This is a genomic window from Pseudomonas sp. SO81 (assembly GCF_030374125.1).
Taxonomy (GTDB): Bacteria; Pseudomonadota; Gammaproteobacteria; order Pseudomonadales; family Pseudomonadaceae; genus Aquipseudomonas.
Genome location: NZ_CP126126.1, coordinates 1,454,012 through 1,508,723, shown reverse-complemented (window position 1 = coordinate 1,508,723; position 54,712 = coordinate 1,454,012). Strand labels below are relative to the sequence as shown.

The window sequence follows — 54,712 nt, the reverse complement described above, 5'->3', positions numbered from 1 at the left end:
CCACGAGATGGAGGAGGAGACCCAGCACGCCGACGCCCTGCTGCAGCGCATCCTGTTCCTCGAAGCCACGCCGGACATGACGCCCAAGGCGATTCACCCCGGTGCCACCGTGCCGGACATGCTGAAGAGCGATCTGGTCCTGGAATATGAAGTGCGCGAGGCCCTGGCCAAGGGCATCGAGCTGTGCGAGAAGCACGGCGACTACATGAGCCGCGACATCCTGGTGCTGCAACTCAACGACACCGAGGAAGACCACGCCTACTGGCTGGAGCAACAGCTAGGCCTGATCGGTCGCGTGGGCCTGCAGAACTATCTGCAATCGCAAGCCTGATTCCAGGCCGTACGAAAAAGGGAGCCTCGGCTCCCTTTTTTCATGCCCCGAAATTGCAGATGAAATATCGAAGCGTTGAGGGCAGGGCAGCCCATTGACATCCCGCTCCGACCTCGTAGCTGTCTAGGGCAGCGAATCAGGCAGCTTTCCGCCTTGAGCCAAGCAGGCAGCGTGGCCGTTTGCCGTTAGCAGAGCGAAATCTCATTTGCAACTCTTTCGCAACAACTCGGATCTGTTTATGATGATAATTATTATCACCAACACTATTATAAACAGCTCGGAAGTATCTCCATGTCCCTGACTACCCCGCGTCACCAAGACGCCGCTGTTGTGCGCTCGTCCATGGCCCTGCGTCCGCTGGCCCTGGCAGTGCACATGCTGGCAGCCGGCACCGTCGTTGCTGCAATGCCTGTCTATGCAGAGCAGGCCAAGGCCGAAGAGGCCGTTACCCTGGATGCTGTCTCTATTACTGGGGAGGCCGACAGCGAGCTCGACGACGTCACCGAGGGTACTCAGTCCTATACCACCGGCTCCGCTAATACTGCCACGCCACTGAAAATGTCCCTGCGTGAAACCCCGCAGTCGGTCACTGTGGTCACCCAGCAGCGCATGGAAGACCAGGACCTGCAGACCATCACCGACGTGGTCAACAACACCACCGGCATCTCGCTGAACCGCTACGAGACCAGCCGTGGCCAGATCAACGCCCGTGGCTTCGAGCTCAACTCGCTGATGATCGACGGCGTGCCCACCATCTGGGAACAGCCGTGGAGTTCGGGCGAGATCTTCGGCAGCCTGGCCATGTACGACCGCGTCGAAGTGGTGCGTGGCGCCAATGGCCTGATGACCGGTGCCGGCGATCCTTCCGCGTCCCTCAACATGGTGCGCAAGCGCGCCAATAGCCGTGAGCTGAAGGGCTCGGTGGAGGCCAGCGCAGGTACCTGGGACACCTACGGCACCCTGGGCGACGTATCCATGGCGCTGAACGAGGAGGGTACCGTGCGCGCCCGCCTGGTCGGCGAGACCAACCAAGGCGATAGCTGGATCGACATGAACTCGAACCAGCGCCAGACCTATTACGGCACCATGGACATCGACCTGACCCCCGATACCACCCTGTGGTTCGGCCTGAGCCGTCAGGAGAACGAGACCGACTCGCCCATGTGGGGCGGTCTGCCGGTCTGGTATGCCGATGGCAGCCGCACCCACTGGAGCCGTTCCAAGACCACCTCTGCTGATTGGAGCAAGTGGGACAGCACCTACGAGACTTACTTCGTCAACCTGGACCATACCTTCGCCAACGACTGGCAGGTCAACCTCAGCTACAACCGTGGCGAGCGCAAGGCCGACTCCGCCCTGCTGTACCTCTCCGGCAACCCCGGCAAGAACGGCTCCAGCGGCATGTACTCGTTCCCGGCGACCTACAAGACCGAGACCACCCAGGACGACTACAGCCTCCGCTTCAGTGGCCCGTTCGCCCTGTTGGGGCGAGATCATGACCTGGCCTTCGGCTATATCCACAGTGATCAGGACTTCGACGCCGACCAGATTCCGGCCCTGACCGGCATGGGCGGCATCCCGAACTTCGACGACTACAATGGCGACTTCCCCGAGCCGGTCTGGGGTGCTCGCACCGACTATGGTTCGTCGGAACTCGAGCAGCGCGGTGCCTATGCGGCGACCCGTCTGAACGTGACGGATGACCTCAAGGTGATCCTGGGTGCACGCCAGACCGACTATGAGAAGAATGGTGAAGAGTCGGGCACCGAGAGCCATCTGGAGGACCGTGAGGTAACTCCTTATGCCGGTGTGGTCTACGACCTGACCGAGAGCCTTTCGGCCTACGCCAGCTACACCAACATCTTCCTGCCCCAGGCCAGACGCGATGCCAACGGCCAGCAGCTCGACCCGATCATCGGCGACAGCTCGGAGCTGGGTCTGAAGGGCGAGTGGTTCGGTGGCCGCCTCAACGCATCGGCCGCCGTATTCGGCATCAAGCAGAACAACCTTGGCGTAGCCACCGGCGACCGCTTCCCGGGCACCTTCGAGAACATCTACGAAGCGGCCGATGTCGAGAGCAAAGGTTTCGAGCTGGAGGTCTCTGGTGAACTGGCGGCCGGTTGGAATGTGTCTGCCGGCTACACCCAGTTCCGCGTCGAGGATGAGGAAGGTCATGACGCCAACACGCTCTACCCGACCAAGTTGCTGCGTACCTTCACCACCTACCGCGTGCCGGGCATCCTCGGTGACAAGCTGACCATCGGTGGCGGCGTGAACTGGCAGGACGCCATCTACACCTACGCCACCAACCCGGCCGGTAACCGCGAGAAGATCGAGCAGGACGCCTATGCCCTGGTCAACCTGATGGCGCGCTACCAGATCACCGAGAATCTCTCGGCTCAGCTGAACGCTAACAATGTGACCGACGAGAAGTACTTCGACATCTTCGATGCCTACGGCGCACTGACCTACGGTGCTCCGCGCAGCCTCACCGCGTCGGCGAAGTACAGCTTCTAAGGCGCTACCGCTGCGAGGTGATCCTCGCCTCGCGCAAACGGAACGCCGGCCCCGAGGGCTGGCGTTCTGCATTCTGGCGGTTTGTCACCTGGCGCACTGCCTGGGCTTTGCGTCGCAGCCCTGCGCGGTGGCCGCAGTTCCCGACTCCAGATCCCGTAAGATCGGGCAATCCGGCCGATGATCGCCCTGGCAGTGCTGTACCAGCTCACCCAGGGTGTCGCGCAGGGCGGTGAGTTCGGCGATCTTGCGGTTCAGTTCGTCGACATGGGCCAAGGCCAGGGCCTTGACGTCGGCGCTGGCGCGCTCGCGGTCCTGCCACAGAGTCAGCAGCTTGCCGACCTCCTCCAGGGAGAATCCCAGGTCGCGGGAGCGCTTGATAAAGGCCAGCACATGCAGGTCCTGCGCGCCGTACAGGCGGTAGCCGCTGTCCGAGCGGCCGGCTGGCTTGAGCAGGCCGATGGACTCGTAATAGCGGATCATCTTGGCGCTGAGCCCGCTCTGTCTGGCTGCCTGGCCGATGTTCATGGGCGTTTCTCCAGTTCGGGTTTCCAGGTGTTGAGCAGCAGGGCATTGCTCACCACGCTGACGCTGGACAGGGCCATGGCGGCGCCGGCCAGCATGGGGTTGAGCAGGCCGAAGGCCGCCAGCGGGATGCCCACCAGGTTGTAGACGAAGGCCCAGAACAGGTTCTGCTGGATCTTGCTCCAGGTGCGTCGGCTGATGGCCAGCGCCGCCGGTACCAGGCGTGGGTCGCCGCGCATCAGGGTGATGCCGGCGGCATGCATGGCCACGTCGGTGCCGCCGCCCATGGCGATGCCGACGTCCGCCGCGGCCAGGGCAGGGGCGTCGTTGATGCCGTCGCCGACCATGGCCACCACTGCGCCGCTGCTTTTCAGCTCGGCGACATGGGCGGCCTTGTCTGCCGGCAGCACCTGGGCATGCACCCGGTCGATGCCCAGGGCGCGACCCACGGCGCCGGCGCTGCCGGCATTGTCGCCGCTGATCAGATGGCTCTCGATATGGCGTTCACGCAGCGCGGCGACGGCGTCGGCGGCTCCCTCCTTGAGGCTGTCGCCGAAAGCCAGCAGCCCCAGCACCCTGGGCGGTTCGCTCTGCTCGATCAGCCAGGACAGGGTGCGGCCTTCGGCCTCCCAGTCGCTGGCCTGGCGCTGCAGTTCGCTGCTCAGGCCCTGTTCGTCGAGCAGGCGCTGGTTGCCCAGGGCCAGCTCGTGTCCTTCGGCCACGCCGCGGATGCCGCGACCCGCCAGCGCCTGGCTGGCGGATAGTGCTGGCAGGGCGATGTCCCGTTCCGCGGCTGCCTGCAGCACGGCATGCGCCAGCGGATGTTCGCTGCCCTGTTGCAGGGCGCCGGCCAGGCGCAGCAGCTCGTTCTCCTCAATACCCGCCGTGGCCAGGTGGACGATGCGCGGTTGCCCGGAGGTGAGCGTCCCGGTCTTGTCGAACGCCACCACCGTGACCTTGTGGGCCAGCTCCAGGGCTTCGGCATCCTTGATCAGAATGCCGTGCCGCGCGGCCACGCCGGTGCCGGCCATGATCGCCGCCGGGGTGGCCAGGCCGAGGGCGCAGGGACAGGCGATCACCAGTACCGCCACCGCGTTGATCAGCGCCTGTTCCACGCCTGCGCCGACCAGCAGCCAACCGCCGAGGGTGACGAGGGCTATCAGCAGCACGACCGGGACGAATACGGTGCTGACCCGGTCCACCAGTTTCTGGATCGGCGCCTTGGCTGCTTGGGCGTCTTCCACCAGGCGGATGATCCGCGCCAGCACCGTTTCACCACCGAGTGCGGTGGCACGCACCAGCAAGCGGCCCTCGCCATTGATGGCGCCACCGGTGACGGTGTCGCCCGGCCCCTTGGCCACGGGCAGGCTCTCGCCGCTGATCAGCGCCTCGTCGGCCTGGCTGTGGCCCTCGAGCACTTCGCCATCCACCGGGAAGCGTTCGCCGGGGCGCACCACGATACGGTCGTCCAGGCGCAGGGCGGTGATCGCCACGTCCTCTTCGCGACCATCGACCAGGCGGGTGGCACGCTCCGGGCGCAAGGCTTCGAGTGCGCGAATGGCGGCACTGGTCTGGCGTTTGGCTCGGCTCTCCAGGTACTTGCCGAGCAGCACCAGGGCGATGACCACGGCCGAGGCCTCGAAATACAGATGCGGCGCGTGATGCCCGGCGGTGGCCCACAGGTAGAGGCTCAAGCCATAGCCGGCGCTGGTGCCTAGGGCCACCAGCAGATCCATGTTGCCGCTGCCGGCGCGCACGGCCTTCCAGGCGGCGACATAGAAGCGCGCACCGAGGATGAACTGCACTGGCGTGGCCAGGGCGAATTGCGCCCAGGCCGGCAGCATCCAGTGCAGCCCTGCCCATTCGGCGAACATCGGCACCAGCAGGGGGGCGGCCAGCAGCAGGGCGGCGAACACGGCCCAGCGTTCGCGCCGCAGGGCGGCCTGCGGATCGACCCTGGCCGATTCGCTGAGCAGGGACGCCGAGTAGCCGGCCTGCTCCACCGCGGCGATCAACGCGGCCACGTCCGTGCCTTCCAGCAGTTCGACTCGGGCGCGTTCGCTGGCCAGGTTGACGCTGACGTCGCTGACGCCCGGTACCTTGCCCAGAGCTCGCTCGATGCGCCCGGCGCAGCTGGCGCAGGTCATGCCGCCGAGCTGCAGCTCCAGGCTCTGCCGTGGCACCGAATAGCCGGCGTGCTCGACGGCGGCCAGCAGTTCGCCGAGGCGTTCGCGCGGCGCGGTGATCCGTGCCCGCTCGCTGGCCAGGTTGACCTGGCTCTGTTGCACCTCCGGCACCTGGGCCAGGGCACGCTCGACGCGACCGGCGCAACTGGCGCAGGTCATGCCACGGATGGGAAGGTCGAAAGTCTGCAGGCTAGTCATGGGGCGACTCCAAGGAATTCGCCCTTAGAATCAACCTTGACCTTGGGTCAAGGTCAAGCGCCGGTTTGTCGCATCGACGACCGCCGCATTGCCGAACCAGGCATCAGTAGTTGAGTGGCGCCGGAATCAGTTTTAGGCCCAGCGAGTCCATGGCGATGCGGTATTTGCTCACCTCGCCGGCGGTGACTCGCAGGGTCTGGTGGCGCAGCTGTTCGAAACGTGGCTGGCAGTCGCCGCCGCCGAGCTGGCCGAGGCGTACCAGCACTTCGCCCGGTGGCAGGTTGAGGGTGATCGACTGGCCCTGATACAGGCGCGCGGTCAGGTTGCCTTGCAGGTACAGGCCGATCTCGCAGGGCGTGGAGACTTCCAGGCGCTCGCGGGACACGGTGAGCACGCCGTAGTCGATCGGCGCAGGCAGGGTCATGGGCGCCAGTGGGATGGCGGCGGGCAGGGGCGGAACCTGGACCGGCATCGCGGCCGACTCGGCCGTGGGTTCGGGCACCGACTCGTCGGCCAGGGCCGGCAGGCTGAGCAGCAGGAGCAGGGCAATGGGCAGGCGCATGGCGAATCCCTCCAGAGGCTCTGTGCAGCTTGGGCCAGGCTGGCAGGGACTACAAGTCGCAAGGCCTTGACCTTGCCCCGATGGCAAGCTCGATGCTGGTCTGGTCAACCATACGATGAGGAAAACGTTATGCAGATTCTGAAAGTCTCGGGCATGAGCTGTGGTCACTGCGTGCGCGCCATTACCCGAGCGGTGCAGGCTGGCGATCCGGCGGCGGAGGTACAGGTCGACCTGTCGGCCGGCGAGGTGCGGGTGACCAGCCGCCTGAGCCTGGAGCAGCTGCTGGCGGCAGTGCGCGAGGAGGGCTACGCGGCCGAGGCGGCCTGATCCGTCAGGCCGGCGGGTTCCACTCGCGCAGCAGGCCGCGCAGCTGCGCATCGATCAGTGCGGGGGTGTCCAGCAGCGGATCGAACAGCTGCGGGTCTCGGGTCCAGTCGGTGAACAGGCCGATGATCTGCGCATGTAGCGCCCGCGCGGCGAGGCGCGGGGTCATGCCCGGCAGCAGGCGCTCGCGGCAGGCCGGGCGGGCGAACAGCTGCTCGACCAGGCCGATGAACTGACTGACGAAGGCGTTGTGCCGTTGTTCGGCCTCGCGCAGTTCATCGGTGAACTCGCAGCGATGCAGCAGGATGGTGAAGATGCGCCGCCGCTGCTCGTCGCGAGCCAGGTTGGCGATCGCCTCGATGCACAGGTCGCGCAGCGACAGCAGCGGGTCCGCGCCACCGCAGCCGCTGAGGCGCTCGGTCAGCTGCTCCGGCGGCAGGCGCACCTGGCTGAGCATTTCGTGAAACAGATGGGCCTTATTCTCGAAGTGCCAGTACACCGCGCCACGGGTGACCCCGGCGGCGCGGGCGATCTGTTCCAGGGTGCTGTGGGCCACGCCCTTCTCCAGAAACAGCTGCTCGGCGGCCGCCATGATGGCGATGCGAGTCTGCTCGGCTTGCTCTTTGGTTCGGCGCATGGCGGGTAGGTGGAATCCGTCTAGGCTCTTGTTTTGGGGAACTCAGTGTAATGAATTCTGTGCCGTTGTTCAGTTTACAGACGCCGATGTATGTAACTAGCATGGCACTCCTTCGAGGCTTTGCCCAATTCAAGACGTCATGGAGATGACCATGCTTGCTCGCTCGCTTCCGTTCGCATTCCCAACGCTTGCCCTGAGCATGCTGTTCAGTCCGTTGCTGCAGGCCGCCGAACAGGGCCAGCAGATGCCCCCGCCGGAGGTAGTGGTGGAGGCGGCCAAGGTCGAATCGCTGCCGCTGCAGTTCGAGTACCCGGCGCGCACCGCCGGCTTCCGCGAAGTGCAGGTGCGTGCCCAGGTCAGCGGCATCCTGCAGGAGCGCACCTACCAGGAGGGCAGCCAGGTCAAGCAGGGGCAGATCCTGTTCCGCATCGACCCGCGCCCGTACCAGGCAGCCCTGGCCCGCGCCAAGGGCGCGTTGGCCCAGGAGCAGGCGCGCTACCGGCAGACCGAGCGCGACCTCAAGCGCATCCGCGAGCTGCAGAAGAAGGGCTTCGCCAGCGAGAGCGAACTGGATAATGCGGTGTCCAACTTCGAGCAGAGCAAGGCCAATATCGAGGCGGCCAAGGCCGAGGTGCAGTCCAAGCAGATCGACCTCGACTACACCACGGTGGAGGCGCCGATCTCCGGCATCACCAGCAAGGAAACCGTGTCCGAAGGCAGCCTGATGGTGGCCGGCGACCCGAACGCCAGCCTGCTGACCCAGATCACCCAGCTCGACCCGATCTACGTCAACTTCGCCGCGCCCGATCGCGAGGTGTCCAGCGTGCGCAGCGGTTTGCAGAGCGGCAGCCTGGTGCGTGAGGGCGGCCAGCAGATGAGCGTGGAGATCAAGTTTGGCGACGGCACCAGCTACCCGCTGGAAGGCAAGGTCGACTTCACCGACAGCACCATCGATCGCGGCACCGGCACCGTCAGTGCCCGTGCGGTGGTGGCCAATCCGAACCTGGCCCTGATGCCGGGCCAGTTCGTGCGTGTGGTGGTCAAGGGTATCAACAAGCCCAACGCGATCACCGTGCCGGAGCGCGCGCTGTCCCAGGGGCCGAACGGCACCTTCGTCTATGTGGTGGATGACCAGGGCCTGGCACGCATCCGCCCGATCGGCACGGCGCACACCGCCAACGGCCGCTGGGTGGTGGAGAGCGGTATCGACGCCGGCGACAAGGTGATAGTCGAGGGCCTGCCCAAGGTTCACCCCAACGCGCCCGTCAAGGTGGTCGACGCCGCCCCTGCCAAGCAGTAAGGAGTCAGGCCCGTGATCTCCAAGTTCTTTATCGATCGACCGATCTTCGCGGCGGTGATTTCCATCGTCATCATCCTCGCCGGTCTCGCGGCCATGCGCGCGTTGCCGGTGGCCCAGTACCCCGAGATTCTGCCGCCGCAGGTGTCCGTGACGGCGGCCTACCCGGGCGCCAGCTCGCAGGTCATCGCCGAGACCGTGGCCGCGCCGCTGGAGCAGGAAATCAACGGCGTCGAGGGCATGATCTACCAGCTGTCCAACTCCGACAGCAACGGTGCCATGAGCCTGACCGTGTACTTCGACGTCGGCACCGACCCGGACCAGGCCACCATCGACGTCAACAACCGGGTGCAGGCCGCACTGGCCAAGCTGCCCGAGGAAGTGCGCCGGCAGGGCGTGAAGGTGGAGAAGAAGTCTTCCGACATCCTGCAGGTGGTGACCCTGTTCTCGCCGGACGATTCGCGCGACCCGATCTTCATCAGCAACTACGCGCTGATCAACGTGATCGACGAGCTCAAGCGCATCCAAGGCGTCGGTGATGCCAGCCAGTTCGGCTCCAAGGACTACTCCATGCGCATCTGGCTGCGCCCGGACAAGCTGGCGCAGTACGACCTGACGCCGAGCGACGTGGTCAGCGCCATCCAGGAGCAGAACTCGCAGTTCGCCGCCGGCAATTTCGGCAAGGAGCCGCTGTCGTCGCCGCAGGACTTCACCTACACGGTGAGCACCAAGGGCCGCTTCACCACGCCTGAAGAGTTCGAGCAGGTGATCCTGCGCACCGACGCGACCGGCGCCAGCCTCATGCTCAGCGATGTGGCGCGCGTCGAACTGGGCGCCCAGGACTACTCCCTGGTCACCAGCCTCAACGGCAAGAAAAACGCCGCCTTCGGTATCTACCTGCAGCCCGGCGCCAACGCCCTGGATACCGCCGAGGCGGTGCGCAACACCATGGAGCGCCTGGCCAAGCGCTTCCCCGAGGGCATCGCCTACAAGATCCCCTACGACACCACCAAGTTCGTCGAGGTCTCCATCGAGGAGGTGATCCACACCTTCATCGAGGCCCTGGTGCTGGTGATGCTGGTGGTGTTCATCTTCCTGCAGAACTGGCGCGCCACGCTGATCCCGGTGCTGGCCATTCCGGTGTCGCTGATCGGCACCTTCGCCGGCATGTACATGCTCGGCTTCTCGATCAACCTGCTGACCCTGTTCGGCATGGTGCTGGCCATCGGCATCGTGGTGGACGACGCCATCGTGGTGCTGGAGAACGTCGAGCGGGTGATGCGCACTGAGAAGCTCAGCCCGCGCGACGCGGCGATCAAGGCCATGGAGGAGGTGACCGGGCCGATCGTCGCCATCGTCCTGGTGCTGTGCGCCGTGTTCATTCCGGTCGGCTTCCTCGGCGGCCTGGCGGGGCAGATGTACAAGCAGTTCGCGATTACCATCGCGGTGTCGGTGGTGATCTCCGGCATCGTCGCGTTGACCCTGTCGCCGGCGCTCTGCGCCCTGATCCTCAAGCCCGAGCACAAGGAGCCGGCGGCGCCGTTCCGCTGGTTCAACAACGCCTTCGAGCGCTTCACCAACGGCTATACCGCCGGCGTGCGCTTCTTCCTCAAGCGTTCGCTGATCGGCGTGGCGCTGTTCGGCGGCATGATCGCCATCATGGTCGTGCTGTTCGGCCGGGTGCCGGGCTCGCTGGTGCCGGACGAGGACCAGGGCTACGTGATCAACGCCTACTTCCTGCCACCGGCGGCCTCGCTGAGCCGCACCGACCAGGTCACCAGCGCGGTCACCGAGGAGCTGATGCAGCATCCGGCGGTGGAGGACGTGGTGACTTTCGCGGGCTTCGACGTGCTCACCTTCGGCACCCGCAGCAACGCCGGGGTATCGTTCATTCCCCTGAAGGACTGGAAGGAGCGCACCACCGAGGAACTCGATGCGCGCAACCTGCCGCGGCAGTTCATGGGCATGGGCGCCAAGCAGAAGGACGCCCTGGTGATGACCTTCAACCCGCCACCCATCAGCGGCATGAGTACCACCGGCGGCTTCGAGGCCTATATCCAGGATCGTAGCGGCGGCTCCATCGAGGACCTCAGTGCGGTGGTGCAGAAGTTCGTCGCCGCCGCGTCCAAGCGCCCGGAGCTGGCGGGGGTCAACAGCACCTTCCACGCCGACGTGCCGCAGTACTTCATCGATCTCGACCGCACCAAGGCGCGTGCCCTGGGCGTGGCGATCAACGATGTGTTCACCGCCATGCAGGCGACCTTCGGCAGCTACTACGTCAACGACTTCAACCTGTATGGGCGTACCTGGCAGGTCAGCCTGCAGTCCGAGGCGGACTTCCGCCGCAATCCGGAAGACCTCAACCAGGTCTACGTGCGCTCCAGCGGCGGCGACCTGATTCCGCTGGCCTCGCTGGTGCGCGTGCAACGCATCCTCGGGCCGGACTCCTACGCGCGCTTCAACGTCTACCCGGCGGCCAAGCTGCTCGGCGGGCCGGCGCCGGGCTACAGCTCCGGTCAGGCCCTGGAGGCCATGCAGGAAGTGGCCGACGAGGTGCTCGGCGAGCAGTACAACCTGGCCTGGATCGGCTCTGCCTTCCAGGAACTGGCGACCCATGGCTCGGGCAGTACCGCGTTCATCTTCGGCCTGATCCTGGTGTTCCTGATCCTGGCCGCCCAGTACGAACGCTGGACGCTGCCGATGGCCGTGGTCACCGCCGTGCCCTTCGCCGTGTTCGGCGCGATCCTGGCGATCTGGATGCGCGGCCTGGCCAACGACGTGTACTTCCAGGTCGGCCTGGTGACCCTGATCGGCCTGGCGGCGAAGAACGCCATCCTGATCATCGAGTTCGCCGTGCTGTGCCGCGAGGAGCAGAAGATGGGCATCTTCGAGGCGGCGATGGAGGCGGCCAAGCTGCGCTTCCGGCCGATCGTGATGACCTCGCTGGCCTTCATCCTCGGTTGCGTGCCGCTGGCCATCAGCACCGGCGCCGGTTCGGCCAGCCGTCACTCGATCGGTACCGGGGTGATCGGCGGCATGCTCGCCGCCACCCTGCTGGCGACCTTCTTGATTCCCATGTTCTACCTGCTGGTAGAGTCGCTGGCGGACAAACTGGACAAACGCAAGTCCAAGAACCAGGTGATAGAGCCGCACTGACCTGCCGCTGCGGGGGCGCGTACCCCGCCGGCCTGTATTCCGGGCGCCCCGCGGGGCGCCTTTCGTTTTCCGGGTAGTACCACGTTGTGGAGAACCGATGAATTTTCGCATCCTGCTGATACTGGGCACGCTCAGCGCCTTCGGGCCCATGGCCATCGATTTCTATCTGCCCAGCTTCCCGACCCTGGCGCGGGTGTTCGGCACCGATGTCGACCATGTGCAGATGTCGCTGGCCTCCTATTTCGCCGGCACCGCCCTGGGCCAGTTGATCTACGGTCCGTTGGCCGACCGCTTCGGCCGGCGCAAGCCGCTGCTGGCCGGGCTGGTGCTGTTCACCCTGGCCTCACTGGCCTGCGCCCTGGCGCAGAGCCTGGAGTGGCTGATCGTGGCGCGCTTCGTCCAGGCCCTGGGCGGCTGCGCCGGCATGGTCATCTCGCGGGCGGTGGTGCGTGACCTGTGCGACCCGCTGGCCTCGGCCAAGGTGTTCTCCAAGCTGATGCTGGTGATGGGCGTGGCGCCGATCCTCGCGCCGCTGGGCGGCGGTGTGCTGCTGCAACTGTTCGGCTGGCAGTCGATCTTCCTCGGTCTGGTGCTGTTCAGCGCCCTGTGCCTGGCGGCCGTGTTGCTGTGGCTGCCGGAGACCCGCTCGGCGCAGTTTCCCATCCAGCCGCTGAGCGGGACCCTGGGGCGCTACTCGCTGCTGCTGCGCGATCGCCTGCTGATCGGCTACGGCTTGACCGGCGGGGTGGCCATGGCCGGCATGTTCGCCTACATCTCCGGCTCGCCGTTCGTGTTCATCGACCTCTACGGCGTGCCCGCCGAACACTACGGCTGGCTGTTCGGCGCCAACGCCGCCGGCTTCATCCTCACCGCCCAGCTCAACGGCTGGCTGCTGCGCCATCACGGCCCCGGCTACTGGCTCAAGCGCACGGTGTGGATCTACTGCGCCGCGACCCTGGCGCTGCTGGCGGTGGCCATGGCGCGGCCGGCGCAGCTGTGGCCGCTGCTGATCCCGCTGTTCATCACCACGGCCAGCCTGTCCTGCGTGCTGCCCAATGCCACGGCCTGTGCCATGGCCGGGCAGGGCGCCCATGCCGGCAGCGCCTCGGCGCTGATCGGCTCATTGCAGTTCACCGTGGCGGCGGGCGCGTCCGGGCTGGTGGGCGCGCTGCACGACGGCACCGCCCGGCCGATGGCGCTGGTCATCGCCGTGTGCGGCATCATCACCGTGACCCTGGGGCTGCTCACCGCGCGGCATGCGCGGCGTCACTCGCTGGAATTCTGAGCGGCGGCCGCTCAGCTGGCGCTGCGCACCTCGGCGATGCCGCGTCCGGGCAGCGGGTGCGGGGCCTTGAGGCGGTCCTGCAGCACGCGGACGAAGTCGCGGGCCTCGGCCTCGCTGCGGAAGCTGACGCCATGCTGGTCCAGGCTGACCTGCCAGCGGGCGCCTGCGGCGGTGGTTACCTGGCGAATCTGGATGTTCATCGCAGACCTCCACGAGGACGTTGAGGCTGCAGTGTAGACCCGCGCCGCGGCGATTCCCTGACCTGGGTCAACCGACCGACTGATGGTCGCTGCGCAGCCAGTGGGCCAGTTGCACGGCGCTCAGCGGGCGGCTGAACAGGTAGCCCTGACACTGTTCGCAACCCAGCTGACGCAGGGCGTGCAGCTGCTCCGTGGTCTCCACGCCCTCGGCCAGCACGCAGAGCTTGAGGTTGCGCGCCAGGCCGACGATGGTGGCGACGATCTCCAGGTTGGCCTGGTCCTCCGGCACGCCGCGCATGAAGCTCTGGTCGATCTTCAGCTTGTCCAGCGGGAAGCGCCGCAGGTAGGCCAGCGACGAGTAGCCGGTGCCGAAGTCGTCGATCGCCAGCTTCAGGCCCAGCTCCTTGAGCGCGGCCAGGGTGGCCTGGGCCTGCTCGACGTTCTCGATCAGCGCGCCCTCGGTGATCTCCAGCTCCAGGTGCTCGGCCGGCAGGCCGCTGTCGTGCAGGGCCTCGCGCACCTGTTGCTGCAGGTCGGCTTGGCGGAACTGGCGGGGCGACAGGTTGACCGCCAGGGTGTGCAGGTCCAGGCCCTGCTGGCGCCAGAACTGCATCTGCCGGCAGGCCTCGCGCAGCACCCAGTTGCCGATGGGTACGATCAGCCCGGTTTCCTCGGCAAGGGGGATGAACTGCGCCGGGGAGATCATGCCGGCGCTGCTGTTCCAGCGCAGCAGCGCCTCTACGCCGATCGGGTGGCCGTCGTGGCCGCGTACCAGGGGCTGGTAGTGGAGGATGAATTCGTTGCGCTTGAGCGCCTGGCGCAGCTGGCCCTCCAGGGTCAGGCGGGTGTGCGCCTGGTGGGTCAGGCCCTGGGTGTAGAAGCGGAAGGTGTTGCGGCCTTCCTGTTTGGCCTGGTGCAGGGCGCTGTCGGCGTTGCGCAGCAGGTCGTCGCTGTTCTGCCCGTCGTCCGGGTACAGGCTGATGCCGATGCTCGCGCCCAGGTAGGCCTCGCGGCCGTTGCCCAGCGGCAGGGGGCGCTCCAGCAGCTCGATCAGGGTGCGGGCGATGCCGGCCGCTTCCTCGGGGCGCTGCAGGTTCTCCAGCACCACCAGGAACTCGTCGCTGCTCAGTCGCGCCAGGGTGTCCTCATTGCGCAGGCGCTGCTGCAGGCGCCTCGCCACGGCCACCAGCAGCTCGTCGCCGACCTTGTGGCCGAGGCTCTCGTTGATGGTCTTGAAGTTGTCCAGGTCGAAGTACAGCACCGCCACCCGCTCCTGATGGCGCTGGGCGTGCTCCAGGGCATGGCCGAGGCGCTCCATGGCGTAGAGGCGGTTGGGCAGATCGGTGAGGGTGTCGAAGTGGGCCAGGTGGGCCAGGCGCTCCTGGCTGTCGCGGTACTGGCTGAGGTCGGTGAAGGTCAGCACGTACTGCGGCTGCTGCGGGTCGCAGTCGCGCACCCGGCTGACGGTGAGCCAGAAGGGGAAGCGCGAGCCATCCTGGCGGCGGCTGTTCATCTCGCCCTGCCAGTGCCCGCTGTCCTGCACCTTGCGCCACAGGGTGCGATAGCGCGCGCGCTCCAGGCTGTTGTCCGGCAGCAGCGGCAGGCGCTGCCCCAGGGCCTGTTGCGGGCTGAGCCCGGTGATGGCGGTGAAGGCCGGGTTGCTGGTGAGGATGCGGCGCCGCGCATCGACTATCACCACCGCCTCCTGGGTGCTCTCGAATACCGTGGCGGCCTGGTGCAGGGCGCGCTCCTGCTGCTTGCGCACGCCGATGTCCTCGACCACCGAGATGAAGTAGTGCGGCTCGCCGTTGGTATGGCGTACCAGCGTGGCGCTGAGGTTGGCCCAGAGCACCTTGCCGTCGCGGCGCAGGTAGCGCTTCTCCAGGGTCAGTCGCGGAATCTCGCCGGCCAGCAGCTGGCCGGTCAGGCCCATGTCCTTGTCCAGGTCGTCGGGGTGGGTGATGTCCTGGAAGGTCAGCGCGAGCAGCTCCTCGCGGTCGTAGTCGAGCATCTGGCACAGGCGCTGGTTGACCCGCAGCCAGCGGCCGTCCGGCGCCAGGTGGGCGATGCCGACGGCCGCCTGCTCGAAGGTGGCGCGAAAGCGCAGCTCGCTCTGCAGGCGCTCGGCATCGCGCTGCTGCTGGCGCACGGCGATGCCGGCCAGGCGGGTGAACTCGGTGACCAGCTCGATATCCTCGCGGCTCGGTCGCATCTGCCGACGGTAGTAGATGCCGAACACGCCAAGCACCTGCTGCTGGTCGTTCTTGAACGGCAGCGACCAGCAGGCGCTCAACCCGGCCAGCCGCGCCGTGTCGCGGAACTCGACCCAGTTGGGATGGCTGCGGATGTCCTCGACTATGGTCAGCTCGCCGCTGGCGGCGGCGTGGCCGCAGCTGCCCAGGTCGAGCTGCGCCGGCATGCCGTCCACCGTGGCGGCGTAGCTGGCCGGCAGGCTGGGCGCGGCCAGCACGCGCAGCACGCCATCGTCCAGACGCATGATCGACACCAGCATTTCCGGGCTGATGCGCTCCAGGCGCAGGGCCATGTCGCTCAGGCTCTCCTGCAGCGGGCGCTGCGCTAGCATGCGGTCGAGCACCGCGTTACGCGCCTCCTGCAGGGCCTGGGTGTGGCGCCGCTCGTGGACGTCGCTGAGGCTGCCGCGCAGGCCCAGGCCGTGCTGCGGGCCGACGGCCAGGCGCAGCGATACCCAGTGCGGGCGGCTGTTGACGTCGCGCAGGCGCACTTCGCCGAGCCAGCTGCTCTGCTGGTGGGCGATGACGGCGGCGATGTGTTGCGTGGCCGATTCGCGCTGGTCGTCCTCGATGAAGTCCAGCAGCGGGCGGCCGACGCTCTCGCGGATGCTGTAGCCGGTGATGGTCTGCCAGGCCGGGTTGACGAAGGTCAGGCGGCCAGCGCTGTCGGTGAGGAAGATCGCCTCGTGCAGCTGCTCCACCAGCTCGCGGTAGCGCGCCTCGCTGGCTTCCAGTTCCTGGTGCGCGCTCTTCTGCTGGCCGAGGTCGATGTCGACGCAGTACAGCTCCACCTGGTTGCGCGTGTTGCGCAGGATCAGGTGGCTGGAATAGACGTGCACCTCGCTGCCGTCACGGTGCTGCAGGGTCAGTTCGGCGGCGGGAATGGCCGGGCCGCCGATCATCCAGTTCTGGATATCGCTGACCACCTGACTGCGCATCGCTGGCGGGATGATCAGCTCCTCCAGGCGCCGGCCCATGGCGTCGGCCACATCGTAGCCGTACAGCTGGGTGCTGGCCTGGTTCCAGAAGATCACCCGGCGCTCGCGGTCGTAGCCCTGCACGGCGATGCGCGGGGTCTGTTCGAACAGCTGGCGGAAGCGCTGCTCGCTCTCGCGCAGGGCCAGTTCGTCGCGCTTCTGGCCGCTGACGTTCTGCACGCTGCCGTGAGCGCCGCCAGCGCCATGGTTGCCACGCAGCATCAGCCATACCGGGGCATCGCTGTTGGGACGGTTCAGGCGTACGTTGATCAGCAGCGGCTCGCCATCGTCCAGCAGCGCCTGCAGGGCGCGCTGGGCGGCATTGCGGTCGGCGGGGTAGAGCCAGCTGAGCAGGTCGTCGATGCTGCCCCAGGCGTCCGTCTCCGGACGTTCGAGCAGGTGCAGGGCCTCGCTGGACCAGTGCAGGCGGCCGGCGCTGTGCTCCCAGGTGCCGAGGCCGGCATCGCCCTGGGCCTGGCGCAGCTTGCGGGCGTGTTCGCGCAGATCGCGTTCCAGCTGCTGCTGGGCGTTCTGCTCGTGGCGGCACAGCAACAGGATCAGCAGGCCGCTGAGGCCGACGAAAATCAGGCCCTTGGCGGTCTGCAGTCCGGCCTGGGTGGCGGCGTCCAGTTGCAGTGTCTGCAGCAGCAGATCACTGAGGACGATCCAGGCAACGCTGAACAGGAGGTAGATGCCGGCCACGCGCACTGGCCGGTTGATCCTGGGCTGCATCCTGAACCCTCAGCAGTCACGGCGGAGAAGGCCCGGACCACTGCTGAAAGGTCCGGGTCCACTGCAGTCTAGCCGCTTCGCCGCGAGCTGCCGCCTGGCGTCCGTTCGATCTGACGGCGGGTCGTGGCTCAGAAGCCTTCGAGCACTATCTTGCCGCGCGCCTTGCCGCTCTCCAGCAGCGCGTGGGCGCGGCGCAGGTTGGCGGCGTTGATGTTGCCGAAGTGCTCGCCGAGGGTGGTCTTCAGCACGCCGTCGTCGATCAGCTGGCTGACCCGGTTGAGCAGGCGATGCTGCTCGACCATGTCGTCGGTCTGGAACAGCGAGCGGGTGTACATGAACTCCCAGTGCAGCGACAGGCTCTTGCGCTTGAGCTTGACCACGTCGAGCTGCGCCGGGTCGTCGATCAGCGCCAGCTTGCCCTGCGGCGCCAGGGCCTCGATCAGTTGGTCGAGGTGCTGGTCGGTGTGGGTCAGGCTGGCCACCATGCTGACCTGCTCGATGCCCAGCGCCTTGAGTTGCGGCAGCAGCGGCTGGCCGTGGTCGATCACGTGATGCGCGCCCAGCTCGCGCACCCAGTCCTGGGTCTCGGCGCGCGAGGCGGTACCGATCACGGTCAGGCCGGTGAGCTGGCGCGCCAGCTGCACCAGGATCGAACCGACGCCGCCGGCGGCGCCGATCACCAGCAGGCTGTCACGGCTGTCGCCCTTGCCCTCGCGCACGCCGAGGCGCTCGAACAGCAGTTCCCAGGCTGTGATGGCGGTCAGCGGCAGGGCGGCGGCGCGGGCGAAGTCCAGCGAGCCGGGCATGCGCCCGACGATGCGCTCGTCCACCACGTGCAGCTCGCTGTTGCCGCCGGCGCGGTCGATGGCGCCGGCATAGAACACCCGGTCGCCGGGGCGGAACTGCTTGACCTCGGCACCCACCTCGACCACCACGCCGGCCACGTCCCAGCCCAGCACCTTGGCCTGGCCGGCCTCGGGCGAGACATTGCGGCGGATCTTGGTATCCACCGGGTTGACCGAGATGGCCCGTACCTCCACCAGCAGGTCGCGCGGGCCGGGCTGCGGCGCCGGCAGCTCGATGTCGAGCAGGGCCTCGGCATGGTCGATGGGTTGGGACTGGTAGTAGGCAATGGCTTTCATGCGGCGTGATCCTCGAAGGGCGCGATGGCGAAGTCGATGTTCCAGCTTAGTCGGCGTACCGGCTGGCGTTGGACGCATGTTCGGTTAATTGCCTAGCGAGAAAAACCGCGCTGCCATAGAGTCTCTTTCAATCGAATTTTGAAAGTGGGGCCGCACCATGCTGCGCTTCGATGATCTCGCCCTGTTCGTACGTACCGCCGAACTGGGCAGTTTGTCCGCCGCCGCCCGCGAGCTGGACTGTTCGCCGGCCGTGGCCAGCGCCGCGCTCAAGCGCCTGGAGGCGCAGCTGCAGGCGCGCCTGCTGCTGCGTTCCACCCGCAGCCTGCGCCTGACCGCCGAGGGTGAGCAGTACCTGGCCCACGCCCGCGCCGCGCTGCTCAGCCTGGAGAGCGGACGCCAGCAACTGGCCGGAGCCAAGGCCGAGATCAGCGGCGTGCTGCAGATCGCCGCGCCGTCGGACTTCGGCCGCAACGCGCTGCTGCCCTGGCTCGACCAGTTCCAGGCCGAACGTCCACAGCTGTCGCTGCGCCTGCTGCTCAGCGACCGCAACGCCGACCTGTTCCGCCAGCCGGTGGACATCGCCCTGCGCTACGGCGAGCCGGAGGACTCCAGCCTGGTGGCGCTGCCGCTGGCCGCCGACAACCGCCGCGTGCTGTGCGGCGCGCCGGCCTACTTCGCCCGCCACGGCAAGCCGCGCGCGCCTGCGGAGCTGCGCCGGCACAACTGCCTGCTGTACATGCTCGGCGGCCGCGTGCACGAGCGCTGGAGCTTCGCCGCCGGCAAGCAACGCGAGGCGCTGACGGTGAGCGGCAATCGGGTCAGCGACGATGCCGACGTGGTGCGGCGCTGGGCCGTGGCGGGGCAGGGGCTGGTGTACAAGTCCTGGCTGGACGTGGCCGGCGATGTGCAGGCCGGGCGCCTGGAGGTGGCGCTGGGCGACTGGCAGGGCGAGCCGACCCCGCTCAACCTGATCTGCGCCCACCGCGACCAGCTCAGCGGGCCGGTGCGGCTGCTGCGCGAGTTTCTCCAGCAACGCTGTGCAACACTGTTGCAGCGCGCACCCTGGCGCGCCAGCGCCTAATATGTGCGGCGTCGGCCTGGCCGGCGCCCTGTCATCCAACAAGAAGGAAACCATCCATGCGCAAACTGCTGCTGCTCTCCCTCGTCCTGGCCAGCCCGCTGGCCCTCGCCGGTCCGCAGTGCACCACCGCCGACAAGGCCCAATGGCAGGACCAGGCCAAGTTCCAGGAAGACCTCAAGGCCCAGGGCTACGAGATCAAGAAGTTCAAGGTCACCAGCGGCAACTGCTACGAGATCTACGGCTGGAACAAGGACAAGCAGAAGGTCGAGATCTATTTCGACCCGGTGTCCGGCAACGCGGTGAAGACCGAGATCGAGGACTGACCGGATGAGCCGGGAAACCCTGCAGCTGTGGGACCCGCTGGTGCGCCTGTGCCACTGGTCCCTGGTGCTGGCCTTCGTCGCCAATTACTGGTTCACCGAGGCGGGCGATGACTGGCACCGCTGGCTCGGCTACTACGCGGTGGCCTGGCTGGCGGTGCGCCTGGTCTGGGGTTTCACCGGCCCGAACGCGGCGCGCTGGGCGGACTTCTGGCCGACTCCGACGCGCCTGCGCGAGCACTGCTCGGCGCTGATCCAGCGGCGCCCCTATCACCGCCTCGGCCATTCGCCGATCGGCGCGCTGGTGATGGTGCTGATGATGCTGATGATGCTCGGCCTGGGCGTGACCGGCTTCCTGATGGAAGAGGTGGACTACTTCTGGGGCGAGGATCTGCCTCTGCAGATTCACGACTTCTTCGCCGACGCCCTGCTGGCGCTGGTCTGCGTGCACCTGCTGGCGGCGCTGGTGGAGAGCCTGCGCCTGCGCGAGAACCTGCCGCTGTCGATGATCACCGGGCGCCGTCGCCGGCTCTAGGCCGGTTGGCTGCGAGGCTCGAGACGTAGCCCGGATGCAATCCGGGGGCGGGGCTTCGGTGCTGCACATGCCCGGATTGCATCCGGGCTACCTGGGTAGCCCTCTCCGCTCGCCAGAGAGGGCAGGCAGAAGGCGAGGCCTCAGCCGCGTGCCGGTGGGGTCAGGCCGAGGCCGCCGAGGATGATGCGTTCGAGGTTGTCGGCGGCGCTCTCGAAGTCGGCCTTCTTCAGGCTGCTCTTGCCGGTGTAGAGGCAGATCTGGCTGGCGAAGTCGGCATAGTGCTGAGTGCTACTCCAGAGCAGGAACAGCAGGTGTGCAGGCTCCACCGGGGCCATCTTGCCGGCGTCGATCCAGGCCTGGAACACCGCGGTGCGGCTCTCGAACCACTCACGGTAGTTCTGATTGTAGTGGGCGGCCAGCTGCTGGCCGCCGCCGATCACTTCCATGGCGAAGATGCGCGAGGCCAGCGGCTGGCTGCGGGAGAACTCGACCTTGGCGCGAATGTAGCGGCTCAGTGCCTCGGCAGGGTCGTCGGCGGCCGTCATGCTGTCCAGAGCGTTTTCCCACTGGCAGAGGATGTTGTCCAGTACCGCGGCGTACAGGCCCTGTTTACTGCTGAAGTAGTAGTGCAGGTTGGCCTTGGGCAGCCCCACCGCCTGGGCGATGCTGTTCATGCTGGTGCCCTTGTAGCCGTGGCGGGCGAACTCCACCTCGGCGGCGGCGATGATGGCTTTTTCGTTCTTTTGGCGGATGCGGCCGGCGGGTTTGCCGGTGCTGGAAGCAGGGGCGGGGGCTGCAGGCATCGAGGGGGTCCGTACTGATGATCGGTTTTGTGTGCGAACAGATACCGCAGGGCGGGTCACGAAACAACCCTCAGGCGTCAAAAACGTGTGTTGTTCAGACGAAGCCTGCATTTGGCTCGGTAAAACCCCCTAAGATGCGCCAGAAAAGCGTCATTTTGGTGCGTTTTGCAGCTGCTGGAAAAATGGCGATCGCCTAGTGGTACGGGCGTTCCAGCTGTTTTCAGCTGTCGTCGCCTGTCTCTGAATGATCGGTCGAGACGTGAATGCGCAACCCGTCGGCACCGCGGGTCAGGTTGTAGGATTCGCGCCAGGCGCCGATCACTTCGCCGCCGCTATCCAGCAGTTCCCAACTGATGCTCGCCAGCACGGCTGCGCAGCCGAGCGGGGTGATCTCCAGGCCGTGGAAGCGGCAGCTGCGGCAGCCCTGGGCGAAGTACTGGTCGACGATGCCCTGGAAGTAGTCGCCGATGTCCGCGGCCGTGGCGAACAGGCGCGCCTCGCCGGCCGCATTCAGCGCCAGATAGGGCGCGCCGTAGCGCCGGGCGATCAGCGCGCCGTCGAACTCGGCGAACGCCGCGACGAAGTCCTCGAAGAAGCGCCGTACCTCGTCCTGCAGTGCATCCATCGCCTCGCTCCTTTTTATGGGTTCAGCTGGTGCCGGCCAGCGCCTCGAGGAAGGTCTCCAGCACCAGTTGCGGGCGGCGGCCCTTGCGGGTCACCGAGGCCATGGTCAGATCGTAGAAGCGCGTGGTCGGCTTGAGCACCCGCAGGCGGCCCTGCTGCACCCACTGCTGGGCGTAGTGGTCCGGCAGGTAGCCGATGTAGCGCCCGGTGAGCAGGAGGAAGGCCATGCCCTCGCGGTCCGAGGCGCTGGCCGTGCAGTTGAGCACCTGATATTGGGTCTGGATCTCCGGCGGCAGGCGGAAGGTCGGGGCGATGGCGTCCTGGGCATTCAGGCGAGTGTCGGACAGCTGGTTGTCGTCCACATAGAAGAGGGGATGGCCCACCGCGCAATACAGCTGCGAGCGCTCGCCATACAGCGGCTGGTACTCCAGGCCGGACAGCGCATGGCTCTGCGGCACCACGCCGACATGCAGGCTGCCGTCCAGCACGCCCTGTTCCACCTCGGAGGGCGGCGTCATGCGGATCTGGATACGCACCTCCGGGCCCAGCTCCTTGAGCCGCGCCAGCGCATGGGTGATGCGCATATGCGGCACGGTCACCAGGTTGTCGGTGAGGCCGATATGCAGCTCGCCGCGCAGCTCGCGGTGCAGGCCGTTGACCCCGTTGCGGAAGCTCTCCAGCGCGCCGAACAGCTGCAGCGACGACTGATAGACCTCGCGGCCTTCCTCGGTCAGGGCGAAGCCGGCGCGGCCGCGCTGGCACAGGCGCAGGCCCAGGCGCTGCTCCAGGTCGCTCATCTGCTGGCTGATGGCCGAGCGGCCGATGCCCAGCACGCTCTCGGCGGCGGAGAAGCCGCCACACTCGACCACGCTGCGGAACAGGCGCAGCAGGCGGATCTCGAAGTCGCTGACCTGGGCCAGCGGGTCTGCACGGCGATTACTCATTGTTTAGTTATCACTGAACTTAAAGTGAGAAGATTTGGATTTTCGTGACTTTATGCCCGTGGCACCTTGCATGGCAACAAGACCACAGTGCCGCTCTGGAGAGCCACGATGAACATGCCGCAGACTGCCACCCCGTCCCTGGCCAGCCAGCTCAAGCTGGACGCCCACTGGATGCCCTTCTCCGCCAACCGCAACTTCAAGCGCGACCCGCGCCTGATCGTGGCCGCCGAAGGCAACATCCTCATCGACGACCAGGGCCGCCGTGTGTTCGACAGCCTCTCCGGCCTGTGGACCTGTGGCGCCGGCCACGGCCGCAAGGAGATTCAGGAGGCCGTGGCCAAGCAGCTCGGCACCCTCGACTACTCGCCGGGCTTCCAGTACGGCCATGCCCTGTCCTTCAAGCTGGCCGAGAAGATCGCCGACCTGCTGCCGGGCGAGCTCAACCACGTGTTCTTCACCGGTTCCGGCTCCGAGTGCGCCGACACCGCGGTGAAGATGGCCAAGGCTTACTGGCGCCTGAAGGGCCAACCGAGCAAGACCAAGTTCATCGGCCGCGCCCGCGGCTACCACGGCGTGAACATCGCCGGCACCGCCCTGGGCGGCATCGGCGGCAACCGCAAGATGTACGGCCAGCTGATGGACGCCGACCACCTGCCGCACACCCTGCAGCCGGGCCTGGCCTTCACCAGGGGCATGGCCGAGACCGGCGGCGTGGAGCTGGCCAACGAGCTGCTCAAGCTGATCGAGCTGCACGACGCTTCCAACATCGCCGCCGTCATCGTCGAGCCGCTGTCCGGCTCCGCCGGCGCCATCATCCCGCCCAAGGGTTACCTGGAGCGCCTGCGCGAGATCTGCACCCAGCACAACATCCTGCTGATCTTCGACGAAGTGATCACCGGCTTCGGCCGCATGGGCAAGTGGAGCGGCGCGGAATACTTCGGCGTCACCCCGGACATCATCAACGCCGCCAAGCAGATCACCAACGGCGCCATCCCGCTGGGCGCGGTGGTGGCGTCCAAGGAGATCTACGACACCTTCATGCACCAGGCCATCCCTGAGCACATGATCGAGTTCACCCACGGCTACACCTACTCGGCCCACCCGGTCGCCTGCGCCGCCGGCCTGGCCACCCTGGAGCTGCTGGAGAAGGACAACCTGATCCAGCAATCCGCTGACCTGGCGCCGCATTTCGAGAACGTCCTGCACGGCCTCAAGGGCAGCAAGCACGTCATCGACATCCGCAACTGCGGCCTGGTCGGCGCCCTGCAGCTGGCGCCGCGTGACGGCGACCCGACCATCCGCCCGTTCGAGGCCGGCATGGCCCTGTGGAAGGCCGGCTTCTACGTGCGCTTCGGCGGCGACTGCCTGCAGTTCGGGCCGACCTTCAACACCAAGCCGGAAGAGCTGGACCGCCTGTTCAATGCCGTCGGCGACGTGCTGAACAAGGTTGACTGATGAGCCGACCCAAGGCGGTGCCCACCGTGCAGGTGGAGAACGACCGAGTCATCGTCACCGAGTGGCGCTTAGCCCCCGGTGCCGAGACCGGCGCCCATCGCCACGGCTACGACTACGTGGTGACGCCGATGACCGACGGAGTCCTGCTGCTGGAAACCCCGGAGGGCGAGCGGCACGCGCCCCTGGTGGCCGGCCAGTCTTACTTCCGCCAGGCCGGCGTGAAGCACAACGTGTTCAACGCCAGCGATCACGAAGTGATCTTCGTCGAAACCGAAATCAAATGATTCGCGGCGGCTGCGCCCAGCGCGGCCGCCCCACAGAACACCAATGAGGAAACACCCCATGAGCACCGTCGCCCACTTCATCAATGGCGAAATCGTTCTGCGCAACGGCCGTACCGCCCAGGTCTTCAACCCGTCCATCGGCGAGCCGGTGCGTCAGGTCGAGCTGGCCGACCGCGCCACCATCCAGGCCGCCATCGACGCCGCCAAGGCCGCCTTCCCGGCCTGGCGCAACACCCCGCCGGCCAAGCGCGCCCAGGTCATGTTCCGCTTCAAGGTCCTGCTCGAGGAGCACAAGGACAAGATCGCCGCGATGATCAGCGAGGAGCACGGCAAGACCCTCGAAGACGCCGTCGGCGAGCTGCAGCGCGGCATCGAGAACGTCGAGTACGCCTGTGGTGCACCCGAGCTGCTGAAGGGTGAATACAACCGCAACGCCGGCCCGAACATCGACAGCTGGAGCGACTTCCAGCCGCTGGGCGTGGTCGCCGGTATCACCCCGTTCAACTTCCCGGCCATGGTGCCGCTGTGGATGTACCCGCTGGCCATCGTCTGCGGCAACTGCTTCATCCTCAAGCCGTCCGAGCGCGACCCCAGCTCCACCCTGTTCATCGCCCAACTGCTGCACGAAGCCGGCCTGCCCAAGGGCGTGATCGGCGTGATCAACGGCGACAAGGAAGCGGTGGACGCGCTGATCGAGGCGCCGGAAGTCAAAGCCATCAGCTTCGTCGGCTCCACGCCGATCGCCGAATACATCTACACCGAGGCCAACCGTCGCGGTAAGCGCGTGCAGGCCCTGGGCGGCGCCAAGAACCACGCCGTGGTGCTGCCGGACGCCGACATCGACAACACCGTCAACGCCCTGATGGGCGCCGCCTACGGCTCCTGCGGCGAGCGCTGCATGGCCATCTCGGTGGTGGTGGCGGTGGGTGACCAGGTCGCCGATACCCTGGTGGCCAAGCTGACGCCGAAGATCCAGGCGCTGAAGATCGGTGCCGGCACCTCCTGCGGCCTGGACATGGGCCCGCTGGTCACCGGCGCGGCGCGCGACAAGGTCAAGGGCTACATCGACGCCGGCGTGGCCCAGGGCGCCAAGCTGGTGGTGGACGGCCGCGGCCTGTCCGTGGCGGGCAACGAGGCCGGCTTCTTCGTCGGCGGCACCCTGTTCGACAACGTCACTCGCGAGATGAGCATCTACCAGGAAGAGATCTTCGGCCCAGTGCTGTGCATCGTCCGCGTCGGCAGCCTGGAAGACGCCATGCAGCTGATCAACGACCACGAATACGGCAACGGCACCTGCATCTTCACCCGCGACGGTGAAGCGGCGCGCCTGTTCTGCGACGAGATCGAAGTCGGCATGGTCGGCGTCAACGTGCCGCTGCCGGTGCCGGTGGCCTACCACAGCTTCGGCGGCTGGAAGCGCTCGCTGTTTGGCGACCTGCACGCCTACGGCCCGGACGGTGTGCGCTTCTACACCAAGCGCAAGACCATCACCCAGCGCTGGCCGCAGCGCGCCAGCCACGAGGCGGCGCAGTTCGCCTTCCCGAGCAACGGTTAAGCGCTAACCAGGGCTGGTCTTCGGACCGGCTCTTTTTTGCCGCCCGGCTGGCGACAGTGGCCGGGCAGCGCGTTTTGCTCCCTCTCCCGTTCACGGGAGAGGGTTGGGGAGAGGGCCCGTCCAACAACGCCCTCTCCCCCAGCCCCTCTCCCACCAGTGGGAGAGGGAGTAACCCTGCCGCGCGGGCGCGGCATTGGTGCAGTAACTCGCCGGCGTCCTGCCGGCGGGAAGCGGCACCCCTTGGGTGAGCGGGTTCACGGTTGTTCGTGGCCCGGTAACCCGCTGTCCCAAGGGCAGCCCACTTCAAACTCAAAATGAAGAGGACACCCTTGCAATGAACAAACCCATGATTGGCCTTCCCCTGTGTCGCTGGCAGCTGACCGATCGCGACATCGGCTGGTTTCATCTGGTGGGCGAGAAATACATCCAGTCCGTCACCGGCTTCGGCGCCTTCCCGCTGATGATCCCGGCCTTCGGCGACGACCTGGACATGGAGACCGTGCTCGACAGCGTCTCCGGCATCATGTTCGGCGGCTCCCTGTCCAACGTGCACCCGAGCTTCTATGGCGACGACCATCCCGGCCTGGGCCTGGCCGACAAACCTCGCGACGCCACTGTGCTGCGCCTGATGCGCGCCTGCATCGACCGCGGCATTCCCTTCCTCGGTATCTGCCGCGGCGTGCAGGAACTCAACGTGCTGTACGGCGGCACCCTGCACCGCGAAGTGCACAACGTGCCGGGTCGCCTCGACCACCGCGAGGTGAAGGACGTACCGGACAACGTGGCCTACGGCCCGATCCACAAGGTCGCCCTGACCGAGGGTGGCGTGCTGCACAAGCTGCTCGGCGAGCGCGAGATCAGCGTGAACTCGCTGCATGGGCAGGGGATCGATCGGCTGGGCGAGGGGCTACAGGTCGAGGCTGTTTGCGAGGACGGGCAGATCGAGGCGGTGAGCGTGATTGGCGCCAAGGCGTTTGCCGTCGGCGTGCAGTGGCATCCTGAGTATCGCTATTGGGAGAAGGCCGATTACAACGCGCTGATTGGAGCGTTCCATGAGGCGGCGAGGGAGTATCAGGTGAAGAAACTCAAGCGTAGTAGGGATACTGTCGCAATGACATGAGGTGAGTGATAGGTCTGAGTATAAGGCTCGTCATTTGGCGGGCCGTTTAATTAGTACAAGTTAAAGCTAAGGCCAACATCCTCTAGGACTAGATTGAACTCAGCATTTTTCTTTAGATAATCGTTTGATGCATTATCTATGAACTGCACGCACATCATAATTAAGCGAAGTAGCGAGAAGTCGGTGAAATTTATTAGGGTTAGGTAATGTGAGCGCCTATCTTCCTCGTTGAATCCATTTGAGTTGCTTAGCTTTTCCTCGATAATCCTAACCATGTTGCAGAATATTCTAGTAAGGCCGTAAATTTTATCTGTTGAGTCTAATTGCTCTAGATATTTTGTTACTGCTGCTGGGTCAGTATTGCTGCTTCGCAGAATCTCTACAGTGTCTTCTATTTTTATGACTACAGCGCTGCCCGAGAGCCGGGTGTTAGAGGATTTGCTATAGGCCGTAAAGGAGTCAAAATACGCTCTCTGTGACTCAAGCATATTGAATAGTTGCATTTCGAATGAGCGTAATTTTTCAGTTTTTCTAGTTAGCTCTACCTCAACTCTCAAGCCTTTATTTGCTTCGGTTTGAAGGGTTAGTGATTGGATGAGCAGGATTATGGATATAAAGCTAAGGAGAGGGTTTAGTGTCCCTCCTATGTAGTCGCCAAGCTGTCCCCAGTGTTCAGGGTTGCTGGAAACCGCATAGTCTAAGCGGTAATAAAATTGAAAAATATATGACAGCAGGACTATGAGTATTAATAGTCCCGCAAGCATAGTGTATTTATTTTTCATCAATGAAGCCCACGACTAGGTATTTGACAATTTGTCCGTCAAGGCGGCGAATGGGGTTTGCCTCAAGCGACATGTATTTCCAGCGTTCTATATCTATGCCATTGTTAAAATCCAGGTTTTCAGAAAATCTCTTTTTCATCGCAAAGTCGACGTTTCTGTAGCTGATTCTGAAACCGAATGCCACGGTCTCGTCTTCCCCTTCTAGCTGAAGTCTTCCATTTCCGGTATTGGTGTTGAAACGCCTGATGCTTGCAGTCAGCGTGAGTTTTTCATTTCTTCTAGTGGCTTGTACGGCGTGAACTGTATCTTTGGTGAATTTTGCAAGAGATATACGCTCTTCAAAGCTTTTTCTGTGTCTTACGGAGACGTCATAATTAAATTTTACTGCAATTTCGTGAATGTTCTCCATTGCCGATTTTCTAAGTTGCTTAATTAGATCTTCGGCCGTATCACCGAGACGATTTAGAACGGCTTGGGCTTTATCTGATGGGTCTGGTGTTTCGATGTAAAGTGCCTCTTTCATGAAGTAGGACATAAGCTCTGTGAATGTTGTGTGGCCTATTTTTCTTAGCTCTTTTCTTGGTTCTTCATCTAGTATGTCCAGCCGAAAGCTGTGGCCATACGATCCTTTAAATGTCTTTTTTAATGTTGTTCTTACGCTGCTTTTTGGCGAGATCCGCTCGGGGACCTTTCCAAGTAGCAGGGTCTCTCCAATAGTTCTTGTGGCGTCAGAGACGCCCTGCATAGTGTCAAGTCCAGACTTCATGTCTATTTCATAGTCTGGGGACTCAATAACAACATCGAAATTAATCGGCATAAAAATCCTTAAAAGGAAGAGGGCAAGTTTTGCATGGCTAAAGTTCCATAGCCTCGTTTTTCGCCTTTATGGCGAGTCACTTTCTCTTTGCTGGTGCAAAGAGAAAGTAACCAAAGAGAAAGCACACCCGACATCCGGGTCTCGCTGCGCGAGACTTCCTTCGTTCCATCATTGCTCCAGGGGCCCGCCGCGAAGGGCCATCCCTGGCCCATCGCGGCTTTCGCGGCATCCATGCCGCTCAACCCCTTACGCAACGATTCCACTCAGCCTCCTGACGGGACCCGCTTCCCGGCCCGATCTTTTAGCGTGCTGGCGATGACGTGGTTGGGGCGTTTGAGTTCGTTGGTGGGCTGCACCCACCCTACGGCGAGACATACCGACAGCTCCGAGCGGCTTGAAACTCGAAACCTGCATGCGCGCGAACTCCCCGTCAGAAGGCCGAGCGTAGGTGTTGCGTAGGGGAGTGAGCCGCATGGATGCGGCGAAAGGCTTAAAGGGCCATGGATGGCCCTTGTAAGCCGGCCCCCGGAGCGGCACCGGAGGGAGGGAAGTCGAGCGCAGCGAGACCCGGATGCCGGGGGGCGCTTTCTTTTGCTTACTTTTCTTTGCGCAAACAAAGAAAAGTGAGGCGCCGTACAGGGCGCAACCTGTAGCCCAAAGCCGAGGAAAGTGATCAGAGAGAAATGCAATCAAAGCGCCGACCCAAGAGGTCAGCAGCTCAGTCCGTTGGCGAGGAATCGTGGCAGCGAAGGCCATGAATGCTTCCTTGCAGTTCGATGCCTCCGAACATACTGCGAATAATGGCCTAACGCCATAGCTGGCTGCTCGGCCAGAAAATACCTACCTCACCCAGCGTGCCTGCTTCACCACCATATGCAGAAACCCATTATCGCTAGGCGCGCGATAGGCCCCGATGGCGCTCAAGTGCTTGGCCATCACCGCCGTCATCTCCCAGCCATCGACCGGCTCTGCCGCCCAAGTCGCGCTGGCCAGCTTGAGCAGGCCGAGCGAGTCGCCCAGGTCGCGCACGGCTCTCGAACCCGTACGCACCGGCTCCAGCAGCGAGTCATTGGCCCAGGCCCACATCCAGGTGTTGGAACGGCTGGAAAAGCTGCCGACGAAATCGACATCGCACTCCACCACCGGCTTGCCGCCGTTGGAGAACACCAGCGTGGCGTTCTCCTGGTACCAGTCCCAGCGCTCGTAGTCGCCGATGCCGTAGGTTTCCATAAAGCTGGCCTGCCGCGTCTGCAGATACTCGAAGCTGTCGCTGATCAGCTCGACCAGGGCGTCCTCGTCCTGCTGCCAGTTGCGCTCGCGAATCTCGCAGTAGCAACCGGCGCAGACCATCTTGATATCGGCGAAGGCCTCGGAGCGGTCGTTCCATTCGCCCTCCTGCTCCAGCACGGCGTCGCACTGGTCGCACCAGGCGTCCGGATAGGCATCGTCGGGGTGTTCCGGGTCGTAGCCGACATTGAACCCCTGGTTCTCGCCGGCAGGCAGGTGCTGGCAGACGAACGTGGCGGGGCTCTTTCCGTGTTCGCCACATTCAACGGATAGCTCTTCGTCGCTCATGTTCTGTCCTTGTCAGAGGGGAGTGGCTGCGCGGCGGCGCCTGGGGCCGCCCCAGCAAAAGGTAGGCCTTGGGCGCGGGTGGTCAAATATGCTTCAGCAGGCTGCGCTCGGGCTCCTTCGGGTTGTAGTACACCCGCAACCGCTGCCCCACCGGATACTCGGCCAGCTCCCGCTGGGCATTCTTCTCCGAGCTGTATTTGTTCGGTCGAATGCGCAGGCGATTACCGCTGTAGCCGACCCCATCCACCTCGTACGAGTACTGCACCCGCACCTCGTACTCGTAGCGATTGCCATGCCAGCCTTTCTCCGTCGAGGTCTTGGGGCTGCTGGTGATGTGCGACGCGGTGATCACGCCCTCGGTGGTCGGCCATTCCCGCGAGTCGCCCATCTCCAGCGCCTGCTGGATGCCGACGTACATCACCACGCCAAACACCAGCACATAGAACAGGTTCTTCAAGGTGAGCATGGGCATCCATCCATTGGATCGGCGGGGAGGCGAACCTAGCTTATTCGGGCCATGAAAAGAAGAAGCCCCGCATGAGCGGGGCTTCTGTTTACCAGCGATGGCCGTGACCGTGGCCGTGATGGTGGTGATGGCGGCGGTGATGCTTGCGCCAGTGCTTGTGGTGGTAGCGCGGCTCGGCCACGTAGTACACCGGTGCCGGGTAGTAGACCGGACGGGGCTCGTAGTAGACCGGGCGCGGTTCGTAGTAGACCACCGGCTCCGGCTCATAGACCCGCACCGGTCGCTGGCTGGCCAGAACGCCGCCGATAATGGCGCCGGCCGCGACACCGATGGCCACATCGCCGCCGTCTGCTGCTTGGGCCTGCTGCCCGCCGGCGAAAAGCAGGCTGGCAATCAGACCAGTGATGATGGGGATACGCGAAAGCATGGTCGAAGCTCCTGTGGGAAACCGGTCGTCCGGTTACAGCGTTCGACTGCGCTTCGCTCCCCGCATTGCGTCGAGCAATGTAAATCCTGTGTAAACGCCGGCTTTACTGTTTCACCAGCTCCACCCGGCGGTTCTTCGCGCGGCCGTCCTCGCTGCGGTTGTCGGCGACCGGGCGTTCCTGGCCGAAACCGGCGGCGTTGAGCCGTTGCGCCTCGATGCCGCCGGCGATGACGGCGTCCATCACCGCCTGGGCGCGGCGTTCGGACAGGGCCTTGTTGTCCGCCGCCTGGCCGACGTTGTCGGTGTGGCCCTCGATGGCCAGTTTCAGCTCCGGAGCGCTCTTGAGCATGCCGACGATCTCCGCCACGGTGGCCTTCCCGTCGTCCTTGAGTTCGGCCTTGCCGGTGTCGAAGTTGATGTACAGGGCGACGAAGCCGTTGCGGTTGAGTTCGTCCAGCAGTTGGTTGGCGGTGACCAACTGTTGCATGGCGGCGACTTCGACGATGTTCAGCCGGTAGCTCTGGGTCGGCGCGCTGAAGATGCCCGGCTCGACCCGCACCCAGATCTGCTTGCCGCCGGTGAGCACCTTCAAAGTGGTCTCGCCGCCGTCGCCCTCGGCGGGCAGGCGCTCGTAGACCACCTCGCCGCCGATAGCCTTGATCGCATTCTGGTAGTTGCGGATCAGTTGCAGCGGGCTTGGCTGCTTGTCCGGGTTGTCGTGGAAGTAGAGGATCTGCGTGGCGTTGCCTTCGATGCTGTGGCGCTGCGGCACGCCGTCCTGGCTGCCGGTGGCGAACTCCACGGCGTTGAAGTACTGCTGGTACTCGGTGATGTGCGAGTCGGGATAGCGGCTCAGCAGCGGGTGGTCCTTGGCGCCGGCCAGGTCTTCGGCGTGGGCCAGCAGGGCGGCGAGCAGCAGGCAGGGCAGGGCGAGAAGGTCGAGCATCCTCATGGCGGGCGCTCCTGAGGGCGGGTGTATTCACTCTAGCCCAGGGGAGTGCGGGAGACGGGCTCCCGCGCTCTGGCTCAGGCCTGTTGGTGCTTGGACAGGTCGACCTTCATGTTGGTGCTGCCCTCGCAGCCGAACAGTTTGAGGTGGGGGAACTCCTTGGCGATCTTGGCCTTCAGGTTACGGGCGAAGGCCAGGCCGTTGCAGGTGTCGAAGTAGATGCTGCCGTTCCAGCCATTGGGAGCCAGTTGCCGCAGCACATCGGCGAATTTGTCCACGGTGAAGTCGCTGAAGCTGTCGCCTTTGTCGCCGAAGTTATATGGATTGCCGTGGGCGGTGATGATCAGGATGTCGTCGCCGCTCAGGCGGCCCAGAGTCTGCGGAAGGGCTGCGAGCCGGCAGCCGCTGTAGCGAAAATCGGCTGGGTACTTGATGGCTTCTTGGCTGACTTTTTCATCGTCGCGGCACCAGGTGAGCAGGGTAGTGGCCATGGTGATTCTCCTTTGGGTGGGCCCCAGGCATTGGGGTAGGCCGATCCTAGGAAGGCGATGGAGCGGGGTTCAGCGGGAAGCCGTTCCCCAGTGGAGGCATGGCGCACGGTGCGACGGCGGCTTTTGCGCTTTACTGCTAGCCGAGGGTTCGTAGGAGAGCGGGGGCAATCCGATGACGAGGCTGGTCTGCGCCGTGGCGGCGCTGCTGTTGGCGTTCGGCCTGGGCGGCTGCTCCGGCCGCCTGGCGCACGAGTCCATCGTCAGCAAGAGCAGCGAGCCCCAGGCCGGCGAGTTCCTGCAGAGCGATGTGGACCGCATGGCGACCCTGGCCATGCGCGACAACCTCAACAGCCTGTACCAGCTGATGAGCAAGCTGTACCAGCGCAACCCGCAGGAATGGCGCAAGACCGGTCTGGCCACGCGGGCCGAGGCGGAGCAGGCGATCCACCAGGCCATCGAGCAGAACCAGCCGCTGCCGCAGCTGAAGGGGCGGCGCGACGTGGCGGCGCTCAGTTACTCGCTGGGGCCGGACTTCCAGGGCGACCGGGTCGGCGCCTTCATCTATGCCCTGGGCAGCATGCTGGTGACCGCCCATGGCGGGCGCACCGAGTTCTACCTGACCGACTCCTTCGACGCCCAGTTCATCCACAACGCCGCGCGCAATATCGAGAAGGCCGCCTGGATGCTCGCCCAGCGCCGCGACGCCAAGGGCCGGCCGCTGCTGCTGTCCAACGAGGGCAGCAACCTCAGCTACGCGGTGGAGTTCGGCAAGATGACCGCGCGCCTGGACCTGCTCACCCATGTGCTGGAGGAGCGCTACCGGCGCCTCGGGGTGAACTACGCGCAGAGCCTGCTGTTCCTCAATTTTCTGCCGGTGCAGTGACCGAGCAGTCTCCGCTTGAGTACCTGATCGAGTTGCCACTAATCTGCCATCGCGCTCAGGGACGAACGCAAGTGGTGGATTTGCGCCTCGTGTAGTCCCGGCGCGCCGGGCTTCGCCCGTACCAACCATCATGTACAAGGATTGCACCTATGCGTCGTTTGCTCTGCCTTTCGCTGTTTTCCCTGATCCTCACCGGCTGTGCCTCCTCTGCCAAGATCGAGGGCATGACCGTTGCCGAGACCCAGGCTCGCGCCAACACCTACGCCCCCGCTCTGCAGGACAACCTGCAGCTGAGCGAAGTCAAGGGTGGCCAGGAAACCAACCCGATGTGGACCTCCGAGATCGGTGGTCCGGAGTTCCAGGCCGCGCTGCAAAAGTCCCTGGGTAATGCCGGCCTGCTGAGCGCTGGCGACAAGGCCCCCTATTCGCTGCGCGCCAACCTGGTCCGCGTCGATCAGCCGATGTTCGGTCTGGACTTCGAAGTGACCAGCGAGGTCGAGTACACCCTGGTGGACAATGCCACCGGCAAGGAACTGCTGCGTGAAACCCTGCGTACTCCGTTCACCGCTGGTGTGGGCGACGCTTTCGTTGCCGTGAAGCGCCTGCGCCTGGCCAACGAGGGTTCTGCCCGCGAGAACATCTCCGCTCTGCTCAAGCGCCTCGGCGAGCTGAACATCGAGGCCAAGCAGGTCTCGCTGAATCAGTGATCCATCGGCAAGGGTGAGGCCTGGCCTCACCCTTTCCCCTCCGCGTCGCCTCTTACTCCTCCCACTTGCGCAATATCTTCTCCAGCTCGCCGCTGGCGCGCACCTTCTCCAGCGCCGTGCCGAACTGCCTGGCGCGTTGGCTGTCGCCCTTGGCGAAGGCCACGTAGCGCGGCATTTCCACCAGGGGTGTGGGCAGCAGGCGCACGCTGCTCTGGGCCCGTTGTTCCTGGATGAAATACAGCAGCTGGATGCGGTCGCCGACGATGATGTCGATGCGCCCGGCCAGCAGCATGGACACCAGCTGGCGTGGGTTCTGCGCGCTGGTATCGCGGCGCAGGTCGGCCTTGTCGAAGTTCGACTCGTAGGCGTAGCCGCGTACCTGTCCGATGACGAAGGGGGTGAAGTCGTCCAGGGTCTTCCAGTCCTGGAGGCTGATCTTGTGGCTGGTCATGAACACGGTGGAGCCGGTGCGGATGGGGCCGGCCAGTTCGTACTGGGCTTTGCGCTCGGGCGTGCCGGCGAACTGGAAGGCCATTTCCGCCTCGTTGCGTTCGAGCATGCGTTTGACCCGCTCCCAGGGGTACAGGCGCAGGCTGTAGGCGACGCCGGCTTCTTTCATCACTGCCTCGACCAGGTCCACGTCGACCCCGCGTGGCGTGTCGTCTTCCTGGGTGACGAAGCTGTAGGGAGCGAACTGTTCGTCGCCGACCACCCGCCAGGTTTCGGCGGCCAGCAGCGGGCTGAATAGCAGGAGAAGGATGAGCGAAAGGCTGCGCATGCTGGCCTCCCTTGGGCGCTCCGGGGCACGCTGCGCGCCCCGCTTATCTCAGCCTAGTCGACCCGGGCGCCGGGGAAGGATTTGCCTCTGCGCCGCGGCCCGAGCAGCGCGCATCGTGCAGCTGTCGCCGGCACGGGGCCGGCGCAACACGGAAGGAGGCCACCATGCCCACACTCAGCAAAGACGATATCGAGAAACTCAAGGAGGCCGGTTGGGTCGAGCACTACTCCGGGCTGCCGGCCGACCTGTACTTCTCCAGCCGCGGCGCCCATGAGCCGTGGAGCGACAAGCCACACCTGCACCTGAACTACGCGATGGGTGGCAGCCTGCAGTCGCTGACCTGGAAGAACGATCAGGGCAGCAATACCTACCTGTTCCAGAGGGGCGAGTGGTTCGCCTTCGACACGGTGCCCGAGACGCTGAAAGCCCAGGCCGAGTGGCTGAAGACCAACCTCAAGTGATGCCAGGCCCGGCCTTGCGCCGGGCCGTTTCCTCAGACCTTGCGCACGAACTCGGACTTGAGCTTCATCGGGCCGATGCCGTCGATCTTGCAGTCGATGTCGTGGTCGCCGTCGCACAGGCGGATGTTCTTCACCTTGGTGCCGACCTTGACCACCAGGGAGGTGCCCTTGACCTTGAGGTCCTTGATCACGGTGATGCTGTCGCCGTCCTGCAGCAGGTTGCCGACCGAGTCCTTGATCACTCGCTCGCCGTCGCCTGCTTCCGGCGCCGCATCGGCCGACCACTCGTGGGCGCACTCCGGGCACACCAGCTGGCTGCCGTCCTCGTAGGTGTATTCGGAGCCGCAGTGCGGGCAGGGTGGCAGGGTGCTCATGGCGGTACCTCGGTCGGAGCGGAAAAGGCCGCAGATTGTATAGGGCTTTTACCTGGCAGGCGATTGGTCGAACCGATGGCGCTGCCCGGCCGTCCCACCTTGCAGGGAGAGCATGAGATGCGGAGGAACCATGCCATTCATCGACCTGCGCGGCGTGTCCTGGTGGACCATCGTCCGCAAAACCGCCACCGATTTCATCGACGACGAACTGCCCACCTACGCCTCGGCGCTGGCGTTCCAGCTGTTCTTCTCGCTGTTTCCCTTCCTGCTGTTCCTCATTGCCCTGATCGGCGTGATGGACGCCCAGCCGATCTTCGACTGGCTGCATCAGCAGGCCGAGCTGGTGCTGCCGCGAGATGCGCTGGGGCTGGTCGACCCGGTGATCGCCCAGCTGCAGACCCAGCAGGTCGGGCTGTTCTCCATCGGTATCCTGCTGGCCCTGTGGACCTCGTCGGCGGCGGTGCGCTCGACCATGGCGGCGATGAACCGCGCCTACGGCGTGGAAGACGGGCGCCCGGCCTGGAAGCTGGTGCCGCTGTCGCTGCTCTACACCGTGGCGATTGCCGCCGCCTTGCTGCTGGCCGCGGCGCTGATGGTGCTCGGGCCGCAGGCGATGAACTGGCTGGCCATGCAGGTGGGTCTGGAGGAAACGGTGGTGCTGCTCTGGGCCTGGCTGCGCTGGCCGCTGGCGGTGCTGATGCTGGTGCTGGTGGTGGCCGCCGTGTACTACCTGGCGCCGGACGTGAAGCAGGAATTCCGCTTCATCACCCCCGGCTCGATCCTGGCGGTGGTGGTGTGGATCGTCGCCTCGCTGGGCTTCGGTTTCTACGCGCAGAACTTCGCCGACTACAACGCGACCTACGGCAGCATCGGCGCCATCATCGTGTTCCTGCTGTACCTGTACATCTCATCGGCGGTGCTGCTGCTCGGCGCCGAGCTCAACGCGGTGGTCGAACACCTCGCCCACGAGGGCAAGGAGCCGGGGCAGAAGCAGGCGGAGTAGCGCTACGGCTGGCTGGCCGCCGGCTGCGGCCAGTTCAGGGTGCCGGCGTCGCTGAAGCGGACCGTGCCCAGCAGCCCGCCGCCCAGCTTGCCGCTCAGTTCATAGGGCAGGTCGCGCCCGTTCTGGTAACCGGCCGCCGCCCAGGCCTGGCGCATCACCGAGAACGCGGAAATGCTCACCGGCACCCGCAGCAGCGCCTCGCCATAACGCGGCACCTGCCCCGCCTGATCGCTCACCCCGCTGGCCAGCGGCTGGCCGTTGATGTCCAGCTCCAGGGCCACGCCGTCGTAGTCGATCGGATTGTCGTTGGGGTTCTGCACCCGCAACACCACGGCAAAGCGCACCTCCATGCCCTGCGCCGGCAATGGCTCAAGACCGACCAGATCGATCCGCAGCGGATCGCGCGGCGCGAGCGAGGCGCAGCTGGTCAGGGTGAGGGCCATCAGCAGGATGGTGAGTGGTCGAAGGGGCATGCAGGGCGTCCCGCGTCAGTGGAGGATTACCGAAGCTTCTCGCTGTAGACGTATGGCGTTATCGAAGCGTTCCACCACCGCGGAGAGGAGTGGCTTCAGGGTCGAGGCTGGGGCAAGCAGGACTGCCTGCAGCCCAGAAGCCGCTCCGTCGGCGCATGGCTCGACGGAGGGTCAGAGGGTGGCAGGGTTGCTGGCGTTGCTCAGGCGGCGGGCCTGCTTGAGGTAGAGGGTCAGTTCGCGGGCCGGCAGCGGTTTGCTGTACAGGTAGCCCTGACCCTCGTTGCAGCCCTGGGCGATGATGTAGGCCTCCTGCTCGGCGGTCTCCACGCCCTCGGCGATCACCTGCATGCCCAGGCTCTTGCCCAGCTGGATGATGGCGCGAACGATGGTGGCGTCGTCTTCGTCGTCCAGCAGGTCCTGCACGAAGCTCTTGTCGATCTTCATCTTGTCCAGCGGCAGGCTCTTCAGGTAGCTCAGCGAGGAGTAGCCGGTACCGAAGTCGTCGATGGCGATCAGCGCGCCTGCACGGCGCAGGCTGAGCAGGTGCTGGGCGGCGGTGCTGATGTCTTCCATCAGGCCGGTCTCGGTGACTTCCAGCTCCAGGCTGCGCGGCGGCAGGCGGTAGACCTGCAGCAGGTTGCTGACCATGCGCGGCAGTTCGGCGTGGTGCAGTTGCACGGTGGACAGGTTGACCGCCATGCGCAGGTCGCTGAAGCCCTGGTCGTGCCATTCGCGCAGCTGGCGGCAGGCCTGGTCCAGCACCCATTCGCCGATGGCGATGATGGTGCCGTTCTGCTCGGCCAGGGGGATGAACAGGTCTGGCGGGACGAAGCCGTGTTGCGGGTGCTGCCAGCGGATCAGTGCTTCGACGCCGACCACGTGGTGGTCGCGGTAGTCGACCTGCGGCTGGAACACCAGGTGCATCTCGTTGCGGCTGAGCGCATCGCGCAGTTCCTTCTCCAGCTCGCGGCGGCGACGCATCTCGCTGTCGACGCTGGCGATGTAGAACTGGTAGCGGTTGCGCGAGCGGCTCTTGGCCAGGGTCATGGTCTGTTCGGCTTTCTGCAGCAGCTTCTCGGTGCTGTCGCCGTCTTCCGGGAACAGGGTGATGCCGATGGTGGCACGCAGGCGCACTTCCTGCTGTTCCAGGGCGAAGGGGGTATCCAGGCTGTCGAGGATGCTCTGGGCCAGTTCGGCGGCCTCGTAGGGCTGCTCGATGTCGGCCTGGACCAGGGCGAATTGGTCGCCACCGAGGCGGGCCAGGGCGCCGAGACGGCCGCTGTGGCTGCGCAGGCGGTCGGACAGGGCCAGCAGCAGCTGGTCACCGGTCTGGTAGCTGAACTGTTCGTTGATGCCCTTGAAGTCGTCGAGGCCGACGCACAGCACGGCCACGCGGCGTTGCAGGCGGCCGGCGTCGTCGAGGATCTGGTCGAGCTGCTGCTGCAGCTGTTGGCGGTTGGGCAGGCCGGTGAGGAAGTCGTACTGCGACATGCGCAGCAGGCTGTTCTCCGCCTCACGGCGCAGGTGGGTGTTGCGCTCGATGGATTCCAGCAGCTGGTTGGCGGTGTTGATCCACAGCCCCAGTTCGTTCTTCTCGTTGCCGCGCAGCATCGGCAGCTTGTGCTCGCTGGGGCGGTCTGGGTTGATGTGGGTGAGGTGCTCGATGATCTTCGACAGCGGCTTGGTCAGCAGCCAGTGGTAGACCATGTACAGCACCAGGGCCATGGCCAGGGCGCGCAGCACGCCGGAGACGAAGATGATCACCGAGGTGGTGATGAAGTTCTCGCCGTAGCTGGCGGTGTCCAGGGTGATGGTCAGGTCGCCGTAGTACTCGGTGTACGGGCCCTTGCCGACCAGCTGGGTGGTGAAGGTCTGTTCCTTGCCGAGGATCGGGTCGGTGATCCAGCGGCTGGTAGAGGGGGTCAGCTCGCGGGAGCGTTCGGCGAGCATCGGTTCGTTGGGGTGGCCGATGGCGGCGTAGCGCACGGCTTCATGCTGGAACAGGCCCTCGATGACCTGCATGCCCATCTCGCGGTCGAGGCTGTAGACGGCCTGGGTGGACGGGTCGCGGAACATGCCGAGGATGCGCTGGGCGTCGTTGGCCACGGCCTGGCGGGTCTTGTAGATGTCGAAGACGATCTGCCCGCAGCTCAGCACTACCCCGACCACCAATGCCGACATCAGGACAACACGCAGCAGTTTCAGTGACAGGCTGTTTTTCAGATCCAGCTTCAAATGCGTATTCCTTGTTCGCCGCCGGAGGCTCATGACCGTTGTGAGTATTGGCAAATGCGCGTGAGCCGTCAAAGGGCCATTACGTCATATCCCATATTTTTCGGGCCTGCATCGGCGAGACGATGGCCGGCGATGAGCGGGTGCGAATCATTCGCCGTCAGCGGCGGGCAGGGCGCTTGCGCGGGCGCCGGGCGCGCCAACGAAAAAGCCCGGCTAGAGGCCGGGCTTTTGGTGAACGCTGGATGCGACTCAGGCGGCGAAGTTCTTCGCCACGAAGTCCCAGTTGACCAGGTTCCAGAACGCCTCGACGTACTTCGGACGCAGGTTGCGGTAGTCGATGTAGTAGGCGTGTTCCCACACGTCGCAGGTCAGCAGCGGGGTGTCGCCGCTGGTCAGCGGGCAGCCGGCGCCGATGGTGCTGGCCAGGGCCAGGGAGCCGTCGGCCTTCTTCACCAGCCAGCCCCAGCCGGAACCGAAGGTGCCGATGGAGACCTTGCTGAACTCTTCCTTGAACTTGTCGAAGGAACCGAAGGTGGCGTTGATGGCATCGGCCAGGGCGCCGGTCGGCTGACCACCGCCGTTCGGCGACAGGCAGTTCCAGTAGAAGGTGTGGTTCCAGATCTGCGCGGCGTTGTTGAACACGCCACCGGAGGAAGTCTTGATGATCTCTTCCAGGCTCTTGCCTTCGAACTCGGTGCCCGGCACCAGGTTGTTCAGGTTCACCACGTAGGCGTTGTGGTGCTTGCCGTGATGGTATTCCAGAGTCTCGGCGGACAGGTGCGGCTCGAGGGCGTTTTTCTCATACGGCAGCGGCGGCAATTCGAAAGCCATGGTCTATCTCCTCATCATCAGGTCGGGATATGTGCGACTAGCGCAGGCCGTTCACGGGGCGGCCGGAATACGGGCGGCGACGAGTTTGTACTCTTTAATGTGCCGCGAGGCCGGGATCATAGCACCCGACCCTGGCCATATCCACGCAGCAACTGTGTGGGAAAGCCGATGCCAGGGGCTTCGCCGGCGCTTGCCTGGGACCGTCGGCCGGGCGGGAAGTGCGAGGGCGATCAGGCCAGTTTCATCAGCGCCACGCCGGCGGCGATCACGCAGCAGGCGATCAGGCGCAGTGCCGGCATCGACTCCTTGAGGAACAGCCAGCCGATCAGCAGGGCGAACAGCACGCTGGTTTCGCGCAGGGCCGAGACCATGGCCACCGGCGCCTGGGTGGTGGCCCAGATCACCAGGCTGTAGGCCAGCATCGACATGGCGCCGCCCGCCAGGCCGCCGCGCCAGTGCGGCCCCAGTTGCAGAAAGATGCGCGGCCCGCGCCGCCCAGCGATGACCACGGCCGCCACCACGCCATTGACCGCGAACAGCCACAGGGCGTAGGCGATGGCGTCGCCATTGGTGCGCGCGCCGAGGGCGTCGGACAGGGTGTAACCGGCGATGCAGGCCGCCGTGGCCAGGGCATTGAGCAGCAGCGGGGCGCTGGGTGCGCCGCCAGCATGGCCGCCGCGCCAGGCCATCAGCCAGATACCGCCGACCAGCACCAGCAGGCCCGCCCATTGCCACGCGTGCAGCGCATCCCCGGCCAGCAGCGCCAGCAGGGCGACCAGCAGGGGCGAGCTGCCGCGGGCGATCGGATAGGCCTGGGACAGGTCGCCGTGCTGGTAGGCGCGCGAGAGGAAGATGTTGTAGCCGATATGCAGCAGGGCGGAGAGGGCGATGTAGGGCCAGGCGCCGGTCAACGGCAGGCTGAAGAAGGGCAACGCCAGCAGGGCGATGCAACCGGCGCCGATCTGGATCAGCGAGGCGGTGAGGAAGCGGTCGAGGCCGATCTTCAGCAGGGCGTTCCAGCCCGCGTGCAGCACCGCGGCGGCCATCACCACGGCAAAGACGGTTGTATCCACGCGCGGCTTCCTGGCTGGCGGTCGAGCGCCGCAGCATAACGCTGCGACGCCCGATGGTCATGCGCCGGGTGCGTTGGCGATCAGTTGCCAGGCCACGGCGAACATCATGGCTGCCACCGCCAGGTCGAGCAGGCGCCAGGTGGCCGGGCGTGCCAGCCAGGGGGCGAGCCAGGCGGCGCCCAGGGCCAGGGTGAAGAACCACAGCAGCGAGGCACTGGCCGCGCCCAGAGCGTAGGCGCCGGGCACCGGTTGCTGGGCGCCGAGGGAGCCGATCAGCAGCACGGTATCCAGATACACGTGCGGGTTGAGCAGGGTCACCGCCAGGGCCGCCAGCAGCACCGCGCGGTGTGAGCGCGGGCCGCTGTCCTGCTGCTGTAGGGCCTGGGGGCTGAGTGCGCGGCGCAGCGCCTGCACACCCAGCCAGAGCAGGAAGGCCGCGCCGCCCCAGCGCGCCACGGCGAGCAGCAGCGGACTCTTCGCCAGCACGGCGGCCAGGCCGAATACGCCGGCGGCGACCAGCAGGGCGTCGCACAGCACGCACAGCGCGGCCACCGGCAGGTGATGCTCGCGACGCAGGCTCTGGGCCAGGACGAAGGCGTTCTGCGCGCCGATGGCGACGATCAGCCCGGCCGCCACCAGCAGGCCGTTGAGGTAGCTCTGCCACATCTCAGTGGCTCTCCGCGGCCAGGCGCTGCAGGGTCGCCAGGGCGCGCGCGGCGTCGGCCTGGGCGACGAACAGGTGGTCGTGGTGGTAGCCGGCAATCACGTTGCAGCTGATGCCCTCCCTGGCCAGCGCGGTGGCGAAGGCGGCGGTGAGGCCGACGGCCGCCAGCGAGGAGTGCACCTGCAGGGTGATCCAGGCGGCCACGTAGTCGTAGGACAGGTTGAAGCGATCCGCCTCGGCGCGCGGCAGGATCAGGGTGGTGCCTTCCGCCTCGCGGAAGCTGCCGATGGCGACGGCGTCATGCAGCACGGTCGGGCCGGCCACCGAGCAGAACACGAACTCGCCCGGGTTGAGGTGCGGCGACAGGGTGGCGAGCAGGGTGCTCAGGGAAGTTTCGCCGGTCATGGCGGAGTCCTTGTGAGGGTTGCGATGCTGGCCAGTCTGGGCAGATCGGTTGTATAAGAAAAACAAATCATGCTGATCTCTCATTAGGAAAACTGATGTTCGACTACAAGCTGCTGGCGGCCCTCGCGGCCGTGGTGGAGCAGGGCGGCTTCGAGCGTGCCGCGCAGGTGCTCGGTCTGTCGCAATCGGCGGTGTCGCAGCGGATCAAGCTGCTCGAGGCGCGGGTCGGCCAGCCGGTGCTGCTGCGCGCCGCGCCGCCGGCGCCCACCGAGATCGGCCGGCGCCTGCTCAACCATGTGCAGCAGGTGCGCCTGCTCGAGCGCGACCTGCAGGGCCAGGTGCCGGCGCTGGACGAGGGCGGCAGCGCCGAGCGGCTGCGCATTGCGCTGAACGCCGACAGCCTGGCGACCTGGTGGGCGCCGCTGATGGGCGACTTCTGCGCCAAGCACCGTCTGCTGCTGGACCTGGTGGTGGAGGATCAGGACGTCGGTCTCAAGCGCATGCGCGCCGGCGAGGTGGCCGGTTGCCTATGCGCGGCCGAGCGCCCGGTGGCCGGTGCCCGTGCTCTGGCGCTGGGGGCCATGCGCTATCGCGCGCTGGCCAGCCCGGCCTTTATCGAGCGGCATTTTCCCCAGGGCGTGGACTTGCAGCGCCTGGAGCAGGTGCCGGCCATCGTCTTCGGCCCGGACGATCTGCTGCAGCACCGCTATCTGGCGGGGCTGGGCATCGGTGGCGGTTTTACCCATCACCTGTGCCCGTCTTCCGAGGGCTTTGTGCGCTTGACCAGCGCCGGCTTCGGTTGGGGCCTGGTGCCTGAGCTGCAGGTGCAGCGCGAACTGGCGACCGGGGTGCTGGTGGAGCTGCTGCCGGGGCGGCCGCTGGATGTACCGTTGTATTGGCACCATTGGCGCAATGGCGGTGAGCTGCTTAATCAGCTGACGCGCCATCTGGAGCGTGGGGTTGGGGAGTGGTTGGTTTGACAGATAGGGTGTACTCGCCGCAGGCAGTACACCGGGTGCCGCGGTGGGCTGTTCGCTACGCTCCTGAGTCCACCCTACGGGGGCGTACCCGAGCCGGCTGTGGCTCCGGATGTGGTTGGGAGTGCAGGTCGAGAGGTAGGGTGTACTCGCCGCAGGCAGTACACCGAGGTGCCGCGGTGGGCTGTTCGCTGCGCTCCTGAGCCCATCCTACAAGTGCATGCCTGAGCCTGCTTAGCCTTGGGGGCTACGCAGGCGCATGCCGGTGCCTTAGAGCTGGAACTGTGCCACCAGCTGTTCCTGGCTGCCGGCCACCTTGCGCAGGTGTTCGCCGCAGTCGCGGGTGTGGGCGGCGGTGCGGCGGTTTTCGCCGGTCATGTCGTTGAGGCGGTGCATGTGCTGGTTGACCTCCTGGGTGGTGGCCGCCTGTTGCTCGGCCGCGGCGGCGATCTGGAAGGCCAGGGCGTGCACGCCCTGCAGCGAGTCGTCCAGGTGACCGAGGGAGCCGAGCACGGCCTGGGTTTCCACCTCCAGGGCGCGGGCCTGTTCGCTGGAGCCCTGCATGCGTGCCTGGGCCTCGCCGGAGGATTCGCCGAGGGCGGCGACTATGGTGACGATCTCCTCGGTGGCGCTGCGAGTGCGCAGGGCCAGGTTGCGCACCTCGTCGGCCACCACGGCGAAGCCGCGGCCCTGCTCGCCGGCGCGGGCCGCCTCGATGGCGGCATTCAACGCGAGCAGGTTGGTCTGCTCGGCGATGGCGCGGATCACCTCCAGCACCGAGCCGATCTGCTGGCTGTCGCTGGCCAGGGTCTGCACCACCTGATCGGCGCCGCGCAGGCCGGCGAGCAACTGGTCCTGCTGGCCGATCATGCGCTGCAGGCTGCCCTGCACGGTGACGAAGGCATCGCGCGCGGCGGCGCTGCCGTCGGCGCTCTGGCTGGCGTTGCTGGCGATCTCCTGCACGGTGGCGGCCATCTGGTCGACGGCGCTGACCACAAGCTCCAGGGCTTCCTGTTGCTGGTCCAGGCTGCTGCTGGTGCGGCCGGCGGCGCCGAGGATATCGCCGCTGGCATCGCCCACCGCCTGGCTGGCCTGGCGCAGGCGTTCGACCACCTGGCGCCAGGCCCGCGCCATCTCGTGCAGGGCCTGCATCAGGCCGCTGTGCTCGCCGCCATCGGCGCTCAGGCGCAGCTCGCCGGCAGCCAGGCGCCGGGCCAGCTCGGCCATGCTGCGCGGCTCGCCGCCCAGCGGGCGCATCACGCTGCGGCTGACCAGCCAGGTGGCCAGGGCCACGCCGGCGATGGTCAGCAACACCAGTACCACCACCTGCCACATCAGCGTGCGCACCGCGGCGAAGGCCTGTTCCTGGTCCATCTCGGCGACCAGCGCCCAGCGCCGGCCATCCAGCTGCAGCGGGACGAAGGCCTTGAGCACCGGCTGGCCGTTGAGGCCGGGTTCGGCCAGGCGACCCTGCTGGCCGGCCAGGGCCTTGCCGATGGCAGCGCCGGGCAGTTGCTCGCCCTGCTGACCGTCACGCGCCACCTTGTGTTCGGTGAAGCGCACCGAGTCGGAGCGCAGGCGGCCGTCGGCACCGACCAGATAGGTCTCGCCGGTCTCGCCCAGACCCTGGCGGGCCTGCATCACCCGGTTCAGTTCGGTCAGCGGCAGCTCCAGCACCAGCAGCAGTTGCAGCTCGCCTTCCTCGACGATGGGCGCGGCGAGGAACTGGCTGGGCTCGCCGCCGGGTGTGCTCACCGCCAGGTCGCCGATCTCCGCCTGACCGCTGTCCAATGCGGTGCGCACCACTTGGCCGAGCGGGGTATCGCGCCAGGCGGGATCGCCTAGCTGCTGCTGGTAGTCGGCGCCGCGCTGCAGGCTGAACAGCACATGGCCGTCGCGCGACACCAGCTTGAGTTCGCGGTAGCCGAAGGTCTCGATGAAGTTCTGGAAGATCGGCCGGTCATAGTTGGCGGTGCTGAGCAGGGCGGTTTCATCCAGCCCGGCGTAGCTGGTGCCCAGGTTGCTGGCCAGGGCGGCGAGCTGGTTGTGGCGCGCCTGCCAGCTGTCCTGCAGTTGCTGCTGTTTGATATTCGCTACGGCCTCCAAGCCATTCAGGGCCTGCTCGCGCAGGGCCTGACTGGCCTGCTGGTAGACCGTGAAGGCCATCGCCAACACGGGAATTAGACCGATCATCAGGAAGCTGATGGCAAGCTTAAGGCGCAACGGCATGTCGGGCGACTCCGCGGGTAGATGGGTGACATAGGGTTTAAAGCGTCAAATATTTTGCAATAAGCGTGCAAATTACTTAACGAGTGTCAAAAAAGTTGAGCGCTGGGCCTGCAAGGCCGCTGTTCTGGCCGCCTGGGCAACAGCCAGGGCGTGTGGCGGCTGCTAGAGTCGGTGGCATAACAAGATCGGGGGCGGTGCAGATGAAGATTCTGGTAACGGGTGCGAGTGGCTTCATTGGGGGGCGTTTCGCCCGTTTTGCCCTGGAACAGGGCCTCGGCGTGCGGGTCAACGGGCGGCGGCCGGAAGGCGTGGCGCACCTGACCAAGCGTGGCGCCGAATTTGTCCAGGGCGACCTGTCCGACCCGGACATGGCGCACAAGCTGTGTCGCGACGTGGAGATGGTGGTGCACTGCGCTGGCGCCGTCGGTACCTGGGGCACCCGCGAGCACTTCCACCAGGGCAACGTGGTGCTGACCCAGAACGTCATCGAGGGCTGCCTGGGGCAGAAGGTGCGGCGCCTGGTGCATCTGTCCTCGCCGTCGGTGTACTTCGATGGCAAGGCCCATGTCGGGCTGCGCGAAGAGCAGGTGCCGAGCAAGTTCGTCGACCACTACGGCGCCACCAAGTACCTGGCCGAACAGAAGGTGTTCGAGGCCCAGGAGTTCGGCCTGGAGGTGATCGCCCTGCGCCCGCGCTTCGTCACCGGTGCCGGCGACACCAGCATCTTCCCGCGGCTGATCGAGATGCACCGCAAGGGTCGTCTGATGGTGATCGGCAACGGCCTGAACAAGGTCGACTTCACCAGCATGCAGAACCTCAACGACGCCCTGTTCAGCAGTCTGCTGGCGGCCGGCCCGGCGCTGGGCAAGGTGTACAACATCAGCAATGGTGCGCCGGTGCCGCTGTGGGACGTGGTCAACTTCGTGCTGCGCCAGTTCGACCTGCCGCCGGTGACCAAACACATGCCGTTCGGCCTGGCCTACGCCGCCGCGACGCTCAACGAGAACATCTGCAAGCTGCTGCCGGGCCGCCCGGAGCCGGCGCTGTTCCGCCTCGGCGTGGCGGTGATGGGGCGCGACTTCTCCCTCGATATCAGCCGCGCCCGCCAGTACCTGGAGTACGAGCCGCAGGTGCCGATCTGGACGGCGCTGGAAGAGTTCTGCAACTGGTGGAAGGTGCAGGGGCGATAAGCTCAATCCGGCTTATTCCCGCCTGCCCGGCCCCGGCACGGCGGCCGACCTATACTGGCCTGTAAAGCCAGCGAAGGAAGTCCGCCATGTTCACCATGATGGAAAGCGCCAGGCTCGAAGCGCTGCATCTCGCCCATGATCCTGCCACTGGCCTCAAGGCCATCATCGCCATCCACAACACCCGGTTCGGTGCCGCGCTGGGCGGCTGCCGCTACCTGGCCTACCCCGACGACGACAGCGCCATTCGCGACGCCACGCGCCTGGCCCAGGGCATGAGCTACAAGGCCGCCCTGGCCGGCCTGGAGCAGGGTGGCGGCAAGGCGGTGATCATCCGCCCGCCGCACGTGGACAACCGCGGCGCGCTGTTCGAGGCCTTCGGCCGCATGATCGAGTCGCTGGGTGGTCGCTACATCACCGCGGTGGACAGCGGTACCTCCAGCGCCGACATGGACTGCATCGCCCAGCAGACCCGCCACGTCACCAGCACTACCTCCGCCGGCGACCCCTCGCCGCACACGGCCATGGGCGTGTACGCCGGCATCTGTGCCACCGCGCTGGCGCGCCTCGGCAGCGACGACCTGCAGGGCCTGCGCGTGGCGGTGCAGGGGCTGGGCAACGTCGGCTACGCGCTGGCCGAGCAGCTCGCCGCGGATGGGGTGGAACTGTTCGTCAGCGACCTCGACCCCGGTCGCGTACAGCTGGCGGTGGAGCAGCTCGGCGCTCGTCCGGTGAGCAGCGAAGAGCTGTTCTCCACCCCCTGCGACATCCTCTCGCCCTGCGGCCTGGGCGGCGTGCTCAACAGCCAGACGGTGAGCGAGCTGCACTGCGCGGCGGTCGCCGGCGCGGCCAACAACCAGTTGGCCCACGCCGAGGTCGCCGACGAGCTGGAGGCGCGCGGCATCCTCTACGCGCCGGACTATGTGATCAACTCGGGCGGGTTGATCTACGTGGCGCTCAAGCACCGTGGCGAGGAGCTGCCGGCGATCACCGCCCACCTGGCGAAGATCGGCCGGCGCCTGACCGAGATCTACGCCCACGCCCAGGCCGACAAGCGCTCGCCGGCGCGGGTCGCCGACGCGCTGGCCGAGCGCCTGCTGTACGGCTGAACCGGTGCGCTGCTAGTCGGCCTCGGCCAGGCGGGGTGCCGCGCCGTTGGTCCGGGGCTGGCGGAACACCAGCACCAGGCCGAGCAGGATGGCGGCCATGCCGGTCAGGCTCAGGCCGCTCATGGCGTTGCCGAGGAATAGGTAGTCCATCGCCGCCGTCACCCCCGGCACCAGGTAGAACAGGCTGGTGACGTTGACCAGGTTGCCGGCGCGGATCAGCCGATAGAGCAGCAGCTGCGCCACCACCGAGATGACGATGGCCAGCCACAGCAGCGGGCCGAGGAAGTCCAGCGACCACTCGAACTCGAAGCGCTGGAACGGCAGCAGTGCCGCGCAGGCCAGCAGGCTCACCGCGTACTGCAGCGGCAGCGCCTGCAATGGCGACTGGCTGAGGCCTTTCTGGGCGATGGCGCCGAGGGTCATGCACAGCAGCGCACCGAGGGCGTAGCCGGTGCCGGCTGCGGAGAAACGCGCCAGGCCGATGCTCTGCCACACCACCAGCACCAGGCCGAACAGGGCCAGGCCCAGGCCGACCAGGCGCAGGGCGGCGAAGCGCCGTTCCAGCAGCATCAGGGTGAGGATCGGCTGCACGCCGAGCACGGTGGCCAGCACTCCGGGTGTGATGCCCTGGTCCAGCGCCAGCAGGTAGCAGATGGAGTAGCCGCCGATCATCAGCAGGCCGGTGCCGGCCGTGCGCAGGCGCTGGCCGCGAGCGGGCAGGCAGGAGCGCACGAGGGCGCCGATCAGCAGCAGAACGCCGAGGGCGAGGATGAAGCGCAGGGTCAGGAAGGCGAAGGCCGAGGCGTGATCGAGGCCCAGGCGGGAGAAGATCGCGCCACTGCTCCAGAGCAGGACGAACAGCGTGGTGGAGGCGCAGGCGCCCCAGAAGATCTTGTCGAAACGCATGAATAGTCACCTGTCGAAAGCCGCCGGCCAGGCGCGCAAAACGCACGGGCAGGGCGGAAAACCGGAAGAGGGTTTGAGCGATCGGCCGACGGCGACGAGCCGCGGGCGATCAGGCGCTGGCGGGTGGCGGCGGTGGCGTGCCGGCCCGGCGAGCGCGGGGAGGGGCGACAGGTGGTGGCGCACACGGATGCTCGCCGTGCAGGGCGGCGAGGCTGGAGCTGGTGAGCGCGAGGTGATTCATCGGAGGGCATCCGTTGAGGGATGTGCCGACACTAACCCTGCTTATCCGGTCGGTCAACATTGATGTCTTCCCGACTGGTGGGCAGGCCATTTATGGTCACTGACTCGCCAAGCTGGAGGCCAGCCTTTCTTGGAAGTCGGTCTCAAGCAGGCGGTCGACCGCCCCTAACGCTGATATCGCCTCTGCCGGATCGAATTCTCCGCCTTGCAAGGCAACACTGGCCTGATTGTGGAGCGCATACGCAAGGTGTGCAGCAGCTCTGACCGAGGGATCGGTGTCTTCCCCGCTGCCCAGGTAGTGGGCTAGAAGAAGGCGGATCTCATAGAGCGCAAAGGCTAGTAACTGCTCTTGTGTTGCTGGCACCTGATTCTCTCCTTATCAATGACTACCAAGGTAGTTGCCTCAGTCGTCGCTAGTAGTGGTCGGTCCAGAGGTGTGCCTGGCTGAACATTTCCTTTATTTTCGGATTACCTCAGCAACGATAACTTCATGCAAGAAGATCATTGGCAGGGCGAACTCTGGCTCGGCCCCGACTACTGCCTGCTGGCGGGTGTCAGCGGCAATGCGCGGCCCCATGCGCACTACGCTCATCAACTGCTGCTGGCGACCGAAGAGCCGCTGCGTCTGCTGGTCGAGGGGCAGGCGCGTTGCGCGCGAGCCTTGCTGGTACCGTCGCAGCAGGAACATGCCTTCGAGCTGGCCGGCCAGCCGTTGCTGGCGCTGTATGCCGAGCCGCTGGCGTTCTCCCTCGAGCAGTTGCAGACGCTGGCCGACACGGCACCGGCCGAGCTGCCGGCGCTGGTCGAGCGGGTGCGGCAGTTGCCGCGTCTGCCGCTGGATGCACGGGTGCGCCAGGCGCTGGGCGCGGTGGACGAGCAACTGACCGAGCGCATCAGCGCCCAGGAGCTGGCGCAGCGCGTGTGTCTGTCGCTGAGCCAGCTGGAGCGCCTGTTCGCCGAACAGGTCGGCCTGTCCGTGCGGCGCCTGGTGCGCTGGCGGCGTTTGCGCCTGGCCCTGGGCGTGGCGCTGGAGGGCAGCACGCTCACCGACGCGGCGCATGCCGCCGGCTTCGCCGACTCGGCGCACCTGTCGCGCACCGTGCGCGAGCTGTTCGGCATCCGTGCCGACCGCAGCCTGCGCCATCTGCAGCTACGACTGCTGGATTGAGCGCAGCGCCGGCGGCGTCTCCGGGATGGCGCTGGTCGAGGCCTGAGTGCGGAAGGGTTCGCCCAGCTGCGCCAGGTAGGCGCGCGGGTAGTCCGGGCGGTCGCCGATGCCGACATCGGCGTCGCTCAGCCGGTAGTCCTCGCGATAGAAGGCAGTGCCCAGCAGACGATCCCAGAAGCTGAAGAACAGCGCGAAGTTGACGTCGCCGGCGCGCCCGTAGCGGATGTGGTGGAAGCGGTGCAGCGGCGCCCAGGCGAACAGGTGGCGCAGCGGGCCGATGCGCATGTCGACATTGCTGTGCTGCAACAACAGCTGCACGGCGACGGCAAAGGCCAGCAGGGCGGCGACCTGCAGCGGCAGGCCGAGCAGGATCAGCGGCAGCACGCCGGCGCCGGCCTCCAGCATCTGGTGCAGCGGGTGTTTCATCAGGCCGTTGAAGCCGTACAGACGCGGCACGCTGTGGTGCACCGCGTGCAGGCGCCAGAGCAGGGCGCTGCGGTGGCTTAGCCAATGCATCAGGGTGACGCCGAGATCGGCGGCCAGTATGGCCAGCGCCAGCTGCAGCCACAGCGGCCAGTGCACGGGCCATAGCGGCGGCGCCGGCCAGAGCCCGGCGAGCAAGGGGATGATGGCCAGGCTGGCGATATTCAGCGACTCGTTGACCAGCGCATGCAGCAGGTCGCTCATGCCGTCGTCATGGGCCTGGTTCCAGCTGCGCTGATAGGGCAGCAGGCGTTCGGCCAGGTGCGAGACGAAGATGGCGCCGAGCAGCAGCGCAGGAAGCCAGGCGGGCGACAGGTCGCAATAGCTGACCAGCCAGGTGGCCAGGCCGATCAGGCCGAAGAAGAACAGCGGGGCATAGAGGATGCTGAGCAGGGGACGCATGGCGCTCTCCGAAAAAGGACGGGAGCGCCCAGCATCGTCAACCGCCCTGGCGGGCGGCTTGAACAAACGGCGCGTCAGGCGTCGGCGGAGGCCGCGTCCAGCTCGGCGAGGGCGTCCGGCTGGTTCTTGAAGGCCTTGGCGAAGGTGTCGCGGTTCTTCGCCATGAAGATGCCCAGCTCCTCCACCTGTTCCTCGCTCAGCGACGGCACGGCCTTGTGCAGGGCGCTAGACAGGGCCTCGGCCAGCTCCAGCATCTTGTCGTAGCGATCGGCTTCGGACTTATCCATGAACAGACGCTCCGGATCGCGACTGCTGCGGTACACCACTTCGACGGCCATTCATCACCTCATTCCCATAAGCTAGATGGTTGATATGTATGCATATACAGTATTTGATTCGCCACCTGCGGCGCAAGCCCGCCGCGTGGCCCTCATCCTGCATAGCTGCTGTCATCCAACTGGTCCAGCATGGACCCGTTCAGTCGAAGGAGTGCGCTGGTGAGTCTCAAGCGAATCGATGCCCTGCGGGGCGACATGCATGACCTGGCCCAGTCCCTGGGCAACCTGCTGGTGGAGAGCTTCCACTACCTGGCGCTGTTCGCCATCGGCGGCATCACCGCCTGGGCCTCGGTGGTGGCTTTTCTCGGCATGCTGGAGAAGGGCCACATCGCGGTGGACGACATCCTGCTGCTGTTCATCTACCTGGAGCTGGGCGCCATGGTCGGCATCTACTTCAAGACCAACCATATGCCGGTGCGCTTCCTGATCTATGTGGCGATCACCGCGCTGACCCGCCTGCTGATCTCCGACGTGTCGCACCACCATCGCCCGGACATGGGCGTGGTGTATGTCTCCGGCGCCATCCTGCTGCTGGCCATGGCCATCCTGGTGGTGCGCTTCGCCTCGTCGCGCTTCCCTTCGGTGCAGGCGCCGGCGCGCATCGGACGCGACTCGGAGGAAAGCTGATCAGCTTTCATTTGCGAATATTTATCAATAAAATGGGAGGCCAATCTGCCCCGATGGTCAGCACCGCTGCGCGGTAGGCCTGGCCACGCCCCACCATGAGTCGACCGTGAGCAAGAATTCCACCCTGTCGCCCTGGAGCGTCGCCTCGCGCGTGCTGGCCGCGCTGGTCGGGGGCTATGCCCTGGCCTACGGCTTCGCCGCCTTCCTCTCCGTCTACCTGCCGCTGGCGCGGCCGGATCGCGTGGCCTTCGCCGGCATGCTCAGCTTCGCCGTATGGACGGCGGCGGCGATCTACGTGTTCGCCGCCGACAGCGCCGTGCGTGCCTGGTTGTGGCTGGCCAGCCTGACCCTGGTGATGGGCCTGGCGGCCTTCCTGCCAAGCGAACTGGCGGTGCGCCCATGAGCCTGCGCCAATCCATGGCCGGCCTGCACACCTGGGGCGGCCTGCTGCCCAGCTGGCTGCTCTACGTGATCATCCTGGCCGGCACCATCGCCTGCTTCGACAAGGAACTGGAGCGCTGGATGCGCCCGGCCCTGCACCAGGGCGCCGAGTCCAGCATGAGCGCCGACCAGGTGCGCGAGTGGATGCAGCGCCACACCCAGGGCGAGAAGCTGCACGCCTTCTGGATGCACGGCCCGAGCGAGCGCGAGCCCTACTGGCGGCTGGGCTGGGAAGTGGACGGCAGCAAGCAGAAGCACAACCATGCCTTCGCCCCGGCCGGCGGCGAGCCGCTGCCGGAGACGGTCGGCGGCGACTTCTTCTTCCGCCTGCACTACACCCTGCAGGCCGGCAGGGCCGGCGTGTACATCGTCGGCCTGGCCGGCATGTTCATGCTGGTGGCGCTGGTGTCCGGGGTGATCATCCATCGCCGTATCTTCAAGGACTTCTTCACCCTGCGCCCCAATGCCAACGGCCAGCGTGCCTGGCTGGACGCGCACAACCTGTTCGGCGTGGTCGGCTTCCCCTTCCACCTGGTCCTGGCATACACCGGGGTGGTGATCTTCGTCTCCAGCTACATGCCGGCCGGCCTGCAGGTGGCCTACCAGAACGACAGCGAGCAGTTCTTCAGCGAGGTGGGCGGTGCCTACCACCGCGAGGAAATGCATCAGCCGGCGCCGCCGCCTCTGTCGCTCAACGCCCTGGTCGACCAGGCCGAGCAGCACTGGGGCGGCAGCGCGGCCGGCTGGATCAGCGTGCACCATCCGGACGATGCCTCGGCGGTGGTCGAAATCAGCGAGCAGAGGCACCAGTCGCGCATCGGCCGGCCGCTGTCCGAGCTGACCTTCGATGCCGCCAGCGGCGAGCTGCTGCACGAGCAGAAGGCGCCGGCCGGCTACACCACCTACAACTGGCTGGTGGGCCTGCACATGGTGCAGTTCGGCGGCACGCTGATGCGCGGCCTGTACTTCCTCCTCGGCCTGGCCGGCTGCGCCTTGCTGGTCGGCGGAATCAAGGTCTGGGTGGCCAAGCGCGAGGCGCGCGGCGGGGCCGGCATCGGCGTGGTGCGCGCGCTCAACGGCGCGGTGTTCGCCGGCCTGCCGCTGGCCAGCCTGGCCCTGCTGTGGGGCAACCGCCTGATTCCGGCCGGGCTGGCCGAGCGCGCCAGTGCCGAGGCCTGGGTGTTCGCCGGCGCCTGGCTGCTGGTGGCCCTGTGGGCGGTGATCGGCCATCGTCAGCCGCGCCGCCTGCTCAGCCTGCAACTGGCCCTGGGCGCGCTGCTGGCCCTGGGTCTGCCACTGCTCAACGGGCTGACCACCGAGCACGGCCATCTGCTGTCCAGCCTGGCGCGTGGCGACTGGGAGCTGGCCGGCATCGACCTGTTCCTGATCGTCAGCGGTCTGCTCAGCGCCCTGTGCGCCTGGCGCTTCGCCCAGCCCGCCGCGATCAGGGCGCCGCGCGCGCGCCGCGTGCTGGTCGAGGAGGCCGTCTGATGTTGCTGCTCGCTTTCGCCCTGAGCTACCTGGCCATGACCGCCCTCAGCCTGGCCATGAGCCGCCATCACAAGCTGCTGTTCCAAGCCGACCTGAGCCCGGCGCGCCAGCGCCTGCTGCGCCTCCTTGCGCTGCCCGCGCTGGCCGCTGGCCTGAGCCTGTGCTGGCTGGCCGAAGGCGGCGAGATCGGCGCGGTGTTCTGGCTGTGCCAGCTGATGCTCGCCGGCCTGCTGCTGGTGGCCTTGCTGGCCTGGCGTCAGCGCTGGGTGCTGCCCCTGGCGGCAGTTCTGCCGCTGGCCGGTGGAGTGGCCGCGCTGGTCTAGGGGCAGCCCTAGCTGCGCGCCGCGCGCATCAGCCCCGGCGCCGCGCCGAAGGCTTCGCGGAAGCGGTTGCTGAAGTGGCTGGCGCTGGCGAAGCCACAGGCCAGGGCGATCTCGCCCAGGGCCAGGTGGCCGTGCTGCAACAGCTCGCGGGCGCGCAGCAGGCGGCGCTGCAGCACGTAGCGGTGCGGCGGCAGGCCGAAGCTGGTGCGGAACATCCGCGCGAAGTGGTATTCGGACAACGCCGCCAACTGGGCCAGCTCGCCCAGTGACAGCGCCTGGTCCAGGTGCTGCTCTATGTAGTCCACCAGGCGCCGGCGCAGGTGCGGCGCCAGACCTCCCTTGAGCTTCAGCCCCTGGC

At 66.0% G+C, this 54,712-nt stretch carries 56 protein-coding genes and 2 pseudogenes (2 of these 58 cut by a window edge); 25 read left to right on the top strand and 33 right to left on the bottom strand.

The features are described from left to right. Together bfr and OH686_RS07275 are read left to right on the top strand one after the other, a co-directional pair. Nucleotides 1-331, top strand: the 3' portion of a protein-coding gene (gene bfr, locus OH686_RS07280) for a bacterioferritin (protein ID WP_289537290.1). It extends 134 nt beyond the left edge of the window; 331 of the gene's 465 nt are visible here — the last part of the coding sequence; the start codon falls outside the window, past its left edge; the stop codon is at nt 329-331. A 291-nt stretch (nt 332-622) separates the two neighbouring features. After that, complete coding sequence (locus OH686_RS07275; RefSeq protein ID WP_289537288.1) at nt 623-2,848, top strand: TonB-dependent siderophore receptor; 2,226 nt, start codon at nt 623-625, stop codon at nt 2,846-2,848. An 84-nt stretch (nt 2,849-2,932) separates the two neighbouring features. Here the strand turns inward: OH686_RS07275 and cueR are convergent, their stop codons facing one another. From cueR to OH686_RS07260, 3 genes are all read right to left on the bottom strand, one after another. Continuing rightward, entirely contained in the window at nt 2,933-3,373 is a 441-nt protein-coding gene (cueR, locus tag OH686_RS07270) for a Cu(I)-responsive transcriptional regulator (RefSeq protein WP_137974161.1), read from the bottom strand. Continuing rightward, nucleotides 3,370-5,754, bottom strand: coding sequence for a heavy metal translocating P-type ATPase (locus OH686_RS07265; RefSeq protein WP_289537286.1), 2,385 nt, complete (start codon nt 5,752-5,754; stop codon nt 3,370-3,372). The genes cueR and OH686_RS07265 overlap by 4 nt, the downstream gene beginning before the upstream one ends. A gap of 103 nt (nt 5,755-5,857) precedes the next feature. Continuing rightward, a complete protein-coding gene (locus OH686_RS07260) occupies nt 5,858-6,226 on the bottom strand; it encodes a hypothetical protein (RefSeq protein WP_289538860.1) in 369 nt (122 codons plus the stop codon). Nucleotides 6,227-6,445: 219 nt separating this feature from the next. Here OH686_RS07260 and OH686_RS07255 point away from each other — a divergent pair, with 219 nt between their 5' ends. Next, nucleotides 6,446-6,643 carry a heavy-metal-associated domain-containing protein gene (locus tag OH686_RS07255; RefSeq protein ID WP_289537283.1) on the top strand — a complete coding sequence of 66 codons (198 nt, stop codon included), beginning with the start codon at nt 6,446-6,448 and terminating at the stop codon, nt 6,641-6,643. Between the two features lie 4 nt (nt 6,644-6,647). Here OH686_RS07255 and OH686_RS07250 read toward each other — a convergent pair whose 3' ends face one another. Then, on the bottom strand, nt 6,648-7,277 hold the full coding sequence (locus OH686_RS07250; protein WP_289537280.1) for a TetR family transcriptional regulator: 630 nt from the start codon (nt 7,275-7,277) through the stop codon (nt 6,648-6,650). Between the two features lie 199 nt (nt 7,278-7,476). On the opposite strand from OH686_RS07250, the gene OH686_RS07245 reads away from it, so the two are divergent. From OH686_RS07245 to OH686_RS07235, 3 genes are all read left to right on the top strand, one after another. Beyond that, nucleotides 7,477-8,577 carry an efflux RND transporter periplasmic adaptor subunit gene (locus OH686_RS07245; RefSeq protein WP_289538857.1) on the top strand — a complete coding sequence of 367 codons (1,101 nt, stop codon included), beginning with the start codon at nt 7,477-7,479 and terminating at the stop codon, nt 8,575-8,577. A 12-nt stretch (nt 8,578-8,589) separates the two neighbouring features. Further along, complete coding sequence (locus OH686_RS07240) at nt 8,590-11,730, top strand: efflux RND transporter permease subunit (RefSeq protein WP_289537278.1); 3,141 nt, start codon at nt 8,590-8,592, stop codon at nt 11,728-11,730. Between the two features lie 97 nt (nt 11,731-11,827). Continuing rightward, nucleotides 11,828-13,015, top strand: a complete 1,188-nt coding sequence (locus OH686_RS07235; RefSeq protein ID WP_289537276.1) for a multidrug effflux MFS transporter — start codon at nt 11,828-11,830, stop codon at nt 13,013-13,015. An 11-nt stretch (nt 13,016-13,026) separates the two neighbouring features. Here the strand turns inward: OH686_RS07235 and OH686_RS07230 are convergent, their stop codons facing one another. The 3 genes from OH686_RS07230 to OH686_RS07220 form a co-directional block, all read right to left on the bottom strand. Beyond that, nucleotides 13,027-13,215 carry a hypothetical protein gene (locus OH686_RS07230; RefSeq protein WP_289537273.1) on the bottom strand — a complete coding sequence of 63 codons (189 nt, stop codon included), beginning with the start codon at nt 13,213-13,215 and terminating at the stop codon, nt 13,027-13,029. Nucleotides 13,216-13,282: 67 nt separating this feature from the next. Next, entirely contained in the window at nt 13,283-17,176 is a 3,894-nt protein-coding gene (locus tag OH686_RS07225) for a bifunctional diguanylate cyclase/phosphodiesterase (RefSeq protein WP_289537271.1), read from the bottom strand. 128 nt (nt 17,177-17,304) lie between these two features. Continuing rightward, nucleotides 17,305-18,318: a zinc-binding alcohol dehydrogenase family protein gene (locus tag OH686_RS07220; RefSeq protein WP_289537269.1), complete on the bottom strand. Its 1,014-nt coding sequence runs from the start codon at nt 18,316-18,318 to the stop codon at nt 17,305-17,307. Between the two features lie 157 nt (nt 18,319-18,475). Here OH686_RS07220 and vimR point away from each other — a divergent pair, with 157 nt between their 5' ends. From vimR to OH686_RS07205, 3 genes are read left to right on the top strand one after another with little or no spacing between them, the layout of a single operon-like run. After that, the gene (vimR, locus tag OH686_RS07215) at nt 18,476-19,399 is read left to right on the top strand and encodes a transcription regulator VimR (RefSeq protein ID WP_289537267.1); all 924 of its coding nucleotides are present in this window, start codon (nt 18,476-18,478) and stop codon (nt 19,397-19,399) included. 56 nt (nt 19,400-19,455) lie between these two features. Continuing rightward, complete coding sequence (locus tag OH686_RS07210) at nt 19,456-19,722, top strand: PepSY domain-containing protein (protein WP_137974171.1); 267 nt, start codon at nt 19,456-19,458, stop codon at nt 19,720-19,722. 4 nt (nt 19,723-19,726) lie between these two features. Then, a complete protein-coding gene (locus OH686_RS07205; protein WP_137974172.1) occupies nt 19,727-20,254 on the top strand; it encodes a cytochrome b/b6 domain-containing protein in 528 nt (175 codons plus the stop codon). A gap of 140 nt (nt 20,255-20,394) precedes the next feature. On the opposite strand, the gene OH686_RS07200 is transcribed toward OH686_RS07205, so the two are convergent. The 3 genes from OH686_RS07200 to OH686_RS07190 form a co-directional block, all read right to left on the bottom strand. Beyond that, complete coding sequence (locus tag OH686_RS07200) at nt 20,395-21,057, bottom strand: TetR/AcrR family transcriptional regulator (protein ID WP_289537262.1); 663 nt, start codon at nt 21,055-21,057, stop codon at nt 20,395-20,397. Between the two features lie 220 nt (nt 21,058-21,277). Continuing rightward, nucleotides 21,278-21,682 (bottom strand): DUF6841 family protein, encoded by a 405-nt coding sequence (locus tag OH686_RS07195; RefSeq protein ID WP_137974174.1) that lies wholly within the window; start codon nt 21,680-21,682, stop codon nt 21,278-21,280. 22 nt (nt 21,683-21,704) lie between these two features. After that, complete coding sequence (locus OH686_RS07190; protein WP_279867073.1) at nt 21,705-22,625, bottom strand: LysR family transcriptional regulator; 921 nt, start codon at nt 22,623-22,625, stop codon at nt 21,705-21,707. A gap of 108 nt (nt 22,626-22,733) precedes the next feature. Here OH686_RS07190 and aptA point away from each other — a divergent pair, with 108 nt between their 5' ends. From aptA to OH686_RS07170, 4 genes are all read left to right on the top strand, one after another. After that, nucleotides 22,734-24,080: an omega-aminotransferase AptA gene (gene aptA / locus OH686_RS07185; RefSeq protein WP_289537256.1), complete on the top strand. Its 1,347-nt coding sequence runs from the start codon at nt 22,734-22,736 to the stop codon at nt 24,078-24,080. Beyond that, nucleotides 24,077-24,364, top strand: coding sequence for a cupin domain-containing protein (locus OH686_RS07180; protein ID WP_289538855.1), 288 nt, complete (start codon nt 24,077-24,079; stop codon nt 24,362-24,364). The genes aptA and OH686_RS07180 overlap by 4 nt, the downstream gene beginning before the upstream one ends. 58 nt (nt 24,365-24,422) lie before the next feature. Continuing rightward, nucleotides 24,423-25,919 carry a CoA-acylating methylmalonate-semialdehyde dehydrogenase gene (locus OH686_RS07175; protein WP_137974177.1) on the top strand — a complete coding sequence of 499 codons (1,497 nt, stop codon included), beginning with the start codon at nt 24,423-24,425 and terminating at the stop codon, nt 25,917-25,919. Between the two features lie 346 nt (nt 25,920-26,265). After that, nucleotides 26,266-27,039, top strand: a complete 774-nt coding sequence (locus OH686_RS07170; RefSeq protein WP_289537252.1) for a gamma-glutamyl-gamma-aminobutyrate hydrolase family protein — start codon at nt 26,266-26,268, stop codon at nt 27,037-27,039. Nucleotides 27,040-27,089: 50 nt separating this feature from the next. Here the strand turns inward: OH686_RS07170 and OH686_RS07165 are convergent, their stop codons facing one another. From OH686_RS07165 to OH686_RS07130, 8 genes are all read right to left on the bottom strand, one after another. Further along, complete coding sequence (locus OH686_RS07165) at nt 27,090-27,821, bottom strand: hypothetical protein (protein ID WP_289537249.1); 732 nt, start codon at nt 27,819-27,821, stop codon at nt 27,090-27,092. Next, nucleotides 27,811-28,638, bottom strand: coding sequence for a hypothetical protein (locus OH686_RS07160; RefSeq protein ID WP_289537247.1), 828 nt, complete (start codon nt 28,636-28,638; stop codon nt 27,811-27,813). Before OH686_RS07160 ends, OH686_RS07165 begins: the two co-directional genes overlap by 11 nt. An 8-nt stretch (nt 28,639-28,646) precedes the next feature. Then, nucleotides 28,647-28,901 carry a hypothetical protein gene (locus OH686_RS07155; protein ID WP_289537245.1) on the bottom strand — a complete coding sequence of 85 codons (255 nt, stop codon included), beginning with the start codon at nt 28,899-28,901 and terminating at the stop codon, nt 28,647-28,649. Nucleotides 28,902-29,478: 577 nt separating this feature from the next. Next, nucleotides 29,479-30,213, bottom strand: a complete 735-nt coding sequence (locus tag OH686_RS07150; protein WP_289537242.1) for a DUF6882 domain-containing protein — start codon at nt 30,211-30,213, stop codon at nt 29,479-29,481. Between the two features lie 82 nt (nt 30,214-30,295). Next, nucleotides 30,296-30,679: a DUF3592 domain-containing protein gene (locus tag OH686_RS07145; protein WP_289537240.1), complete on the bottom strand. Its 384-nt coding sequence runs from the start codon at nt 30,677-30,679 to the stop codon at nt 30,296-30,298. Between the two features lie 88 nt (nt 30,680-30,767). Next, entirely contained in the window at nt 30,768-31,106 is a 339-nt protein-coding gene (locus OH686_RS07140; protein ID WP_137974182.1) for a hypothetical protein, read from the bottom strand. Nucleotides 31,107-31,209: 103 nt separating this feature from the next. Beyond that, on the bottom strand, nt 31,210-32,058 hold the full coding sequence (locus OH686_RS07135; RefSeq protein WP_289537237.1) for an OmpA family protein: 849 nt from the start codon (nt 32,056-32,058) through the stop codon (nt 31,210-31,212). A 74-nt stretch (nt 32,059-32,132) separates the two neighbouring features. Further along, nucleotides 32,133-32,546 carry a hypothetical protein gene (locus OH686_RS07130; RefSeq protein WP_289537235.1) on the bottom strand — a complete coding sequence of 138 codons (414 nt, stop codon included), beginning with the start codon at nt 32,544-32,546 and terminating at the stop codon, nt 32,133-32,135. A 172-nt stretch (nt 32,547-32,718) separates the two neighbouring features. On the opposite strand from OH686_RS07130, the gene OH686_RS07125 reads away from it, so the two are divergent. Further along, nucleotides 32,719-33,429: a hypothetical protein gene (locus tag OH686_RS07125; RefSeq protein ID WP_137974185.1), complete on the top strand. Its 711-nt coding sequence runs from the start codon at nt 32,719-32,721 to the stop codon at nt 33,427-33,429. 149 nt (nt 33,430-33,578) lie between these two features. Continuing rightward, on the top strand, nt 33,579-34,136 hold the full coding sequence (locus OH686_RS07120; protein WP_289537231.1) for a hypothetical protein: 558 nt from the start codon (nt 33,579-33,581) through the stop codon (nt 34,134-34,136). Between the two features lie 52 nt (nt 34,137-34,188). Here the strand turns inward: OH686_RS07120 and OH686_RS07115 are convergent, their stop codons facing one another. Further along, nucleotides 34,189-34,914 carry a substrate-binding periplasmic protein gene (locus tag OH686_RS07115; RefSeq protein WP_289537228.1) on the bottom strand — a complete coding sequence of 242 codons (726 nt, stop codon included), beginning with the start codon at nt 34,912-34,914 and terminating at the stop codon, nt 34,189-34,191. Between the two features lie 164 nt (nt 34,915-35,078). On the opposite strand from OH686_RS07115, the gene OH686_RS07110 reads away from it, so the two are divergent. Beyond that, nucleotides 35,079-35,375, top strand: coding sequence for a hypothetical protein (locus tag OH686_RS07110; protein ID WP_289537225.1), 297 nt, complete (start codon nt 35,079-35,081; stop codon nt 35,373-35,375). A 32-nt stretch (nt 35,376-35,407) separates the two neighbouring features. Here the strand turns inward: OH686_RS07110 and OH686_RS07105 are convergent, their stop codons facing one another. Then, on the bottom strand, nt 35,408-35,749 hold the full coding sequence (locus OH686_RS07105; RefSeq protein ID WP_137974188.1) for a zinc ribbon domain-containing protein YjdM: 342 nt from the start codon (nt 35,747-35,749) through the stop codon (nt 35,408-35,410). Between the two features lie 130 nt (nt 35,750-35,879). On the opposite strand from OH686_RS07105, the gene OH686_RS07100 reads away from it, so the two are divergent. Then, a complete protein-coding gene (locus OH686_RS07100; RefSeq protein ID WP_289537219.1) occupies nt 35,880-36,752 on the top strand; it encodes a YihY/virulence factor BrkB family protein in 873 nt (290 codons plus the stop codon). Nucleotides 36,753-36,754: 2 nt separating this feature from the next. Here OH686_RS07100 and OH686_RS07095 read toward each other — a convergent pair whose 3' ends face one another. The 6 genes from OH686_RS07095 to OH686_RS07070 all read right to left on the bottom strand — a co-directional run bounded on the left by OH686_RS07095 (nt 36,755) and on the right by OH686_RS07070 (nt 42,433). Continuing rightward, entirely contained in the window at nt 36,755-37,225 is a 471-nt protein-coding gene (locus tag OH686_RS07095) for an LEA/WHy family protein (RefSeq protein ID WP_289537216.1), read from the bottom strand. A gap of 171 nt (nt 37,226-37,396) precedes the next feature. Then, nucleotides 37,397-39,460 carry a putative bifunctional diguanylate cyclase/phosphodiesterase gene (locus OH686_RS07090; protein WP_289537213.1) on the bottom strand — a complete coding sequence of 688 codons (2,064 nt, stop codon included), beginning with the start codon at nt 39,458-39,460 and terminating at the stop codon, nt 37,397-37,399. A 249-nt stretch (nt 39,461-39,709) separates the two neighbouring features. Continuing rightward, nucleotides 39,710-40,291, bottom strand: coding sequence for a superoxide dismutase [Fe] (gene sodB, locus OH686_RS07085; RefSeq protein WP_137974193.1), 582 nt, complete (start codon nt 40,289-40,291; stop codon nt 39,710-39,712). Between the two features lie 230 nt (nt 40,292-40,521). Next, nucleotides 40,522-41,364 carry an EamA family transporter gene (locus OH686_RS07080; RefSeq protein ID WP_289537211.1) on the bottom strand — a complete coding sequence of 281 codons (843 nt, stop codon included), beginning with the start codon at nt 41,362-41,364 and terminating at the stop codon, nt 40,522-40,524. Between the two features lie 57 nt (nt 41,365-41,421). Then, nucleotides 41,422-42,030, bottom strand: coding sequence for a LysE/ArgO family amino acid transporter (locus OH686_RS07075; RefSeq protein WP_289537208.1), 609 nt, complete (start codon nt 42,028-42,030; stop codon nt 41,422-41,424). Between the two features lies 1 nt (nt 42,031). Beyond that, complete coding sequence (locus tag OH686_RS07070) at nt 42,032-42,433, bottom strand: ACT domain-containing protein (RefSeq protein ID WP_289537206.1); 402 nt, start codon at nt 42,431-42,433, stop codon at nt 42,032-42,034. 95 nt (nt 42,434-42,528) lie between these two features. On the opposite strand from OH686_RS07070, the gene OH686_RS07065 reads away from it, so the two are divergent. Then, nucleotides 42,529-43,413, top strand: coding sequence for a LysR family transcriptional regulator ArgP (locus OH686_RS07065; RefSeq protein ID WP_289537203.1), 885 nt, complete (start codon nt 42,529-42,531; stop codon nt 43,411-43,413). A 267-nt stretch (nt 43,414-43,680) separates the two neighbouring features. On the opposite strand, the pseudogene OH686_RS23345 reads toward OH686_RS07065, so the two are convergent. Both OH686_RS23345 and OH686_RS23340 read right to left on the bottom strand, forming a co-directional pair. Next, nucleotides 43,681-44,220 (bottom strand): annotated as a pseudogene (locus tag OH686_RS23345) (methyl-accepting chemotaxis protein); the annotation flags it as partial. Between the two features lie 546 nt (nt 44,221-44,766). Further along, nucleotides 44,767-45,576, bottom strand: a pseudogene (locus OH686_RS23340) (cache domain-containing protein); the annotation flags it as partial. 263 nt (nt 45,577-45,839) lie between these two features. Here OH686_RS23340 and OH686_RS07055 point away from each other — a divergent pair. Next, a complete protein-coding gene (locus OH686_RS07055; protein WP_137974199.1) occupies nt 45,840-46,829 on the top strand; it encodes an NAD-dependent epimerase/dehydratase family protein in 990 nt (329 codons plus the stop codon). Nucleotides 46,830-46,915: 86 nt separating this feature from the next. Continuing rightward, nucleotides 46,916-47,935, top strand: coding sequence for a Leu/Phe/Val dehydrogenase (locus OH686_RS07050; protein ID WP_289537197.1), 1,020 nt, complete (start codon nt 46,916-46,918; stop codon nt 47,933-47,935). Between the two features lie 12 nt (nt 47,936-47,947). Here OH686_RS07050 and OH686_RS07045 read toward each other — a convergent pair whose 3' ends face one another. After that, the gene (locus OH686_RS07045; RefSeq protein WP_289537195.1) at nt 47,948-48,841 is read right to left on the bottom strand and encodes a DMT family transporter; all 894 of its coding nucleotides are present in this window, start codon (nt 48,839-48,841) and stop codon (nt 47,948-47,950) included. Between the two features lie 337 nt (nt 48,842-49,178). Further along, nucleotides 49,179-49,445 carry a hypothetical protein gene (locus tag OH686_RS07040; protein WP_289537192.1) on the bottom strand — a complete coding sequence of 89 codons (267 nt, stop codon included), beginning with the start codon at nt 49,443-49,445 and terminating at the stop codon, nt 49,179-49,181. Nucleotides 49,446-49,571: 126 nt separating this feature from the next. On the opposite strand from OH686_RS07040, the gene OH686_RS07035 reads away from it, so the two are divergent. Then, a complete protein-coding gene (locus OH686_RS07035) occupies nt 49,572-50,249 on the top strand; it encodes a helix-turn-helix domain-containing protein (RefSeq protein ID WP_289537189.1) in 678 nt (225 codons plus the stop codon). Here OH686_RS07035 and OH686_RS07030 read toward each other — a convergent pair. Next, complete coding sequence (locus OH686_RS07030; RefSeq protein WP_289537187.1) at nt 50,232-51,134, bottom strand: sterol desaturase family protein; 903 nt, start codon at nt 51,132-51,134, stop codon at nt 50,232-50,234. The genes OH686_RS07035 and OH686_RS07030 overlap by 18 nt on opposite strands. A gap of 74 nt (nt 51,135-51,208) precedes the next feature. Then, complete coding sequence (locus tag OH686_RS07025) at nt 51,209-51,472, bottom strand: YebG family protein (RefSeq protein WP_289537185.1); 264 nt, start codon at nt 51,470-51,472, stop codon at nt 51,209-51,211. 195 nt (nt 51,473-51,667) lie between these two features. Between OH686_RS07025 and OH686_RS07020 the strand changes: the two genes are divergently transcribed. The 4 genes from OH686_RS07020 to OH686_RS07005 all read left to right on the top strand — a co-directional run bounded on the left by OH686_RS07020 (nt 51,668) and on the right by OH686_RS07005 (nt 54,354). Then, entirely contained in the window at nt 51,668-52,099 is a 432-nt protein-coding gene (locus OH686_RS07020; RefSeq protein ID WP_502942802.1) for a phosphate-starvation-inducible protein PsiE, read from the top strand. A gap of 106 nt (nt 52,100-52,205) precedes the next feature. Beyond that, entirely contained in the window at nt 52,206-52,502 is a 297-nt protein-coding gene (locus tag OH686_RS07015) for a DUF3649 domain-containing protein (protein WP_289537180.1), read from the top strand. Continuing rightward, nucleotides 52,499-54,031, top strand: a complete 1,533-nt coding sequence (locus tag OH686_RS07010) for a PepSY-associated TM helix domain-containing protein (RefSeq protein WP_289537177.1) — start codon at nt 52,499-52,501, stop codon at nt 54,029-54,031. The genes OH686_RS07015 and OH686_RS07010 overlap by 4 nt, the downstream gene beginning before the upstream one ends. Then, on the top strand, nt 54,031-54,354 hold the full coding sequence (locus OH686_RS07005; protein ID WP_289537175.1) for a DUF3325 domain-containing protein: 324 nt from the start codon (nt 54,031-54,033) through the stop codon (nt 54,352-54,354). Before OH686_RS07010 ends, OH686_RS07005 begins: the two co-directional genes overlap by 1 nt. Before the next feature lie 8 nt (nt 54,355-54,362). Here the strand turns inward: OH686_RS07005 and OH686_RS07000 are convergent, their stop codons facing one another. Further along, nucleotides 54,363-54,712: the 3' end of a helix-turn-helix domain-containing protein gene (locus OH686_RS07000; RefSeq protein WP_289537173.1), read on the bottom strand. Its footprint extends 523 nt past the window's final position; the window shows 350 of its 873 coding nt (coding positions 524-873); the start codon falls outside the window, past its right edge; the stop codon is at nt 54,363-54,365.

Coding starts and splice junctions, on each gene's coding strand:
- OH686_RS07275 (WP_289537288.1), top strand. CDS start 623: ATGTCCCTGACTACCCCGCGTCACCAAGACGCCGCTGTTGTGCGCTCG.
- cueR (WP_137974161.1), bottom strand. CDS start 3,373: ATGAACATCGGCCAGGCAGCCAGACAGAGCGGGCTCAGCGCCAAGATG.
- OH686_RS07265 (WP_289537286.1), bottom strand. CDS start 5,754: ATGACTAGCCTGCAGACTTTCGACCTTCCCATCCGTGGCATGACCTGC.
- OH686_RS07260 (WP_289538860.1), bottom strand. CDS start 6,226: ATGCCGGTCCAGGTTCCGCCCCTGCCCGCCGCCATCCCACTGGCGCCC.
- OH686_RS07255 (WP_289537283.1), top strand. CDS start 6,446: ATGCAGATTCTGAAAGTCTCGGGCATGAGCTGTGGTCACTGCGTGCGC.
- OH686_RS07250 (WP_289537280.1), bottom strand. CDS start 7,277: ATGCGCCGAACCAAAGAGCAAGCCGAGCAGACTCGCATCGCCATCATG.
- OH686_RS07245 (WP_289538857.1), top strand. CDS start 7,477: ATGCTGTTCAGTCCGTTGCTGCAGGCCGCCGAACAGGGCCAGCAGATG.
- OH686_RS07235 (WP_289537276.1), top strand. CDS start 11,828: ATGAATTTTCGCATCCTGCTGATACTGGGCACGCTCAGCGCCTTCGGG.
- OH686_RS07230 (WP_289537273.1), bottom strand. CDS start 13,215: ATGAACATCCAGATTCGCCAGGTAACCACCGCCGCAGGCGCCCGCTGG.
- OH686_RS07225 (WP_289537271.1), bottom strand. CDS start 17,176: ATGCAGCCCAGGATCAACCGGCCAGTGCGCGTGGCCGGCATCTACCTC.
- OH686_RS07220 (WP_289537269.1), bottom strand. CDS start 18,318: ATGAAAGCCATTGCCTACTACCAGTCCCAACCCATCGACCATGCCGAG.
- vimR (WP_289537267.1), top strand. CDS start 18,476: ATGCTGCGCTTCGATGATCTCGCCCTGTTCGTACGTACCGCCGAACTG.
- OH686_RS07210 (WP_137974171.1), top strand. CDS start 19,456: ATGCGCAAACTGCTGCTGCTCTCCCTCGTCCTGGCCAGCCCGCTGGCC.
- OH686_RS07205 (WP_137974172.1), top strand. CDS start 19,727: ATGAGCCGGGAAACCCTGCAGCTGTGGGACCCGCTGGTGCGCCTGTGC.
- OH686_RS07200 (WP_289537262.1), bottom strand. CDS start 21,057: ATGCCTGCAGCCCCCGCCCCTGCTTCCAGCACCGGCAAACCCGCCGGC.
- OH686_RS07195 (WP_137974174.1), bottom strand. CDS start 21,682: ATGGATGCACTGCAGGACGAGGTACGGCGCTTCTTCGAGGACTTCGTC.
- OH686_RS07190 (WP_279867073.1), bottom strand. CDS start 22,625: ATGAGTAATCGCCGTGCAGACCCGCTGGCCCAGGTCAGCGACTTCGAG.
- aptA (WP_289537256.1), top strand. CDS start 22,734: ATGAACATGCCGCAGACTGCCACCCCGTCCCTGGCCAGCCAGCTCAAG.
- OH686_RS07175 (WP_137974177.1), top strand. CDS start 24,423: ATGAGCACCGTCGCCCACTTCATCAATGGCGAAATCGTTCTGCGCAAC.
- OH686_RS07170 (WP_289537252.1), top strand. CDS start 26,266: ATGATTGGCCTTCCCCTGTGTCGCTGGCAGCTGACCGATCGCGACATC.
- OH686_RS07165 (WP_289537249.1), bottom strand. CDS start 27,821: ATGAAAAATAAATACACTATGCTTGCGGGACTATTAATACTCATAGTC.
- OH686_RS07160 (WP_289537247.1), bottom strand. CDS start 28,638: ATGCCGATTAATTTCGATGTTGTTATTGAGTCCCCAGACTATGAAATA.
- OH686_RS07150 (WP_289537242.1), bottom strand. CDS start 30,213: ATGAGCGACGAAGAGCTATCCGTTGAATGTGGCGAACACGGAAAGAGC.
- OH686_RS07145 (WP_289537240.1), bottom strand. CDS start 30,679: ATGCTCACCTTGAAGAACCTGTTCTATGTGCTGGTGTTTGGCGTGGTG.
- OH686_RS07140 (WP_137974182.1), bottom strand. CDS start 31,106: ATGCTTTCGCGTATCCCCATCATCACTGGTCTGATTGCCAGCCTGCTT.
- OH686_RS07135 (WP_289537237.1), bottom strand. CDS start 32,058: ATGAGGATGCTCGACCTTCTCGCCCTGCCCTGCCTGCTGCTCGCCGCC.
- OH686_RS07130 (WP_289537235.1), bottom strand. CDS start 32,546: ATGGCCACTACCCTGCTCACCTGGTGCCGCGACGATGAAAAAGTCAGC.
- OH686_RS07125 (WP_137974185.1), top strand. CDS start 32,719: ATGACGAGGCTGGTCTGCGCCGTGGCGGCGCTGCTGTTGGCGTTCGGC.
- OH686_RS07120 (WP_289537231.1), top strand. CDS start 33,579: ATGCGTCGTTTGCTCTGCCTTTCGCTGTTTTCCCTGATCCTCACCGGC.
- OH686_RS07115 (WP_289537228.1), bottom strand. CDS start 34,914: ATGCGCAGCCTTTCGCTCATCCTTCTCCTGCTATTCAGCCCGCTGCTG.
- OH686_RS07110 (WP_289537225.1), top strand. CDS start 35,079: ATGCCCACACTCAGCAAAGACGATATCGAGAAACTCAAGGAGGCCGGT.
- OH686_RS07105 (WP_137974188.1), bottom strand. CDS start 35,749: ATGAGCACCCTGCCACCCTGCCCGCACTGCGGCTCCGAATACACCTAC.
- OH686_RS07100 (WP_289537219.1), top strand. CDS start 35,880: ATGCCATTCATCGACCTGCGCGGCGTGTCCTGGTGGACCATCGTCCGC.
- OH686_RS07095 (WP_289537216.1), bottom strand. CDS start 37,225: ATGCCCCTTCGACCACTCACCATCCTGCTGATGGCCCTCACCCTGACC.
- sodB (WP_137974193.1), bottom strand. CDS start 40,291: ATGGCTTTCGAATTGCCGCCGCTGCCGTATGAGAAAAACGCCCTCGAG.
- OH686_RS07075 (WP_289537208.1), bottom strand. CDS start 42,030: ATGTGGCAGAGCTACCTCAACGGCCTGCTGGTGGCGGCCGGGCTGATC.
- OH686_RS07070 (WP_289537206.1), bottom strand. CDS start 42,433: ATGACCGGCGAAACTTCCCTGAGCACCCTGCTCGCCACCCTGTCGCCG.
- OH686_RS07065 (WP_289537203.1), top strand. CDS start 42,529: ATGTTCGACTACAAGCTGCTGGCGGCCCTCGCGGCCGTGGTGGAGCAG.
- OH686_RS07055 (WP_137974199.1), top strand. CDS start 45,840: ATGAAGATTCTGGTAACGGGTGCGAGTGGCTTCATTGGGGGGCGTTTC.
- OH686_RS07050 (WP_289537197.1), top strand. CDS start 46,916: ATGTTCACCATGATGGAAAGCGCCAGGCTCGAAGCGCTGCATCTCGCC.
- OH686_RS07045 (WP_289537195.1), bottom strand. CDS start 48,841: ATGCGTTTCGACAAGATCTTCTGGGGCGCCTGCGCCTCCACCACGCTG.
- OH686_RS07035 (WP_289537189.1), top strand. CDS start 49,572: ATGCAAGAAGATCATTGGCAGGGCGAACTCTGGCTCGGCCCCGACTAC.
- OH686_RS07030 (WP_289537187.1), bottom strand. CDS start 51,134: ATGCGTCCCCTGCTCAGCATCCTCTATGCCCCGCTGTTCTTCTTCGGC.
- OH686_RS07025 (WP_289537185.1), bottom strand. CDS start 51,472: ATGGCCGTCGAAGTGGTGTACCGCAGCAGTCGCGATCCGGAGCGTCTG.
- OH686_RS07020 (WP_502942802.1), top strand. CDS start 51,668: ATGCATGACCTGGCCCAGTCCCTGGGCAACCTGCTGGTGGAGAGCTTC.
- OH686_RS07010 (WP_289537177.1), top strand. CDS start 52,499: ATGAGCCTGCGCCAATCCATGGCCGGCCTGCACACCTGGGGCGGCCTG.
- OH686_RS07005 (WP_289537175.1), top strand. CDS start 54,031: ATGTTGCTGCTCGCTTTCGCCCTGAGCTACCTGGCCATGACCGCCCTC.